Source organism: Stenotrophomonas sp. YJH_SMC_106-19, from assembly GCF_059368375.1.
The window spans coordinates 115343-170018 of sequence record NZ_JCAFRQ010000007.1 but is presented as its reverse complement, the minus strand read 5'-3'; the positions used below and the strand labels follow the sequence as shown (position 1 = coordinate 170018).

General features: G+C 67.9%; 58 protein-coding genes (2 of these 58 cut by a window edge). 32 read left to right on the top strand and 26 right to left on the bottom strand.

Translation table 11 applies throughout. From position 1 onward, the window contains the following. From AC5P5M_RS17440 to sufT, 3 genes are all read right to left on the bottom strand, one after another. On the bottom strand, nucleotides 1-1185 hold the 5' portion of the coding sequence (locus AC5P5M_RS17440; protein WP_053519150.1) for a S8 family peptidase. Its footprint begins 558 nt before the window's first position; only the first 1185 of its 1743 coding nucleotides appear in the window; its start codon is at nucleotides 1183-1185; its stop codon lies off the left edge, out of view. Nucleotides 1186-1595: 410 nt separating this feature from the next. After that, the gene (locus AC5P5M_RS17435; protein WP_053519148.1) at nucleotides 1596-2690 is read right to left on the bottom strand and encodes a branched-chain amino acid aminotransferase; all 1095 of its coding nucleotides are present in this window, start codon (nucleotides 2688-2690) and stop codon (nucleotides 1596-1598) included. Nucleotides 2691-2749: 59 nt separating this feature from the next. Next, nucleotides 2750-3301, bottom strand: a complete 552-nt coding sequence (gene sufT / locus AC5P5M_RS17430) for a putative Fe-S cluster assembly protein SufT (protein WP_004144911.1) — start codon at nucleotides 3299-3301, stop codon at nucleotides 2750-2752. A 122-nt stretch (nucleotides 3302-3423) separates the two neighbouring features. Here sufT and AC5P5M_RS17425 point away from each other — a divergent pair, with 122 nt between their 5' ends. Beyond that, nucleotides 3424-3843: a hypothetical protein gene (locus AC5P5M_RS17425; protein WP_053519146.1), complete on the top strand. Its 420-nt coding sequence runs from the start codon at nucleotides 3424-3426 to the stop codon at nucleotides 3841-3843. A gap of 51 nt (nucleotides 3844-3894) precedes the next feature. On the opposite strand, the gene AC5P5M_RS17420 is transcribed toward AC5P5M_RS17425, so the two are convergent. Next, the gene (locus AC5P5M_RS17420; protein ID WP_495206196.1) at nucleotides 3895-5355 is read right to left on the bottom strand and encodes an NAD(P)(+) transhydrogenase (Re/Si-specific) subunit beta; all 1461 of its coding nucleotides are present in this window, start codon (nucleotides 5353-5355) and stop codon (nucleotides 3895-3897) included. Then, on the bottom strand, nucleotides 5352-5672 hold the full coding sequence (locus tag AC5P5M_RS17415) for an NAD(P) transhydrogenase subunit alpha part 2 (RefSeq protein ID WP_053519142.1): 321 nt from the start codon (nucleotides 5670-5672) through the stop codon (nucleotides 5352-5354). The genes AC5P5M_RS17420 and AC5P5M_RS17415 overlap by 4 nt, the downstream gene beginning before the upstream one ends. 97 nt (nucleotides 5673-5769) lie before the next feature. Here AC5P5M_RS17415 and AC5P5M_RS17410 point away from each other — a divergent pair, with 97 nt between their 5' ends. The 3 genes from AC5P5M_RS17410 to AC5P5M_RS17400 are packed head-to-tail and all read left to right on the top strand — an operon-like array spanning nucleotide 5770 to nucleotide 7133. Continuing rightward, entirely contained in the window at nucleotides 5770-6354 is a 585-nt protein-coding gene (locus AC5P5M_RS17410) for an RNA polymerase sigma factor (RefSeq protein WP_081279792.1), read from the top strand. Next, nucleotides 6351-6677: a hypothetical protein gene (locus AC5P5M_RS17405; protein ID WP_053519138.1), complete on the top strand. Its 327-nt coding sequence runs from the start codon at nucleotides 6351-6353 to the stop codon at nucleotides 6675-6677. Before AC5P5M_RS17410 ends, AC5P5M_RS17405 begins: the two co-directional genes overlap by 4 nt. Before the next feature lie 3 nt (nucleotides 6678-6680). After that, the gene (locus tag AC5P5M_RS17400) at nucleotides 6681-7133 is read left to right on the top strand and encodes a DUF3106 domain-containing protein (protein WP_053519136.1); all 453 of its coding nucleotides are present in this window, start codon (nucleotides 6681-6683) and stop codon (nucleotides 7131-7133) included. 61 nt (nucleotides 7134-7194) lie between these two features. Here AC5P5M_RS17400 and AC5P5M_RS17395 read toward each other — a convergent pair whose 3' ends face one another. Both AC5P5M_RS17395 and pacR read right to left on the bottom strand, forming a co-directional pair. Next, nucleotides 7195-8274, bottom strand: a complete 1080-nt coding sequence (locus AC5P5M_RS17395; RefSeq protein ID WP_111186078.1) for an NAD(P) transhydrogenase subunit alpha — start codon at nucleotides 8272-8274, stop codon at nucleotides 7195-7197. A 52-nt stretch (nucleotides 8275-8326) separates the two neighbouring features. Further along, nucleotides 8327-10645 (bottom strand): PacR family protein, encoded by a 2319-nt coding sequence (pacR, locus tag AC5P5M_RS17390; RefSeq protein WP_053519132.1) that lies wholly within the window; start codon nucleotides 10643-10645, stop codon nucleotides 8327-8329. A 331-nt stretch (nucleotides 10646-10976) separates the two neighbouring features. Here pacR and AC5P5M_RS17385 point away from each other — a divergent pair, with 331 nt between their 5' ends. From AC5P5M_RS17385 to AC5P5M_RS17370, 4 genes are read left to right on the top strand one after another with little or no spacing between them, the layout of a single operon-like run. Further along, nucleotides 10977-11558 carry a nitroreductase family protein gene (locus tag AC5P5M_RS17385; protein ID WP_053519162.1) on the top strand — a complete coding sequence of 194 codons (582 nt, stop codon included), beginning with the start codon at nucleotides 10977-10979 and terminating at the stop codon, nucleotides 11556-11558. Then, nucleotides 11555-12505 carry a 5'-3' exonuclease gene (locus AC5P5M_RS17380; protein ID WP_065175990.1) on the top strand — a complete coding sequence of 317 codons (951 nt, stop codon included), beginning with the start codon at nucleotides 11555-11557 and terminating at the stop codon, nucleotides 12503-12505. The genes AC5P5M_RS17385 and AC5P5M_RS17380 overlap by 4 nt, the downstream gene beginning before the upstream one ends. Then, nucleotides 12502-13056 (top strand): NUDIX hydrolase, encoded by a 555-nt coding sequence (locus tag AC5P5M_RS17375; protein ID WP_053519128.1) that lies wholly within the window; start codon nucleotides 12502-12504, stop codon nucleotides 13054-13056. The genes AC5P5M_RS17380 and AC5P5M_RS17375 overlap by 4 nt, the downstream gene beginning before the upstream one ends. After that, nucleotides 13049-13846: an N-formylglutamate amidohydrolase gene (locus AC5P5M_RS17370; protein WP_346480692.1), complete on the top strand. Its 798-nt coding sequence runs from the start codon at nucleotides 13049-13051 to the stop codon at nucleotides 13844-13846. Before AC5P5M_RS17375 ends, AC5P5M_RS17370 begins: the two co-directional genes overlap by 8 nt. Nucleotides 13847-13958: 112 nt before the next feature. Here AC5P5M_RS17370 and AC5P5M_RS17365 read toward each other — a convergent pair whose 3' ends face one another. After that, nucleotides 13959-15371, bottom strand: a complete 1413-nt coding sequence (locus AC5P5M_RS17365; RefSeq protein WP_053519124.1) for an MFS transporter — start codon at nucleotides 15369-15371, stop codon at nucleotides 13959-13961. Between the two features lie 105 nt (nucleotides 15372-15476). On the opposite strand from AC5P5M_RS17365, the gene AC5P5M_RS17360 reads away from it, so the two are divergent. Further along, complete coding sequence (locus AC5P5M_RS17360; RefSeq protein WP_065182851.1) at nucleotides 15477-16361, top strand: LysR family transcriptional regulator; 885 nt, start codon at nucleotides 15477-15479, stop codon at nucleotides 16359-16361. 78 nt (nucleotides 16362-16439) lie between these two features. Here AC5P5M_RS17360 and pip read toward each other — a convergent pair whose 3' ends face one another. Together pip and prmC are read right to left on the bottom strand one after the other, a co-directional pair. Beyond that, nucleotides 16440-17381, bottom strand: a complete 942-nt coding sequence (pip, locus tag AC5P5M_RS17355) for a prolyl aminopeptidase (RefSeq protein WP_065175985.1) — start codon at nucleotides 17379-17381, stop codon at nucleotides 16440-16442. Between the two features lie 48 nt (nucleotides 17382-17429). Further along, a complete protein-coding gene (gene prmC, locus AC5P5M_RS17350) occupies nucleotides 17430-18287 on the bottom strand; it encodes a peptide chain release factor N(5)-glutamine methyltransferase (RefSeq protein WP_180875733.1) in 858 nt (285 codons plus the stop codon). Between the two features lie 386 nt (nucleotides 18288-18673). On the opposite strand from prmC, the gene ahpC reads away from it, so the two are divergent. The 5 genes from ahpC (at nucleotide 18674) to AC5P5M_RS17325 (ending at nucleotide 23635) form a co-directional block, all read left to right on the top strand. Continuing rightward, complete coding sequence (gene ahpC / locus AC5P5M_RS17345; RefSeq protein WP_005408159.1) at nucleotides 18674-19237, top strand: alkyl hydroperoxide reductase subunit C; 564 nt, start codon at nucleotides 18674-18676, stop codon at nucleotides 19235-19237. Between the two features lie 222 nt (nucleotides 19238-19459). Continuing rightward, nucleotides 19460-21052, top strand: coding sequence for an alkyl hydroperoxide reductase subunit F (gene ahpF, locus AC5P5M_RS17340; RefSeq protein WP_164153151.1), 1593 nt, complete (start codon nucleotides 19460-19462; stop codon nucleotides 21050-21052). A gap of 84 nt (nucleotides 21053-21136) precedes the next feature. Beyond that, on the top strand, nucleotides 21137-22102 hold the full coding sequence (locus AC5P5M_RS17335; protein ID WP_065175982.1) for a LysR substrate-binding domain-containing protein: 966 nt from the start codon (nucleotides 21137-21139) through the stop codon (nucleotides 22100-22102). Between the two features lie 122 nt (nucleotides 22103-22224). Then, entirely contained in the window at nucleotides 22225-22629 is a 405-nt protein-coding gene (gene rnk, locus AC5P5M_RS17330; RefSeq protein ID WP_053519113.1) for a nucleoside diphosphate kinase regulator, read from the top strand. Between the two features lie 49 nt (nucleotides 22630-22678). Then, entirely contained in the window at nucleotides 22679-23635 is a 957-nt protein-coding gene (locus tag AC5P5M_RS17325; protein ID WP_065182848.1) for a transaldolase, read from the top strand. A gap of 587 nt (nucleotides 23636-24222) precedes the next feature. Here AC5P5M_RS17325 and msrA read toward each other — a convergent pair. Both msrA and AC5P5M_RS17315 read right to left on the bottom strand, forming a co-directional pair. Next, nucleotides 24223-24888: a peptide-methionine (S)-S-oxide reductase MsrA gene (gene msrA / locus AC5P5M_RS17320; protein WP_053519160.1), complete on the bottom strand. Its 666-nt coding sequence runs from the start codon at nucleotides 24886-24888 to the stop codon at nucleotides 24223-24225. A 30-nt stretch (nucleotides 24889-24918) separates the two neighbouring features. After that, on the bottom strand, nucleotides 24919-25182 hold the full coding sequence (locus AC5P5M_RS17315; RefSeq protein WP_053519109.1) for a putative signal transducing protein: 264 nt from the start codon (nucleotides 25180-25182) through the stop codon (nucleotides 24919-24921). 185 nt (nucleotides 25183-25367) lie between these two features. On the opposite strand from AC5P5M_RS17315, the gene AC5P5M_RS17310 reads away from it, so the two are divergent. The 6 genes from AC5P5M_RS17310 to AC5P5M_RS17285 all read left to right on the top strand — a co-directional run bounded on the left by AC5P5M_RS17310 (nucleotide 25368) and on the right by AC5P5M_RS17285 (nucleotide 30768). Then, on the top strand, nucleotides 25368-27116 hold the full coding sequence (locus AC5P5M_RS17310; RefSeq protein ID WP_495206195.1) for a glutamine--tRNA ligase/YqeY domain fusion protein: 1749 nt from the start codon (nucleotides 25368-25370) through the stop codon (nucleotides 27114-27116). 51 nt (nucleotides 27117-27167) lie between these two features. Beyond that, a complete protein-coding gene (locus AC5P5M_RS17305) occupies nucleotides 27168-27821 on the top strand; it encodes a hypothetical protein (RefSeq protein ID WP_495206194.1) in 654 nt (217 codons plus the stop codon). 48 nt (nucleotides 27822-27869) lie between these two features. Next, nucleotides 27870-28592: a DUF6348 family protein gene (locus AC5P5M_RS17300; protein ID WP_495206193.1), complete on the top strand. Its 723-nt coding sequence runs from the start codon at nucleotides 27870-27872 to the stop codon at nucleotides 28590-28592. Between the two features lie 94 nt (nucleotides 28593-28686). Next, nucleotides 28687-29247, top strand: a complete 561-nt coding sequence (locus tag AC5P5M_RS17295) for a nucleoside deaminase (protein WP_495206192.1) — start codon at nucleotides 28687-28689, stop codon at nucleotides 29245-29247. After that, complete coding sequence (gene rlmM, locus AC5P5M_RS17290; protein ID WP_495206191.1) at nucleotides 29231-30298, top strand: 23S rRNA (cytidine(2498)-2'-O)-methyltransferase RlmM; 1068 nt, start codon at nucleotides 29231-29233, stop codon at nucleotides 30296-30298. Before AC5P5M_RS17295 ends, rlmM begins: the two co-directional genes overlap by 17 nt. A gap of 71 nt (nucleotides 30299-30369) precedes the next feature. Next, nucleotides 30370-30768 carry an EF-hand domain-containing protein gene (locus AC5P5M_RS17285; RefSeq protein WP_065182845.1) on the top strand — a complete coding sequence of 133 codons (399 nt, stop codon included), beginning with the start codon at nucleotides 30370-30372 and terminating at the stop codon, nucleotides 30766-30768. A gap of 66 nt (nucleotides 30769-30834) precedes the next feature. Here AC5P5M_RS17285 and AC5P5M_RS17280 read toward each other — a convergent pair whose 3' ends face one another. Together AC5P5M_RS17280 and ubiH are read right to left on the bottom strand one after the other, a co-directional pair. Further along, nucleotides 30835-32016, bottom strand: a complete 1182-nt coding sequence (locus AC5P5M_RS17280; RefSeq protein WP_065176233.1) for a UbiH/UbiF family hydroxylase — start codon at nucleotides 32014-32016, stop codon at nucleotides 30835-30837. Next, complete coding sequence (gene ubiH / locus AC5P5M_RS17275) at nucleotides 32013-33221, bottom strand: 2-octaprenyl-6-methoxyphenyl hydroxylase (RefSeq protein WP_197600878.1); 1209 nt, start codon at nucleotides 33219-33221, stop codon at nucleotides 32013-32015. Before ubiH ends, AC5P5M_RS17280 begins: the two co-directional genes overlap by 4 nt. A 109-nt stretch (nucleotides 33222-33330) precedes the next feature. Here ubiH and AC5P5M_RS17270 point away from each other — a divergent pair, with 109 nt between their 5' ends. The 9 genes from AC5P5M_RS17270 to AC5P5M_RS17230 all read left to right on the top strand — a co-directional run bounded on the left by AC5P5M_RS17270 (nucleotide 33331) and on the right by AC5P5M_RS17230 (nucleotide 42531). After that, nucleotides 33331-33915: a hypothetical protein gene (locus AC5P5M_RS17270; RefSeq protein WP_053519669.1), complete on the top strand. Its 585-nt coding sequence runs from the start codon at nucleotides 33331-33333 to the stop codon at nucleotides 33913-33915. An 8-nt stretch (nucleotides 33916-33923) separates the two neighbouring features. Next, nucleotides 33924-34478: a cob(I)yrinic acid a,c-diamide adenosyltransferase gene (locus AC5P5M_RS17265; protein ID WP_495206190.1), complete on the top strand. Its 555-nt coding sequence runs from the start codon at nucleotides 33924-33926 to the stop codon at nucleotides 34476-34478. Between the two features lie 9 nt (nucleotides 34479-34487). Further along, a complete protein-coding gene (locus tag AC5P5M_RS17260; RefSeq protein ID WP_495206189.1) occupies nucleotides 34488-35426 on the top strand; it encodes a histone deacetylase family protein in 939 nt (312 codons plus the stop codon). A gap of 89 nt (nucleotides 35427-35515) precedes the next feature. Continuing rightward, nucleotides 35516-37972, top strand: a complete 2457-nt coding sequence (gene lptD / locus AC5P5M_RS17255) for an LPS-assembly protein LptD (RefSeq protein WP_080375337.1) — start codon at nucleotides 35516-35518, stop codon at nucleotides 37970-37972. Next, entirely contained in the window at nucleotides 37969-39312 is a 1344-nt protein-coding gene (locus AC5P5M_RS17250; RefSeq protein ID WP_495206188.1) for a peptidylprolyl isomerase, read from the top strand. The genes lptD and AC5P5M_RS17250 overlap by 4 nt, the downstream gene beginning before the upstream one ends. A 3-nt stretch (nucleotides 39313-39315) precedes the next feature. Next, nucleotides 39316-40296, top strand: coding sequence for a 4-hydroxythreonine-4-phosphate dehydrogenase PdxA (gene pdxA / locus AC5P5M_RS17245; RefSeq protein ID WP_495206187.1), 981 nt, complete (start codon nucleotides 39316-39318; stop codon nucleotides 40294-40296). Then, the gene (gene rsmA, locus AC5P5M_RS17240; protein WP_495206186.1) at nucleotides 40293-41096 is read left to right on the top strand and encodes a 16S rRNA (adenine(1518)-N(6)/adenine(1519)-N(6))-dimethyltransferase RsmA; all 804 of its coding nucleotides are present in this window, start codon (nucleotides 40293-40295) and stop codon (nucleotides 41094-41096) included. The genes pdxA and rsmA overlap by 4 nt, the downstream gene beginning before the upstream one ends. A gap of 13 nt (nucleotides 41097-41109) precedes the next feature. Continuing rightward, nucleotides 41110-41493: a Co2+/Mg2+ efflux facilitator ApaG/CorD gene (gene apaG, locus AC5P5M_RS17235; RefSeq protein ID WP_053519676.1), complete on the top strand. Its 384-nt coding sequence runs from the start codon at nucleotides 41110-41112 to the stop codon at nucleotides 41491-41493. A gap of 15 nt (nucleotides 41494-41508) precedes the next feature. Continuing rightward, a complete protein-coding gene (locus AC5P5M_RS17230; RefSeq protein ID WP_053519677.1) occupies nucleotides 41509-42531 on the top strand; it encodes a symmetrical bis(5'-nucleosyl)-tetraphosphatase in 1023 nt (340 codons plus the stop codon). Between the two features lie 44 nt (nucleotides 42532-42575). Here the strand turns inward: AC5P5M_RS17230 and AC5P5M_RS17225 are convergent, their stop codons facing one another. The 9 genes from AC5P5M_RS17225 to AC5P5M_RS17185 all read right to left on the bottom strand — a co-directional run bounded on the left by AC5P5M_RS17225 (nucleotide 42576) and on the right by AC5P5M_RS17185 (nucleotide 49906). Beyond that, nucleotides 42576-43067 carry a dihydrofolate reductase gene (locus tag AC5P5M_RS17225; RefSeq protein ID WP_053519678.1) on the bottom strand — a complete coding sequence of 164 codons (492 nt, stop codon included), beginning with the start codon at nucleotides 43065-43067 and terminating at the stop codon, nucleotides 42576-42578. A 5-nt stretch (nucleotides 43068-43072) separates the two neighbouring features. Beyond that, nucleotides 43073-43867 carry a thymidylate synthase gene (locus AC5P5M_RS17220; protein WP_180875724.1) on the bottom strand — a complete coding sequence of 265 codons (795 nt, stop codon included), beginning with the start codon at nucleotides 43865-43867 and terminating at the stop codon, nucleotides 43073-43075. After that, entirely contained in the window at nucleotides 43864-44748 is an 885-nt protein-coding gene (gene lgt / locus AC5P5M_RS17215) for a prolipoprotein diacylglyceryl transferase (RefSeq protein WP_495206185.1), read from the bottom strand. The genes AC5P5M_RS17220 and lgt overlap by 4 nt, the downstream gene beginning before the upstream one ends. A 60-nt stretch (nucleotides 44749-44808) precedes the next feature. After that, a complete protein-coding gene (locus tag AC5P5M_RS17210; protein WP_495206184.1) occupies nucleotides 44809-45303 on the bottom strand; it encodes a TPM domain-containing protein in 495 nt (164 codons plus the stop codon). Next, nucleotides 45303-46190, bottom strand: a complete 888-nt coding sequence (locus AC5P5M_RS17205) for a TPM domain-containing protein (protein ID WP_495206183.1) — start codon at nucleotides 46188-46190, stop codon at nucleotides 45303-45305. Before AC5P5M_RS17205 ends, AC5P5M_RS17210 begins: the two co-directional genes overlap by 1 nt. A gap of 3 nt (nucleotides 46191-46193) precedes the next feature. Further along, the gene (locus tag AC5P5M_RS17200) at nucleotides 46194-46811 is read right to left on the bottom strand and encodes a LemA family protein (RefSeq protein ID WP_495206182.1); all 618 of its coding nucleotides are present in this window, start codon (nucleotides 46809-46811) and stop codon (nucleotides 46194-46196) included. A gap of 491 nt (nucleotides 46812-47302) precedes the next feature. Then, nucleotides 47303-48463 (bottom strand): MFS transporter, encoded by a 1161-nt coding sequence (locus tag AC5P5M_RS17195; RefSeq protein WP_495206181.1) that lies wholly within the window; start codon nucleotides 48461-48463, stop codon nucleotides 47303-47305. Between the two features lie 264 nt (nucleotides 48464-48727). Next, nucleotides 48728-49477: a TerC family protein gene (locus AC5P5M_RS17190; protein ID WP_495206180.1), complete on the bottom strand. Its 750-nt coding sequence runs from the start codon at nucleotides 49475-49477 to the stop codon at nucleotides 48728-48730. A gap of 33 nt (nucleotides 49478-49510) precedes the next feature. Then, entirely contained in the window at nucleotides 49511-49906 is a 396-nt protein-coding gene (locus AC5P5M_RS17185; RefSeq protein ID WP_053516413.1) for a diacylglycerol kinase, read from the bottom strand. A gap of 212 nt (nucleotides 49907-50118) precedes the next feature. Here AC5P5M_RS17185 and AC5P5M_RS17180 point away from each other — a divergent pair, with 212 nt between their 5' ends. Beyond that, the gene (locus tag AC5P5M_RS17180) at nucleotides 50119-50820 is read left to right on the top strand and encodes an SGNH/GDSL hydrolase family protein (RefSeq protein WP_283219241.1); all 702 of its coding nucleotides are present in this window, start codon (nucleotides 50119-50121) and stop codon (nucleotides 50818-50820) included. A gap of 80 nt (nucleotides 50821-50900) precedes the next feature. Here AC5P5M_RS17180 and AC5P5M_RS17175 read toward each other — a convergent pair whose 3' ends face one another. The 3 genes from AC5P5M_RS17175 to AC5P5M_RS17165 all read right to left on the bottom strand — a co-directional run bounded on the left by AC5P5M_RS17175 (nucleotide 50901) and on the right by AC5P5M_RS17165 (nucleotide 53775). Next, nucleotides 50901-52172: a sensor histidine kinase gene (locus AC5P5M_RS17175; protein ID WP_053516416.1), complete on the bottom strand. Its 1272-nt coding sequence runs from the start codon at nucleotides 52170-52172 to the stop codon at nucleotides 50901-50903. A gap of 156 nt (nucleotides 52173-52328) precedes the next feature. Next, a complete protein-coding gene (locus tag AC5P5M_RS17170; protein WP_002811889.1) occupies nucleotides 52329-53042 on the bottom strand; it encodes a response regulator transcription factor in 714 nt (237 codons plus the stop codon). A gap of 88 nt (nucleotides 53043-53130) precedes the next feature. Continuing rightward, a complete protein-coding gene (locus AC5P5M_RS17165) occupies nucleotides 53131-53775 on the bottom strand; it encodes an arylesterase (protein ID WP_053516417.1) in 645 nt (214 codons plus the stop codon). A 75-nt stretch (nucleotides 53776-53850) separates the two neighbouring features. Between AC5P5M_RS17165 and AC5P5M_RS17160 the strand changes: the two genes are divergently transcribed. Continuing rightward, nucleotides 53851-54498 carry an ABC transporter ATP-binding protein gene (locus AC5P5M_RS17160; RefSeq protein WP_080375229.1) on the top strand — a complete coding sequence of 216 codons (648 nt, stop codon included), beginning with the start codon at nucleotides 53851-53853 and terminating at the stop codon, nucleotides 54496-54498. Then, on the top strand, nucleotides 54495-54676 hold the start of the coding sequence (locus AC5P5M_RS17155) for an ABC transporter permease (protein WP_279942602.1). The gene runs 2326 nt beyond the window's last position; the window shows 182 of its 2508 coding nt (coding positions 1-182); the start codon lies at nucleotides 54495-54497; its stop codon lies beyond the right edge, outside the window. Before AC5P5M_RS17160 ends, AC5P5M_RS17155 begins: the two co-directional genes overlap by 4 nt.

The following is a 54676-nucleotide window of genomic DNA, read 5'->3' as shown; positions in this document are numbered from 1 at the left end:
GGTGGTGCCGGTGTTGAGAGTGGACAGGATGCCCTGGCCCGGCGCGGAGATGTCGATGCCCGTGCCGTAGTTGGAGAAGCTGGCACGTGCGCCCGCCGACGTGGTGGCCGCCACCGCGATCACGTTCGGGCAGTTGGCCGGTACCGATGAAGACACGTTGGTGTTGCTGTTGCCTGCGGCCACCACCACCGTGGTGCCACGGCCGACGGCGCCGTTGATCGCGTTCTGGTAGGTGGTCGAGCAGCTGCCGCCGCCGCCCAGCGAGAGGTTGATGACCTCGGCCGGATTGGCATTGGCCGGCACGCCGCTGACACTGCCGCCGGAGGCCCACACGATGGCGTCGGCGATGTCGGAGGTGTAGCCACCGCACTTGCCGAGCACGCGCACCGGCACGACCTTGGCATTGAAGGCAGTACCCGCCACGCCGGTGCTGTTGTTGGTCACCGCTGCCACGGTGCCGGCAACGTGGGTGCCGTGCCAGCTGGAGTTGGAGGCCGGGTAGCCTGCGCCACATTCGTTGGCGGCGTACCAGTCACCCTCGTCGTTGGGATTGCTGTCGCGGCCACCGCCGTCGCGTGCCATTGCCGCGTCGCTGATGAAGTCATAGCCGGGCAGGATGTTGGCGTTCAGATCGGGGTGGTTGGTGATGCCGGTGTCGATCACCGCGACGACCACGCCGGTGCCGGTGGCCTTGTCCCAGGCCGGGCGCACGTTGATCGAGGCGTTGGACGTACCGAACCCCCACTGTTCGCTGAAGCGGGTGTCGTTCGGCGTCAGCGTCGCGCGCATGATCTGGTCGACTTCCACGTATTCGACGTTGGGGTCGGCGGCGAGCTTGCGCATCAGCAGTTCGGATTCGGCCTGGTCCAGCGGACGATCGGTCCTGACCAGGGTCGGGCCGACGGCCAGCTTGCGGACCTGCTGCAGGCCCAGCGCGCGGCCCTGGCTGCTGGCAAGGCCCGCAGCCGCCGTCTTCAGCGACGATGCCAGGGCGGTGGTGTTGGCCACCGGCGCACTGCCGTCGCGATACTTGACGATGAAACGCTGGTGCGTCGGCGCGGACTGCAGCCCGCTGAGCTGGACATCACCGGCCAGCGCAGGCGTGGCCAGCAGCAGCGATGAAAGAACGGAAGCACCAAGGACCACCCACACTCGACGCACACGCGGTTGCGTTACCTGGGACATCGTATTTCCCCTTCTAGTGGTGTGAATGCCGGAATCGGCAGAAACACCGGCCCGAACCATGGGCTGGCTTGCGTTGGCGAGGTCCGGAGTCCGGCGAGCCAGCGGATCCCCCTTACGATCCGCCGTGCCGATGACGCTAATGGCCTAAACCGGACACCACAATATTTTCAGTGTCTTTTCAGGAACATGAAATGTTCGATCTGAGACTTTCCGGGTCGAGGGTTTGTGAAGATGAAGGAACTTTCGCGCCACGCGCACGAACCTGACTGGGCAGATGTCCTGTCCACCGATGACTTTGCCGACATCGGCGGCCGGCCTTCCCCGTAAACGACGAAGGCCCGTCGCGGGGACGGGCCTTCGGGGAACAGCGCAGCCGGGCATGGGCCCGGCGCTACAGCCTGGCGGGAGGATCAGCCCAGCCTGACCAGCCAGTTGTGACGGTCCGGCAGGCGGCCGTACTGGATGTCGGTCAGTTCCTTGCGCAGCGACATGGTCACTTCGCCGGCCGGCGCGTTGAGGTCGCCCACCGAGAAGCCTTCGCCCTTGAGCTGGCCGATCGGAGTCACCACCGCAGCGGTGCCGCAGGCGAACACCTCGCTGATCGCACCGGATGCAACGCCGTCCTTCCACTCGTCGATGCTGACCTTGCGCTCCTCGACCTTCATGCCGCGGTCGCGGGCCAGCTGCAGGATGCTCTCGCGGGTGATGCCTTCCAGGATGCTGCCCGACAGCTGCGGCGTGACCAGGGTGCCGTCCTTGTAGACCAGGAAGACGTTCATGCCGCCCAGTTCCTCCAGGTACTTGCCCTCGACCGGGTCGAGGAACAGCACCTGCGAGCAGCCCTGCGCCTGGGCCTTCTGCTGCGGCAGCAGCGAGGCGGCGTAATTGCCACCGCACTTGGCCGCGCCGGTGCCGCCCTTGGCCGCACGCGCATATTCGGTGGACAGCCAGATCGACACCGGTGCCACGCCCTTGGCGAAGTACGGACCGGCCGGGCTGGCGATGACGTAATAGCCGGCCTTGTGCGCGCCACGCACGCCGAGGAAGGCCTCGTCGCCAATCATGAACGGGCGGAAGTACAGGCTGGACTCATCCGCCGACGGCACCCAGGCGCTGTCCACGGCGATCAGCTGTTTCAGCGACTCGACGAAGATCTCCACCGGCAGTTCCGGCAGCGCCAGGCGCTGTGCAGAGCGCTGCAGGCGACGGCCGTTGGCGTCCGGACGGAAGGTCCAGATCGAGCCGTCGGCATGACGGTAGGCCTTGATGCCTTCGAAGATCTCCTGGCCGTAATGCAGCACGGCCGCTGCCGGGTCCAGCTGCAACGGGCCATAGGCACGCACGTTGGCGTTGTGCCAGCCGGTGTCCTTGTCCCACCGCACTTCCACCATGTGGTCGGTGAAGTGCAGGCCGAAACCCGGCTTCTCCAGGATCGTGGCGCGCTCTTCAGCGCTGCGCGGGTGGTCCGAACGGGTGACGGCGAAGCTGGGGATGGACTGGGACACCGGAGGATTCCTGTTCTGGTTGCGGGTAGTGCCGGGCCCGCGTCACTGCGGGCCCTGGGTCAAAGCATGCCGGTCTCGAGACGGGCCGCCTCGGACATCATGTGCTGGTTCCATGGCGGATCGAACACCAGCTCGACGTCGGCCTCGGCCACGGTCGGGATCATTTCCAGCTTGCTGCGCACGTCGTCGACCAGGATGTCACCCATCCCGCACGCGGGCGCGGTCAGGGTCATCTTCACGTCGATCTCGCGCTGGCCCTCGTCCAGATGCTTGATCTCGACCTCGTAGACGAGGCCCAGTTCGACGATGTTCACCGGAATTTCCGGATCGAAGCAGGTGCGAAGCTGCTGCCATACCAGTTGCTCCACCTGTTCGTCGGTGGCGTCGGCCGGCAGTTCCAGCGGAGCGGGTGCTTCCTTGCCGATGGCGTCGCCATCCTTGCCGGCGATGCGGAACAGGTTGCCTTCGACGAATACCGAATAGCTGCCGCCCAGCGCCTGGGTGATGTACCCATAGCTGCCGGCGGGCAGGGTCACGGTGTCGCCCTGCGGGACCATCACGGCCTCGCAATCGCGTTCGAAGTGGACAGGTTCGCTGCTACGGGAATACATGGGGACCGATATGGGGCCGTGGCCATGGCCACGCAAGACGGCATTCTAGCCCAGCCGTCCTGCGCCCGCCGGTGCACCGCGGCAAACCACAGTATCCTGTGGGTGACTTTCAGGAAGCTTCGATGTCCTCCAATGCCGCGCGTGCCAGGACCGTGACCTGGCTCTGGCCCTTCATGCTGCTGCTGGGCCTGGTTGTTGCTCCCCTCGCCTGGATGCTGCTGGCCCTGATGACCGGCCGCCAGGTCGGCTGGATGGCGGTGCTGACTGCTCTGGAACTGGTGTTCATGCTGCGTCTGGGCACACTCGGTCCCGGCCGTCTTCGCGTGGCCCTCGTGGTGGCCGGCACGCTGCTGGTGGCGGCGGTGGCGAACTGGGCCATCGCCAGCGCCTGGATGGGCGGCTCGATGGGGCTCAACCCCTGGGACGCCTCGCTGCGCATGGGCCCGCATCTGGCCTGGACGCTGATCAACCTGGCCAATGGCGCGATGGAATGGCTGTGGCTGGCGATCGGCGTGGCCGTCGGCGCCTGGCTGGCGCGCTGATCGCACCTGATTCGGGTAGCGCCGGGCCATGCCCGGCGCTGCCGCTACGGCTCAATGCCCGCCGTCGAGCGCCTTCAGCTCGCTGACCAGCGACGACGCTGCCTCAGCGCCGTCGCCGTACAGCATGCGCGTGTTGTCGGCGTAGAACAGCGCATTCTCGATCCCGGCAAAGCCGGTCCCGCGACCGCGCTTGATCACCACCACGTTGCGAGCGTTGATCACGTCCAGCACCGGCATGCCGTAGATCGGACTGGCCGGATCGGTACGTGCGACCGGATTGACCACGTCGTTGGCGCCGATCACCAGCACCACATCGGTGCTGGTGAACTCGGGATTGATGTCGTCCATGTCGGCGATCAGGTCGTACGGCACACCGGCCTCGGCCAGCAGCACGTTCATGTGCCCGGGCATGCGCCCGGCGACCGGATGGATGGCGAACTTCACCTTGACCCCGCGCTGCCCCAACCGCTGTGCCAGTTCCCAGATCTTGTGCTGGGCCTGGGCCACGGCCATGCCGTAACCGGGCACGATCACCACACGCTCGGCGAAGGCCATCATTGCCGCCACATCCGCCGCCTCGATCGGCTTCTGCGCGCCGGTGATCGCCTGTGCCTCTCCGCCTGCACCACCCCCGAAATTGGAGAACAGCACGTTGCGGATAGGCCGGTTCATCGCCTTGGCCATCAGGCGGGTCAGCAGGATGCCCGCCGCGCCGACCATCATGCCGGCGATGATCAAGGCCTCGTTGCCCAGCACGTAGCCCTCGAAGGACACCGCCAGGCCGGTGAATGCGTTGTACAGCGAGATCACCACCGGCATGTCGGCGCCACCGATCGGCAGCGTCATCAGCACGCCCAGCGCCAGTGCCAGCACGAAGAAGGCGATGATCGCCCAGGTGCTGAGCGTGCTGGCCGCGACGATGGCCAGCACCACCACCGCCAGCGCCACCCCCAGGTTCAACGCCTGCTGCCCTGGCCAGGTGACCCGCTTGTCGAGGCGGCCATCCAGTTTGGCCCAGGCGATCACGGAGCCGGACAGCGACACCGCGCCGATCGCGGCGCCGACCACCGCCAGCAGCAGCACGGTGGTGGAAGGCTGGCGTGCGGCAAGGTCGGCCAGCGCCTGTTCGCTCCAGTGCGTGGTATCGCGATGGGCCAGGAAGGCGTAGCGCAGCAGTTCGACCGCACCGATCGCCGCCGCCGAACCACCGCCCATGCCGTTGTACAGCGCCACCATCTGCGGCATGTCGGTGACCGCGACCTTGCCGGCCGACCACCAGGCCAGGCCGGCACCCAGCAGCAGCGCGACCAGGATAAGCGGCACGTTGTGCAGCTCGGGCAGGAAGAAGGTGGCCGCGGTGGCCAGCAGCATGCCCAGCCCGGCCCAGCGGATGCCGCTGCGCGCGGTCAGCGGCGAGGCCATCCGCTGCAGGCCGAGCAGGAACAGCGTGGCGGCCACCAGGTAGCTGGCCTTGACCAGCCAATCGAGCAGTTCGACGGTGCTGATGTTCAAGCCTGCGGCTCCTTCGGTTCGTCCTTGCCTGCCCGCGGCGCGCTCGGCCTGAACATCTCCAGCATGCGCGCGGTGACCACGTAGCCGCCGGCGGCGTTACCGGCACCGAGCACCACGGCGATGAAGCCCAAGGCCTTTTCCAGCGGCGTCTGTGCGTGGCCGAGCACCACCATCGCGCCGATCAGCACGATGCCGTGGATGAAATTGGAACCCGACATCAGCGGGGTGTGCAGGATCACCGGCACCCGCGAAATGATCACGTGGCCGGCGATGGCGGCCAGCATGAAGATGTACAGCGCCACGAACCCGTCACTCATCAGCAACGCTCCCGCTCTGTCTTCGTCGGCCCATCATAACCATGGGCTGAACCCGGCGCGCATCCTCGTCAACCGGGGCCGCGCTCACGCGTTGTCGATGGTGACCCCGAGCAAGGAACCGTACCCTGTGCTGGTGAGCAGCCCCGTCCCCCCGACCGCCGACACCGATGCCCTGCCGGCGTCGCTGGAAGCGTTCCTGGCGAGCATCGGCCCGCGCGCGTTCCGCTTCGCCGAGGCCGGCCTGCGCCAGCGCGAGGATGCCCTGGACGCCGTGCAGGATGCCCTGCTGCGCATGCTGGACTATGCCGACAAGCCCGCCAGCGAATGGGCGCCCCTGTTCTGGAGCATCCTGCGCCGGCGGGTGATCGACCTGCAGCGCCGACGCCGCTTCCGCCTGCCGTTCTGGCGCGACAACCAGGATGCCGACGGTGCCGACATCGACTGGGCCGACCCCGGCCCTACCCCGGCGCAGGCGCACGAGCAGCACCAGCAGTACCAGCAGCTGGTGCAGGCGCTGCGTACGCTGCCCGCCCGCCAGCGCGAAGCGTTCACCCTGCGCGTGCTGCAGGATCTGGACGGCGCCACCACCGCCCGCGCCATGGGCTGCAGCGAAGGCGCGGTAAAGACCCATCTCGCACGCGCCCGGCAGGCGCTGCAGGATTATCTGGAGAACCCCCCGTGAACCGCTCCCTGCCCTCCGATGACGCCTTGCGGCGCCTGCATGCGCATTCTCTGCAGGCGCTGTCGCCGGCAACGCTGTCGCGCCTGCGCCAGGCCCGCCAGGGCGCCCATGCAGCCCATCGTGGGCGCTGGCGTTGGTGGCTGGCCAGCGCCTGCTCGCTGGTGGTGGCGCTGGGCATCGGCGTGCAGTTCACCGGTCCGGACGTGCCGACGCGGCCAGCGCCGGTACCGACCGTTGCCGCAGTGGAAGACAACAGCGCGCTGTACGACGAGAATCCCGATCTGTACCTGTGGCTGGGCGACACCGACCTGGCGATGGAGTGAATCATGCTGCGACATCTCTCCCTGCCCCTGCTGATCGCCCTGGCGCTGCTGCCTGCAGCACCGGTGCTGGCGCAGACCCATGCGCCCGCGCCGCCCGCTCCCGGTGCTCCACTGCCTGCCTGGGATCAGCTCAGCCCCGCCCAGCGCGAGGCGGTGCTGGCCCCGCTGCGCGACCGCTGGAACGGCGCCGATGCCGGTCAGCGCCAGCGCATGCTGGCCCATGGCCAGCGCTGGCAGTCCATGAGCCCGGAAGAGCGCGACAAGGCCCGCCGTGGCCTGCGCCGGTTCGAGCACATGAGCCCGGAACAGCGTGAACAGGCACGCGCACTGTTCGGGCAGATGCGCCAGCTGCCCCCTGCCCAGCGCGACGCCCTGCGCGATCGCTGGTCCCGGATGACGCCGGAGGAGCGTCGCGACTGGGTGCGGGACAACCCGCCACCGGCAAAGCCGCGGTAGGCCTTCGGGATGCAGGGTCAGATCCCTTTGCCAGAGGCAAAGGGATCTGACCCCATGTCATTCACGCCTGCCAGCGCGTCTTTGCCAGCAGTTCGTCTTCCCAGTCGAAGCTCAACTGCCCTTCGCGTACGAACAGGGCAACGAAGTTGAGCAGGTTGCGCGCATACATCTCGCTGGCCTGGGTCGCACCCCGGCTGGCCAGGCCCAGTGGTCCATCGATGGTCACGCCCTGGTGTTCGATGCACTGCCCCGGCTGGGTCAGCGCGCAGTTGCCGCCGCTCTCGGCCGCCAGATCGACGATCACACTGCCCGCCGCCATGCCTTCCACCATCGCCGCAGTAACGATGGTCGGTGCCGGACGGCCCGGCACGGCTGCGGTACAGATCACTACATCGACGCTGCGCAGATGGTCGGCCAGCCGCCGCTGCTGCTCGGCCCGTTCTTCCTCGGTCAGCGCCCGCGCGTAGCCGCCCTCGCCGGCCGCGCTGACGCCCAGGTCGAGGAAGCGTGCGCCCAGCGACTGGATCTGCTCGCGCGTTTCCGGCCGCACATCGAATCCTTCCACCTGGGCGCCGAGGCGGCGCGCAGTAGCGATCGCCTGCAATCCTGCAACGCCGGCGCCGATCACCAGCACCTTGGCCGGACGCACGGTACCGGCCGCGGTGGTCAGCATCGGGAAGAAGCGCGGTGCACGCTCGGCTGCGATGAGCGCAGCCTTGTAGCCCGCCATGCCGGCCTGCGAACTGAGCACATCCATCGCCTGCGCACGGGTGGTGCGCGGCAACAGCTGCAGCGGGAACAGCAGCAGCCGGTCCTCGCTGGCCAGCGCCGCCAGTGTCGGATCGCTGGCCGGCGTCAGCAGGCCGACCACGGCTGCGCCCGGCTTGAGCCGGGCCAGCACCTGCGCCGGCGGCGCCTGCACGCACAGAAGGATGTCGATCTCGCCCCAGCGACCGTCATCGAATGCACGTGCGCCCGCGTCCTGATAGGCGGCATCGGGAAAACCGGCGGCCTCGCCCGCACCGGTTTCGTACCAGACGGTGACGCCCAGTGCGGCGAGCTTGCGCGCGGTCTCCGGCGTCAACGCTACGCGCCGTTCGCCCGGCGCGGTCTCCTTGATCCCCAGCAACGCCACGGCCATGCAGGTCCCCGCTGATCGGTGAGTTTTCCCGATCCTAGCAGGCGGCTCCCGCTCAGTGCAGGGTGGCGTTGCCCGGGTCGAGGCGGTCGATCACGCCCTGCATGGCGCTGTCAAAGGCGCCATCGTCGACATGCGCACGCAGGCGGCCCAGCCGCACCATCACCGCCAGTTCCTCCGGCGAAGCCACGCAGAAGCGCACGCCACGCCGGTTGACGAACAGCAGCCGGGAAGAAATCGGGCTCACCCAGGACAGCTTGCCGGCCTGCACCTTGCCGTCCTTGTCGACGAAGTCCAGCCAACTGCCGATCTCCATCCGGCGGAAGCGATCGGCATCGGCATTGTCGAAATCGTCGGTATCCACCTGGCTGCCCAGTTCGACCGTCGGCGAGTCCGCAACCGGCGGCATGGGCAGGACAACCTGCGGCAGCTCCGGCAGCGCACGTTCCAGCTCCGGCCGTGACTCGGCGATGCCCTGCAGGGTGTCATGCAGTGCATCGATGGCCGAGGTTGCCGCATCGCCGTGTACGCCGACACTGGCGAACACCTTGGCCAGCACCGGCTGCCAGGCTTGCAGCCAGGGCTTGCCGATGATCTGCCGGCGCGCTTCGGCCACTTCCTCCAGCAGGCCATCGCCCAGGGCCAGGGCTTCGGCGACCGATGCACCGTCTTCGCCCTCGCGCAGCAGCGCCAGGGTCAGGTGGTGCTGCCACGGCTGGCGCAGGAACTCGGCGATGGCCGGTGGCAGGGTGGCATCGCCTATGCGGCGATCCAGCTCGGTGGCCGCGCGCGTGCGGGCCATTTCCAGCTTTTCCTGGCCGCGCTGCGTTTCGGCTGCGCGCCGCTCGGCAATCTCGACGCGGCGACGGTGCTGCACCAGGAAGTCGCGGAACTCCTCTTCCAGGGTGAGGAAGATGGCCAGGTTCTCGTTGAACTCGGCGACCAGGCGCTCGATGATCTCCTCCACCTTGGCCATCAGCATGCGCTCGGCCTGGCTCTCGCCGGTGTTGCCTTCGCAGGCCTCGGCCAACGAATTGAGCAGCTTGCGCGCCGGATGGGTCTTCTGCACGAACATGCGGCGGTCGAGCATGGCGACCTTGACGAAGGGCACCACCAGGCGGCCGATCAGTTCGCGCGAGCGACCCTCCAGTTCGCGTTCATCCAGCATGACGTCGAACAGCATGCCGACCAGGTCGATCGCGTCCTCGTCCTGCGGATCCAGGCGGGTCTGGCCCGGGTCGACGCCCAGCCGGGTGGCGCTGGACAACACCTCGCTCTTCAGGCGCTGCGCGAGCGACTCACCATCCTCACCGATCGCCGCACGCAGCGTGGCGCTGGGGGTCGCCTGCAGCAGCGACAGCACCGACATCATCTCGCGCTGGCTCAACGGGCGCTGCTGGCCCACGGCCACCTGCGCGGCCGATGTTGCGTCCTCACGCACGTGGCGCGTCTGCTGCAGCAGTTCCTGCAGCGCTTCCAGCAACATCCCCTGCTGGCCATAGGCCTCGCTGCCGGCGGCGCCGGGACCGTCCCCACCGGCCTGCTGAAGGTGGCCTCGGCGCTCGGACCAGCGCGCGGCGAAGCGCTGCGCCCACGCCGGTGCGGCCTGCTCGTCATCGCTGAAATCGCTGTCGAACCCCGGCACCGGGCGCTGTTCGACCAGATCGTCCAGCCCCTGCGGTGAACGCGGGCCCGGGGCCGCCGGGGTGCGGCGCACCGCGCCCATCTGCGACATCACGCCGGCCGCCGCGAGCTGCTCGTCCAGCTTGTCGTAGATGCGGCCGACCGGCGCGCGCAGGTCGCGCTCGCACAGCTTGATCAGCACCAGGTGGACTTCCGGCGCCAGTTCGCAGCCGGCGAAGGCCTCGTGGATAGCCACGCCCAGATGTTCCGGGCTGATCGGGTTCAGGTCGGCATCCAGCGGCACATCGCCGGCCAGCCAGCCCAGGCGGCGGTCCAGCCGCGCCAGAACCGGCTTGAAATCACGCAGCAGCACCGTGGCGAAGTTGCGCACCGCCAGTCGCGATTCGAGCACGTGCTCGGCCAGCAGGCTCAGGCCATCCTCGGCCGGGCCGGACAGGGTCGCATCCGCCGACAGTGGCTCTCCGGCAACCAGAGCCGCCCAGGCGCGTTGCAGATGGCCGGCAAAGGCCGCCGCTATCTCCTCGCGCCGCCGGCGCAGCTCGCGCATCGCATCAAGGAACAGCAGCTGCGAGGCGCCGGCATTGCCGGCACGGTCGAACAGGGCGTCGTCGAAGCGCGCCAGTGCCGCCCCGAAGGCCTGGCACAGCGCGGGCAGGACGGCGTCACGGGCAAGCTGGAACTGGGCCGGGTCACGACCCGACGTTCCCAACGGTGTGGGCGCGCTCATCATTCGGGAAGGCTCCCCACCTTCTCTGGTGCGACAGACAACATGGACATCGCGACGACCGGCACACCCCATGTACCGATACGTCGATGGTAGGCCGGCCCGCCCCTCACGGACAGTGAAACAGTCCTCACTTCAAACCTCGTGACCCACGGCCCGGCAAGAGGGATATCGTAAGCCGTGCAAGGCCCGCGAGGCGAGAGGAAGCCGGCGTCCGATTGCCGCCAGTGGCATGATGTTCATCACAGTTTGATAGTGAGGGGAGAGACGCCGCAGCCACGGCGTCATCGACCACCGCGACTATAATCAAATGCCCGTGATGACCGGTTCAGACGCCATGCCCGACCCCGCCGCCCTGCTTGCCCTCGATGCCCGCCGCTCGGTGCCCTCGCGGCAGCTGGGCGAGCCCGGGCCGGACCCGCAGACCCTGCTGCGTATGCTCACCTCGGCGGTGCGGGTGCCCGACCACGGCAAGCGGGTGCCGTTCCGGTTCCTGAAGATTGCCGGCGATGCGCGTCACACTCTGGGCGCGTTCCTGGCCGAGCGCAGCCGCCAGCGCGATCCCACTGCCGGCGAGGCCGTGTTCGAGAAGGATCGCCAGCGTTTCAGCCATGCGCCGCTGGTGATCGTGGTGGTGGCCAGCCCCCGCCCCGACCCGAAGGTGCCCGAGCAGGAGCAGCTGATGACCGCTGGATGCGTCTGCTTTGCCCTGCTGCAGGCCGCACAGGCGCTGGGCTTCGGCGCCCAGTGGCTGACGGCGTGGATGGCGTTCGACCCGGCCGTACACGCCCATCTGGGGCTGGCCGACGGCGAACGCATCGCCGGTTTCATCCATATCGGCACCGCCCGCGCCGACGTGCCCGAGCGCGAGCGTCCGGATCCAGCCGCCCTGCTGCGCGACTGGACGCCACCGGCATGACCTTGCCGGCACCGGCGCCGGCGCTGTACCTGGTCGACGCCAGCATCTACGTGTTCCGTGCCTGGCACTCGCTGCCCGACCAGTTCCAGGATGCGCAGGGCTGGCCGACCAATGCCGTGCACGGCTTCGCGCGCTTCCTGCTGGACCTGCTCGAACGCGAGCGTCCGCAGCACATCGCCATCGCCTTTGACGAGGCGCTGGACAGCGGCTTCCGCCATCGCCTGTATCCGGCGTACAAAGCCAACCGCGATCCGGCTCCGGAGGCGCTGAAGCGCCAGTTCGTGCATTGCAAGGCACTGTGCGCGGCGCTCGGTCTGGCCGTGCTTGCCCATCACGACTACGAGGCCGACGACCTGATCGGCAGCGCCCTGCATGTGCACCGCGGCAGCCACCGCGGTGTCATCATTTCCGCCGACAAGGACCTGTCGCAGCTGCTGCTGGACCACGACGAGCAGTGGGACTATGCGCGCAACCAGCGCTGGAGCGTGGCCGGGGTGAAAGCGCGGCATGGCGTGCATGCGCACCAGATCGCCGACTACCTGGCACTGTGCGGCGATGCGGTGGACAACATCCCCGGCATCAGCGGCGTCGGCAGCAAGTCCGCGGCGGTCCTGCTGGCCCACTTCGGCAGCCTGGATGTGCTGTACGAGCGCCTGGACGAAGTGCCCTTCCTGCGCCTGCGCGGCGCAGCGCAGATGGCAGTGCGCCTGCGCGAGCAGCGCGAGCATGCCCTGCTCTGGCGACAGCTGACCACCATCGCGCTGGACGCGCCGCTGGAAGGCTGCCAGCCCGGCCTGCTGCGGCAGACGGCCGACCCGGAGCTGCTCGGCGGCCTGTGCCAGACCCTGCGCTTCGGCCCGATGACCCGCCGCCGGCTGTTCAACGCCGCCGGCATGGCCGACCCGCTTCCCACTCCCTCCTTTTCCAATTCCGGCGAGCCCGCATGAGCCAGCGCAATACCGAAGCCCCGCGTGTCGTCTATGAAGGCAAGTACCAGCGCATGCTGGTACGCGGCACCTGGGAATACAGCGAACGCACCCACGCCGGTGGCCTGGCGGCGATCATCATCGCCGTCACCCCCGAGGACAAGGTGCTGTTCGTCGAGCAGTTCCGCGTGCCCCTGCAGGCATCGACCATCGAGATGCCGGCCGGGCTGGTCGGTGACATCCATGCCGGCGAGTCGATCGAAGTCTCGGCGGTACGCGAACTGGAAGAAGAGACCGGCTGGACCGCCGAGCACGCCGAAGTGCTGATGATCGGCCCGACCTCCTCAGGCGCCAGCAGCGAGAAGATCGCCTTCGTGCGCGCCACCGGCCTGCGCCGGATCGGCGAAGGCGGCGGCGATGACAGCGAGGACATCACGGTGCACGAGGTCCCGCTCAAGCAGGCTGCCGCGTGGCTGGTGCAGAAGATGGGCGAAGGCTACGAGCTCGATGCCAAGCTCTGGGCCGGGCTGTGGATGATCGAACATCACCTGGACGGGCGTCCGCGTGGCTGACGCCGACCTGCACACCTTGCCGGCATTGCTGGGCGCTGACGACCCGGCGATCTACACCATCCACCGGCCGCAGGGCGCTTCGCCGTACCTGCTGCTGGCCGATCACGCCGGGCAGCAGGTACCGCGCGCACTGGCCGGCCTCGGCCTGCCGCAGCGCGAACTTGACCGCCATATCGGCTGGGACATCGGCATTGCCGGCACCACGCGTGCATTGGCCGAACGGCTGGATGCCTGGGCCATCGAGCAGACCTATTCGCGCCTGCTGATCGACTGCAACCGTCCGCTGGCATCGCCGACCCTGATTCCGGAAGCAAGCGATCACACCGTGGTACCGGGCAACGCCGGCCTGTCGGCCGCACAACGTCAGCAGCGCATCGACGCGATCCACGCGCCCTATCACGCCCGCATCGAAGCGGAACTGGATGCGCGCCGCGAAGCCGACCGCCCGACCCTGCTGGTGATGATGCACAGCTTCACTCCCTCCATGAACGGCACGCTGCGGCCATGGCATGCCGGCGTGCTCTACCACCAGGACACGCGCTTTGCCCACGCCCTGCTGCAGGCACTGCGCGACGAAGGCGATCTGGTGGTCGGTGACAACGAACCGTATTCGGTAAGCAGTACCAGCGACTACGCGGTACCGGTGCACGGCGAAGGGCGCGGCCTGGTGCACGTGGAACTGGAGATCCGTCAGGACCTGATCGCCGACGCGGCCGGGCAGCAGGCGTGGGCCGAGCGGCTGGCGCGGATCTTCAGCGCGTTGCAGCCACGGCTGCTGGCATCGGTGTAACGCCATCCGGGCCCGGTAGCGCCGGGCCATGCCCGGCGGCACTGGAGGATTCACCGTCGCGTTGCGCCTCGCCGGGGATGGCCCGGCGCTACCGGGTCATCCTGCAGGTCGATCATGCGTCGTTGGCCAGGCAGGCGGGGACCGCCGGGGCGACCGGCGCCGGGCGCAGGGCCAGCGCGATGACCACGCCGAGCAGTGCAAACACTGCGGCGCCGTACTCCGCACGCACCAGCCCGGCCAGCGCATCCGGAGAGCCGGCAGCTGCCACGTCGGCGTTGGCCACCATCACCAGTACCGCCAGGCCCAGCGCACCGCCGATCTGCTGTGCGGTGGCCGCCATGCCCGACGCCACGCCCTGCTGCGCCGCCGGCACGCCCTGACCCGCCACGATCCACATCGCGGTCCAGGTCATGCCCTGGCCGATGCTCAACACCACCACGCCCGGCAGCAATGGCCAGAAATTCGAGGCATGCGGCAGTGCCGCCGCCACCCAGGCGATGCCGACGGCACCGGCCAGGTTGCCGATCACAAGCACTCTGCGCGCGCTCCAGCGCTGCAGCGTCCACTCGGCAAGCTGGATGCCCACGGTGCACACCGCCGTGGCCGGCAGGAATGCCAGGCCGGCCTGCAGCGGACTCCAGCCGTAGCCGTCCTGGAAGTACAGCGCCATGAAGTAGTACTGCACACCGTAGCTGCTCATGAAAGCGAAGGTCAGGCCGAGGGCGGCACGAAGGCCCGGCAGGCGCAGCAGCGCGAACTGCATCAGTGGATCGCGGCTGCGCAGCTCGATCTGCACGAACGCGAACAGGATCAGTATCGACAGCACCAGGCAGCCCAGCGTGACGGGCGCCGCCCACCCCCATTCGGGGCCCTGTACCAGCGTGGTCACCAGCAGGCTGCCACCCAGGGTCACGGTGATGCAGCCGGCCAGATCGAACGAACGGCCCTGCGGGCGCGAAGCATCGGGCGGCAGCCACGCACCGGCGGCAAGCGCGCACGCGGTGGCCAGCGGCACGATCACCGCCAGCACCGCCGGCCAGCCGAAGGCCTGGGTGAGTACGCCACCGAGCAGCGTACCCAAGGCAAGACCCACTGCACTGGCCATGCTCCAGATCGCCAGCGCGCGGTTGCGGGCCGGGCCTTCTTCATACAGCGTGTTGATCAGGGCCAGCGTTGCCGGGAACAGCAGCGCGGCACCGATGCCCTGCGCTGCGCGCGCGATGATCAACAGGCCCGCATTCGGCGCCAGCGCGCCGAGCAGCGATGCCACCGCGAACAACAGCATGCCCAGGCGGTAGAAGCGGCGGCGGCCGATCAGGTCGGCGGCGCGCCCGCCCAGCAGCAGGCTGCCGCCGAAGGCCACGGTGTAGGCACTGACCACCCATTGCAGCTGCTGCGCGTTGATCTGCAGCGCGCGGCCCATGTCATGCAGCGCGACAAAGATGATGGTGGCATCCAGGGCGATGATCAGCTGGGCGGTGGCCAGCAGGGTCAGTGCCCAGCGCGGGTATTTGAGGGGAGGCATCGGTGGTCTGGACTGAAGGGGGAGCGCAGTCTCATTGATGCAGCGGAATCAATAAACCCCTCACCCGCCATATCTGTCATGATTTTCTGCATGAGTGGATCATCGATGGACCTCAACGCGGTGCGCATGCTGGTGCAGGTGGCCGAAGCACGCAGCTTCACCGTCGCTGCCGGCCAGCTCGGCCTGAGCCAGTCCGGGCTGTCGCGCGCGATCAGCCGGCTCGAGGTGGACCTGGGCGTGAAGCTGCTGCAGCGGAACACGCGCAACGTGGCATTGACCCCGGATGGGCGCCAGTTTGTAGAACAGGTCGCGCCACTGCTGTGCGGACTGGAGGACGCGGAACGGCAGCTTGCCGATCGCCCCTGCACGCCGTCGGGCACGCTGAAGATCAGTGCGCCGTCGATGTTCGGCCGCAAGGTGCTGGTGCCCCTGCTGGCGCCGCTGCTGGAGCGCCATTCACAACTGCAGGTCGAAGCCGTGCTCAGCGATCGCCTGGTCGACCTGGTCGAAGAGGGGTTCGACGCCGCGCTGCGTACCGGCACCATCGCCGACCAGCGCATCGTCGCCCGGCCCCTGCGACCGCTGCGCTGGGTGACCGTCGCCAGCCCGGACTACCTCGCCCGGCGCGGTGCACCGGGCGATGTGGCCGCACTGGCGGGGCATGCCTGCCTGGCCGTGCGCAACCTGCGCAGTGGCCGCCTGGTGGACTGGCAGTTCCTTCAGGACGGCCAGCTGCGCGAGTTCACGCCACCGACGCGGATGGTGTTCGACAGCGGCGACCCATTGGTGGAAGCCGCCATCGCCGGTATCGGCATCGTGCAGGTAATGGACTTCGCCGTGGCCGACGCCTTGGCCGACGGCCGTCTGTTGCGCGTGCTGCAACCGTATGAAGGCCGCAGCCGCGAACTCTCTTTGATCTACCCACCTTCGCGCCAGCACTCGCCGAAGCTGCAGGTGCTGGCCGACGCGCTGCTTGCAGGGGACTGGTAGCACCGGGCCATGCCCGGCGAGTCAAACCGCGGCAACAGATCGCGATGCCGCCGGGCGTGGCCCGGCGCCACCGGCGCGTTACGCGAAGCTGTCCGTGGCGCGCACCAGCGCGTCGACATTCTCCGCTTCGAACGCGGAGTGGCCCGATGCCGGGGTGATTTCCAGCTTCGCCTTCGGCCACACCTTGGTCAGGTCCCAGGCATTGGCGAGCGGGCACACCACGTCGTAGCGGCCATGCACGATCACGCCCGGGATGTCGGCGATGCGGTGCGCGTCGCGCAGCAGCTGGTCTTCCACCTCGAAGAAGCCACCATTGACGAAGTAGTGGTTCTCGATACGGGCAAAGGCCAGCGCGAAATGCGGGTCTTCGTGGCTGTTGATGAAGTCGTCATCCACATGCAGGAAGCTGGTCGCACCCTCCCACACGGCCCAGGCCTTGGCTGCTTCCAGGCGGGTCGCCTCGTCTTCACTGGTCAGGCGACGGTGGAACGCCGAGATCAGGTCATGGCGTTCAACCACCGGAATGGGCTTCAGATAGTGCTCCCATGCATCGGGGAACAGGCGGTTGGCGCCTTCCTGGTAGAACCACTCCAGCTCCCAGCGGCGGAGCATGAAGATGCCGCGCAGAACCAGTTCGGTGACGCGCTGCGGATGGGTTTCGGCGTAGGCCAGCGCCAGGGTTGACCCCCAGCTACCACCGAACACCTGCCAGCGGTCGACGTTCAGATGCTCGCGCAGCCGCTCGATATCGGCGACGAGGTCCCAGGTGGTGTTGTCCACCAGATCCGCATGCGGCGTGGAACGGCCGGCACCGCGCTGGTCGAACAGGATGATGCGGTACTTCGCCGGGTCATGGAACTGGCGCATCTTGTCGCTGCAACCGCCGCCCGGACCGCCGTGCAGCATCACCACCGGCTTGCCATCCGGATTGCCGCACTGCTCGAAGTACAGCGTGTGGCGGTCGTCGACCTTCAGGGTGCCGACGTCATAGGGGGTGATGGCGGGGTACAGCGTACGCATGCTTGCAGCTCCAGGGTGATGCCCTGCCGGGGCAGGAGAACCCACATTCTAGGCCGGTCGCCGGCCGAGGGTGACCCGATCACGCTGCTCAAGGTCCTGCTGGGTCTGCACGTCGGCGAAACCGGCCGCATCGAACAGCGTGCGGATCGCCGCGCCCTGGTCCCAGCCGTGCTCGATCAGCAGCCAGCCCGCCGGCTGCAGGTGTTCGGGCGCGCCTGCGACGATGCGGCGGATATCGTCCAGTCCGTCGATGCCGGACGCCAGCGCGCTGGCCGGCTCGAACCGCAGGTCGCCCTGCTGCAGATGCGGATCTTCGCTGGCGATGTAGGGCGGATTGCTGGCAATCAGTGCAAAGCGCGCGCCCTGCAGCGGTGCGTACCAGTCCTGTCCACCTTCAGCGAAACGCACGTTGCGCAGTTCATGGTGGGCGGCATTGCGCGCAGCCATGGCCAGTGCACCAGGGCTGGCATCGGTGGCCAGCACCTGTGCCAGCGGCCGCTCGCTGGCCAGGGCCAGGGCGATCGCACCACTGCCGGTCCCGAGGTCGGCCACGGACAGCGGGCGGTCCGGTGGCAGGCGTTCCAGCGCCAGCTCCACCAGCAGTTCGGTTTCCGGACGCGGGATGAGGGTCGCCGCATCGACCCGCAGATCAAGCGTCCAGAACCCGCGCCGGCCGGTCAGGTAGGCCACCGGTTCGCCGGCGGCGCGACGCGCCAGCAGCGCCTCGAAGGCAGCCTGCGCCGTTGCCGGCAGCGGATCGGTCGCATGGGCGAACAGCCAGCTGCGTGGACGCTCCAGCACATGCAGCAGCAGCAGCTCGGCTTCGTGGCGGGCGTCGATGCCGCCCAGGCGGGCGCTGGCGTCGGCCACCACCTGGCGCAGGGAGGGTTGGGTTGGGGAAGACATTCCGCAATTGTAGAGCCGAGCCCATGCTCGGCTGCTTCTGGAACAGCCGAGCATGGGCTCGGCTCTACAGATCCGCGGTCGAGCGTGGGCTCGGCTCCATAGATCCACAGCCGGGCGCGGGCTCGGCTCTACAAAAGCTGGAATCCGTTCAGGTTTCGCCCGAGGGCATAAGGAGGGGCTATCAGCCCTCTTCACGCGTCCCTGGCGATTTTCCTTGTCACACAGGCAGTTGCAGGATGAGGGACGCAAGGTTCAGTGCGGGCTCATGGCAATTTGATAGTCTCCATCTATCAAATAGATGCAATCAATGGATTGTTCTTATCGCAACTGAGCCGGTAACCTAGCTCCTGTCGATTCACCCACTCCCTTCACCCAGAGGAAAAATGATGTCCCTCATCAATACCCAGATCCAGCCGTTTGAAGCCAACGCCTACCACAACGGCGAGTTCATCAAGGTTTCCGATGCCAGCCTGAAGGGCCAGTGGTCCGTCCTGATCTTCATGCCGGCTGCATTCACCTTCAACTGCCCGACCGAGATCGAAGACGCCGCCGACCACTACGCCGAGTTCAAGAAGGCTGGCGCTGAGGTCTACATCGTCACCACCGACACGCACTTCTCGCACAAGGTGTGGCACGAAACCTCGCCGGCCGTCGGCAAGGCCCAGTTCCCGCTGGTCGGCGACCCGACCCACCAGCTGACCAACGCCTTCGGCGTGCACATTCCGGAAGAGGGCCTGGCCCTGCGCGGCACCTTCATCATCAATCCGGAAGGCGTGATCAAGACCCTGGAGATCCACTCCAACGAGATCGCCCGCGACGTCTCCGAGACCCTGCGCAAGCTGAAGGCCGCCCAGTTCACCGCCGCCAACCCGAACCAGGTGTGCCCCGCGAAGTGGAAGGAAGGCGAGAAGACCCTGACCCCGTCGCTGGACCTGGTCGGCAAGATCTAACGCAGCACCGGCACGCCGTGGCCCCACGCCACGGCAGGCCCATCTCCATGCCGGCGGCATCGCCGGCGTGGGGGTGAACCCAAGACAGCCATCGCCGGCCCGTCGCGGCCAGCCAGCCCCTTCCACGGTCACTGTCTTGGGTTCACCCCTACCCCCTGCTGGTCCGCTACCTTCTACAGCGGTGCCACGCCCCCTGTTTGCCTGAAGCCAGGAGAAGACCCGATGTTGGACGCCAACCTGCAGTCGCAGCTGAAGACCTATCTGGAGCGCGTGACCCGCCCCATCCAGATCACCGCGCATGCCGACGACGGCGACAAGTCGCGGGAAATGCTGGAACTGCTGCAGACCCTGGAAAGCCTGTCCGACAGCATCTCGCTGCAGGTGCTGCGTGATGGCCAGGGCCGCGTGCCTTCGTTCGACCTGGGCACGCCCGGCCAGGACATCCACCTGACCTTCGCCGGCCTGCCGATGGGTCATGAATTCACCTCGCTGGTGCTGGCGCTGCTGCAGGTGGGCGGTCATCCGTCCAAGGCCACCGCCGAACTGATCGAGCAGGTGCAGAGCCTGGAAGGCGAGTACCGGTTCGAGACCTATTTCTCCCTGTCCTGCCAGAACTGCCCGGACGTGGTGCAGGCGCTGAACCTGGCCGCGGTGCTCAACCCGCGCATCCAGCACGTGGCCATCGACGGCGCGCTGTTCCAGGAGGAAGTGGAGAAGCGCGAGATCATGTCGGTGCCGACCGTGTATCTCAACGGTGAAGTCTTCGACCAGGGCCGGATGACGCTCGAACAGATCGTGGCCAAGCTGGATACCAACGCCAGCAAGCGCGACGCAGAGAAGATCGCCGCCAAGCAGGCCTTCGACGTGCTGGTGGTGGGCGGCGGCCCGGCTGGCGCGGCCGCAGCGATCTACGCCGCGCGCAAGGGCATCCGCACCGGCATCGCCGCCGAGCGCTTCGGCGGCCAGGTACTGGACACCATGGCCATCGAGAACTTCATCTCGGTCAAGGAGACCGAAGGCCCGAAGCTCGCCACCGCGCTGGAGCAGCATGTGCGCGAGTACGACGTGGACATCATGGATCTGCAGCGCGCCACCGCGCTGGTGCCGGCCGGCGACGATGGGCTGGTACAGGTGCAGCTGGAAAACGGCGCGGTGCTGAAGTCGCGTGCGGTGATCCTGTCCACCGGTGCGCGCTGGCGGCAGATGAATGTGCCGGGCGAAGAGCAGTACCGCAACAAGGGTGTGGCCTACTGCCCGCACTGCGATGGCCCGCTGTTCAAGGGCAAGCGCGTGGCGGTGATCGGTGGTGGCAACTCCGGCGTTGAAGCTGCCATCGATCTGGCCGGCATCGTGTCGCATGTAACCCTGCTGGAATTCGATTCCAGCCTGCGCGCCGATGAGGTGCTGCAGAAGAAGCTTCGCAGCCTCGGCAATGTCACCGTGCTGACCAGCGCCCAGACCACCGAAGTGCTGGGCGATGGCAGCCGGGTCACCGGGCTGGTCTACAAGGACCGCATCGGTGGCGACGCCCACCGCGTAGAGCTGGAAGGCATCTTCGTGCAGATCGGCCTGCTGCCCAACACCGAGTGGCTGAAGGACACCGTGGCGCTGTCGCCGCGCGGCGAGATCGTCATCGACGACCGTGGCCAGACCAGTGTGCCCGGCGTGTTCGCCGCAGGTGATTGCACGACGGTACCCTACAAGCAGATCATCATCGCCATGGGCGCCGGCTCGACCGCCGCACTGAGCGCGTTCGATCACCTGATCCGCTCGTCGGTGAGCAAGAGCAGCGGGGCCGTTGCCGAAGCTGCCTGATCCACTGCTCCCGGGTTGCCGGGAGCATTGTCAGCTGCGGGGTGACCACGCCGCCAGCCGGTCCGTTATCCCTGGGATGTGAGGATGAATCTACGCGATCTGAAGTACCTGGTAGCCCTGGCCGACCACAAGCATTTCGGTCGGGCTGCCGCGTCGTGCTTCGTCAGCCAGCCCACGTTGTCCACCCAGATCCGCAAGCTGGAAGAAGAGCTGGGCCTGCCGCTGGTCGAGCGGGCCCCCCGCAAGGTGATGCTGACCCCGGCCGGCCAGGAAGCCGCTGCACGGGCGCGGGTGATCGTGTCCGAGGTGGAGCAGCTGAAGGAAGCGGCACGGCGCAGCCGCGATCCGGAAGCCGGCACGGTGCGCCTGGGAATCTTCCCGACCCTGGGCCCGTACCTGCTGCCGCATGTGATCCCGCGCATCCGCGAACGTTTCCCGGAACTGGAACTGCTGCTGGTCGAAGAGAAGAGCGATGTGCTGCTGGAGCGCCTGCGCGAAGGCAAGCTCGATGCCGCGCTGCTGGCACTGCCGGTGATCGACGATCAGCTGCACGCCGAGTTCCTGTTCGAGGAGCCGTTCCTGTTGGCCGTTTCCGGTCGCCATCCGCTCGCCCAGCGCGCTCATCTGGATGTGCAGGAACTGGCCACGCAGAAGCTGCTGCTGCTGGAAGACGGCCATTGCCTGCGCGACCAGGCGCTGGAAGTGTGCCGGCTGTTCGGCGCCAACGAGAAATCCGAGTTCCGCGCCACCAGCCTGGAAACATTGCGGCAGATGGTCGCCGCCGATGTCGGCATCACATTGCTGCCAAGCCTGTCGGTGCAGCCCCCCGTCCCGCGCTCGAACAACATCCGCCTGCTCGATTTCATCGGTGAGGGCCGGCCCAGCCGCCGTATTGCGATGGTCTGGCGCCGCAGCTCGGCGATGAACGACTTCCTGATGGAGCTGGCCAGCCAGTTCAAGCGCCTGCCGCATGCGCTGTTCACGCTGGAAGCCGCCAATGGCACGGCCGCCGATCCGGCCAGCCTTTCCGGCCCCGCGCTGAACGGCTGACGGCCCCGCGTCCCCGCCCCCGAGCGGCGGGAGTCGATTCCGGTCGCATTTGTCCCCACAATACAGACAGGCGGCGCCAGCAGGCGCCGCCTTTTGCATGGTTTTCAACCAAGGAGTTTTACATGAACACCGCCAGCGGCCTGCCGCCGTCGATCACTGTCTCAACCTTCGACATGGACCGCCTGGAGGCCATGCTCGAAGCCCCTGCGCTGAGCCAGACGCCTGCCGCGCTCGCGCTTGCCGAAGAACTCAACCGGGCCACCGTGCTGGCGCCGGACCAGATTCCCGAAGGCATCGTCATGATGCATTCCCGCGTGGAGTGCGAAGATGGGGTCTCAGGCGAGAAGCACGTCCTGACCCTGGTCTTCCCCCGCGAAGCCAACGTCGATGAAGGCAAGGTTTCCGTGCTGGCCCCGGTCGGCAGTGCCCTGCTCGGCCTGTCGGTCGGCCAGAGCATCGACTGGACTGCACCCGGTGGTCGCAAGCTGCGCCTGCGCGTGACCGCAGTGCACAACGACCGTCCCTGATCTCCGCTGCGCACTGCGCGCGATCCGATTCCCCGTACCAGGAGCCGTAATGAGTACCTCGTCCAAACTGTCCCAGCTGCGCGAACTGTCCGTGGTCGTTGCCGATACCGGTGACTACGAGGCGATCAAGCGCCTGCAGCCGGTGGACTGCACCACCAACCCGACCCTGGTGAAGAAGGCACTGGACCTGCCGGTCTATGCCGATCTGATCGAGCGCGAACTGGCCTGGGGCCGTCAGCAGAGCGGCGACCGCGAGGCCGTGGTGCATGCGGTGGCCGATCGGCTGACCATCGGCGTCGGCGCGCTGCTCAGCACGCTGGTGCCGGGCCGCGTGTCCACCGAGGTGGATGCTGACCAGGCGTACGACACCGCCGCCACCGTGGCCAAGGCCCGCCAGTTCATCCAGATGTACGCCGATGCCGGCGTACCGCGCGAGAAGATCCTGATCAAGATCGCCGCGACCTGGGAAGGCGTGGAAGCGGCGCGGATCCTGCAGGCCGAGGGCATCGACTGCAACCTGACGCTGATCTTCAACCCGACCCAGGCGCTGGCCTGCAGCGAAGCGGGCGCGTTCCTGATCTCGCCGTTCGTCGGCCGCATCCTTGACTGGTACGTGGCCAACGGCCAGACCCCGGCCAACATCGATGAGGACCCGGGCGTGAAGTTCGTGCGCAGCGTGTATGCGGAGTTCAAGCGCCGTGGTTCGCCGACCGTGGTGATGGGCGCCTCGTTCCGTTCCACCGCACAGATCGAGGCGCTGGCCGGCTGCGACCGCCTGACCATTTCGCCGGATCTGCTGGAGAAGCTCGACGCCGATCACGGCGAGCTGCCGCGCAAGCTGGTGCCCGGTGAGGGTAACGGCGTGGCGGTGACCCCGATCGATGCGGCGACGTTTGCGGCGGATCTGGCTGCCGATCCGATGGCGACCGAGAAGCTGGCGACCGGTATCGAGGCGTTCGCCAAGGATCTGGAAGCGCTGCGCGAGCGGATCCGCGCGGCGCTGTAAGGGTTCCAGCCAACGGCTGAGCCCCTCGTGGCGGGGGCTTGGTCGCGAAAGGCGGGTCATGCGTTTGGCAGGGTGGGTAGGCCGTGCAGGGGACGCTGCAAGTACGTCCCTGTAAGCTCGGTCGCCGCATCCATGCGGCTCACGCCCCTGCACAGCCTACCCACCCTGCCTTCGACAATTTCCTGCGGCCGCCCGCCACGGAAGAAAGAGAGAAGAGCAACAGCGGGTCGCGCGCTTCGCTTGCTCGGAGCGGAGCATGGCTCCGCTCTACAAAAGACACCGCAGGATCAAACAAAAAGGACGCGGCGAAGGCCGCGTCCTTTTTGTTTTCCTTCAGTTCGTCAGTAACCCACGCTCTTGCCCACCGTCACCGGGAAACTGTCGGAGGTGGGGTGGTGTGGGTTGGCAGGACCGTTGGCGCCATGAATGGCGCCATCGAGCCCCCATGGATGGGTTCACGGCGTGTCCTGCCGACCCACACCGCCCCGCCCTACTCACAGCAACCCAGAGCCGCTTTGGCTTTGGCTCTGGCTTTTGCTTCGGCAGTTGCTTTCCGCTTCTGCCCGCCGCAGGCGGACCACCGCGCGTCAGCGCGGCGCCTCCACATCCAGCCCGATCGGGCAGCTCACCCCGGTGCCGCCGATGCCGCAGTAACCGTTCGGGTTCTTCGCCAGGTACTGCTGGTGATAGTCCTCGGCGTAGTAGTACTCCGGCGCCGGGAACACGATCTCGGTGGTGATCGGGCCGTAGCCGGCCGCGTCCAGCTGCGCCTGGTAGGCCTCGCGGCTGGCCAGCGCAGCGGCGTACTGCGTTTCGTCGGTGGCATGGATCGCCGAACGGTACTGGGTGCCGGTGTCGTTGCCCTGGCGCATGCCCTGGGTCGGGTCGTGGCTTTCCCAGAACAGCTGCAGCAGCCGTTCCAGGCTCACCACCTTCGGATCGAACACCACCTGCACCACTTCGGTGTGGCCGGTCAGGCCGGAGCAGACTTCTTCATAGGTGGGATTCGGCGTGACGCCGCCGGCATAGCCGACCGACGTGCTGTACACGCCCGGCTCCGACCAGAATTTGCGCTCGGCTCCCCAGAAGCAGCCAAGCGCGAAACGGATCTGCTGCAGGCCGGCAAAGCGGTCCTTCAGCGGGTGACTGTTCACGAAGTGCTGGTTGCTGTGCAGCGGCAGTGGCTGATCACGCCCTGGCAGCGCCTCTTCCGGGCGCGGCAGGCGCTGCTTGAAGGCGCCGATGCCCAGGATGCCCTGTCCGATTCCCAACATGATGCGCTCCTACGCCGGAAGGCCGGCAATGTCGTCTGCATCGGAAATGGGGGCGTCGGCGGCGTGGCCCAAGTCCAGGCCGGCGACGATGCCTTCAGCCTCGGCCCGCGCGGCGTCGGGGATGCCGACCCTCAATACACCGAACAGCGGCAGCTCGCCCATGCCCCCCAACAGCTGCTCGCCGAACACGAAGGCAGGAATGCCGGCGTCTTCCAGCGCGTGCTTCACCAGGTGGGCGTCGAACAGATTGTCGGCCTTGTACACGATGTGCATGGGGCGGCTCCACGGGAGAGGCCTCCAGCATACGCCCGGGCGCTGAATGCCGCCGCTGCGCTCGCCGGGCATGGCCCGGCGCTACCCCTGCCCCCCCCTGCGCCCGGTAGCGCGGGCGCAACCCCGGCAGCCCTTCCCCTTACGCGCTAGACTGTTGGTCTTTCTGCCCTTTTTCGCCCAGCCTCATGTCCGAGCACACCCCCGCCAGCCCCGAGACCCCCGCCGACAGCCACGAAAAGCGCGATTTCATCCGCCAGATCGTGCGCGAGGACCTGGCCAGCGGAAAGCACCAGGCGATCAAGACCCGGTTTCCGCCGGAGCCGAACGGCTACCTGCACATCGGCCATGCCAAGTCGATCTGCCTGAACTTCGGCATTGCCGGCGAGTTCAGCGGCGTATGCAACTTGCGCTTCGACGACACCAATCCGGCCAAGGAAGACCCGGAGTACGTGGCCGCCATCCAGGATGATGTCCGTTGGCTGGGGTTCGAGTGGAACGAACTGCGCCACGCCTCCGATTACTTCCAGGCCTACTATCTCGCCGCCGAGAAGCTGATCGAGCAGGGCAAGGCCTATGTGTGTGACCTGTCGGCCGAGGAAGTGCGTGCCTACCGTGGCACCCTGACCGAGCCGGGCCGTCCCTCGCCGTGGCGCGAGCGCAGTGTCGAGGAGAACCTCGACCTGTTCCGCCGCATGCGTGCCGGTGAATTCCCGGACGGTGCGCGCACCCTGCGCGCGAAGATCGACATGGCCAGCGGCAACATCAACCTGCGCGATCCGGCGCTGTACCGCATCAAGCATGTCGAGCACCAGAACACCGGCAATGCGTGGCCGATCTACCCGATGTACGACTTCGCGCATGCGCTGGGCGATTCGATCGAGGGCATCACCCACTCGCTGTGCACCCTGGAATTCGAGGACCATCGCCCGCTCTACGACTGGTGCGTGGACAACGTCGATTTCGCCCATGACGACGCACTGACCCAGCCGCTGGTCGATGCCGGCCTGCCGCGCGAAGCTGCCAAGCCGCGCCAGATCGAATTCTCGCGCCTGAACATCAACTACACGGTGATGAGCAAGCGCAAGCTGATGGCGCTGGTCACCGAGCAGCTGGTGGACGGCTGGGAGGACCCGCGCATGCCGACCCTGCAGGGACTGCGTCGCCGCGGCTACACCCCGGCGGCAATGCGCCTGTTCGCCGAACGCGTGGGCATCAGCAAGCAGAACTCGCTGATCGACTTCAGCGTGCTGGAAGGCGCGCTGCGCGAAGACCTCGATGGCGCCGCACCGCGCCGCATGGCCGTGGTCGACCCGCTCAAGCTGGTACTGACCAACCTGCCCGAAGGCCATGAAGAACAGCTCACCTTCAGCAACCATCCGAAGGACGAGAGCTTCGGCAGCCGTCAGGTGCCGTTCGCGCGCGAGGTCTGGATCGACCGCGAGGACTTCGCCGAAGTACCGCCGAAGGGCTGGAAGCGCCTGGTGCCGGGCGCCGAAGTGCGCCTGCGTGGTGCCGGCATCATCCGCTGCGATGAGGTGATCAAGGATGCCGACGGCACCATCACCGAGCTGCGCGGCTGGCTGGATCCGGAGTCGCGCCCCGGCATGGAAGGGGCCAACCGCAAGGTCAAGGGCACCATTCACTGGGTCAGCGCCGTGCACGGCGTTCCGGCCGAGATTCGCCTGTACGACCGGCTGTTCTCGGTGCCGAACCCGGACGACGAGTCGGAAGGCAGGACCTACCGCGACTACCTCAATCCGGAATCGCGCCGCACCGTCACCGGCTATGTCGAGCCGGCCGCGGCCAGCGCCGCGCCGGAGCAGTCGTTCCAGTTCGAGCGCACCGGCTACTTCGTTGCCGACCGCCGCGACCACACCGAAGCCAAGCCGGTGTTCAACCGCAGCGTGACGCTGCGCGATACCTGGTCGGCCTGAAGACCTGCGCGGGCGCCGACACGGCGCCCGCACGCCCGCACGCCCGCGACGATGATCACCGCCCTGTCCGCCCTGCTCTGGTTTCTGACGCAGCATCCGCTGCTGACCTTCTTTGCAGCAATGGGGCTGGCCGCGCTGGTCTCGTGGTGGCGGCGTTCACCGGTCTACGCCATCGTGGTGTTTCCGCTGGCGATGCTCAACATCTTCCTCGGCAGCTTCCTCAACGCCACTTTCCTCAATGCGGTGGGCGAGCGCGGTGAAGCGGTGATCGTGAAGGCCGAGGAAACCAATTCCACGCTCAACGAACAGTACATCTGGCGCTACGAAGCGGTGCTGCGCACCGCCGAGGGTCGCGACGTGGAGGTGGTGTTCCACACCAACACCGCCTCGCTGTGGCCGCTGGAGAACGCGATCCGCATCCCGGCTCAGGACCAGCCGTTCGTGGTGAAGTACACGCCGGGCTTTCCGCGCAACTTCGTCATCCTCACCACCGAATCACCGCACGGCATCGCCCAGGCCCGTGCCAGCGCGCGCGAGCGGGTGGAGGTCGCCGCACGCAAGCTGCACTTCAGCCCGGGCAACGCCGATTTCCGCGCGGACTATCGCCGCGAACTGGATACCTGGCTGCGTGACCATGGCAACGATCCGCAGCAGCAGTCCGACGCACGGCGATATCGCGCAGAACGCGAAGCACTCGATCACTAGCACCCGGCCCGGCCTGGATGCTCCACCCGATCCATCCACAGGCCTGACATGACCACGACGTCCACCGCCCTCCTCCCGCTGCTGCAGCAGGTCCTGCAGGACGCTGGCATCGCCAGCCGCGTCGACGGCGGCGCGCTGCTGCTGGACAGCGGCCTGCGCCTGACCCCGCATGCGATGGCGGCACACGCGCGCGACAACGGTGGCTGGCAGACCTCCACGGTCATCGAGGCGCAGCACCCCACCCTGTTCGCCGATGGCCTGTTCGAGTACCAGCACGCCAACGGCGCCGATGAGCAGGCCTCGCTGCTGTCCGGCTTCCAGGCCTGGGTGCGGGTGGACCTGGCCACCCTGCAGACCGCAGTGGGCGCCGACGATGCGCAGGGCCTGCCGATGATGGGCCTGACCTATCCAGCAGGTGATGACGGCAAGGAACACGGGCGCACCGTGGTGCTGGGGCCGCTGGCCCACTACCGCGCGCAGGAGGTGGAGGTCGCCACATGCAGTGAGGACGACCACGGTTCCTGCCCCTGCTGCCTGTTCACCAGGAGCATGGACGCCTTCGACGAGCTGCTGAAAGCGCGCCAGTTCCTTGCCATCTGCCTGTTCGCCTCGCGCGATGCCGATGGCCTGTGCGAGGCCGATTGCCGGGTCAATGGCCACGACTTCGCCCCTGCCCTGCCATTGCTGCGCGCGTATGCCGCCAGTTGGCCGCAGGCCGGGCTGGAGTTCCGCAAGCAGTACGTGGTGATCCGCACCGGCTCACCCGGCTGACGCGCCCACACCCGGTACAGGCCGGTGCGGCTACACTGCGCGCCGGTTTCCCAAGCAACCGCACTTTTCCCATCCCACACGAGGCACCCCCGCGATGCTGTATGCGCAAGTCCACCTGACCCTTCCCGCCTGGATCCACGACGAGATCGACCTGGATCGTCGATATCCGGGCGATGAGGCCAAGGTCGCGCTGGCCATCGAGCTGTCGCGCCAGAACGTCGAGCACGCCAGCGGCGGCCCGTTCGGCGCCGTGGTGTTCGGTCCGGACGACAAGGTGATCGCCGCCGGCGTGAACCGGGTGATGCCGCATGCCACCTCGTTGGCACATGCCGAGAACATGGCCTACATGCTGGCCCAGCAGCGCCTGCAGACGCCGCGCCTGAATGCCGTGCTGTCGCCGGTCACCCTGGCCACCAGCTCGCAGCCGTGCTGCCAGTGTTACGGCGCTACGGTGTGGGCCGGCATCGACCGCCTGCTGATCGGCGCCAGTGCCGCCGATGTAGAGGAACTGACCCCGTTCGACGAAGGCCCGCTGCCGGCCGACTGGGTGGGCGAGCTCAACAAGCGTGGCATCGAGGTGGTGCAGGGCCTGAACCGCGACGCCGCACGCAGCGTGCTGCGCGCCTATGGGGAAAGCGATGGCGCCCGTTACTGAAACCGGCATCGGCCTGCTGTGCCTGTGCCGGCAGGGCTTCGAGCCGGAGCTGGCCGGCGAACTGCAGTTCCGCGCCGGTGAGGCAGGGTTCGCCGGCTACGCACGTACCCAGCGCAATGACGGCTATGTGTTGTTCATGTGCGACGAAGCGGCCGCGTTGGCACCGCGGTTGCCGTGGCGCGGCCTGATCTTCGCGCGGCAGAAGCTGGTGGTGCTGGCTGAACTGCCGCAGCTGGATCCGGCCGATCGCATCACGCCGATGCTGGAGGTGCTGGCCGATGCGCCACGCTTTGGTGATCTGTGGGTCGAACATCCGGATTCGGATGCCGGCAAGCCACTGTCCGGGCTCGCCCGTGCGTTCGGCAACGCGTTGCGCCCGGCGCTGCGCAAGGCCGGCAAGCTCAGCGACAAGCCCAATGCACGGCTGCCACGCCTGCACGTGGTGTTCGTGGACGGCACCCACGCCTTCATCTGCGTGGCCGACCCCGCCGACAGCGCACCGTGGGCACTGGGCATTCCGCGCCTGAAACTGCTGCCGGAGGCACCTTCGCGTTCGGCGCTGAAGCTGGACGAAGCCCTGCTGACCCTGCTGACGCCGGAAGAACGCGAGGCACTGGTGAAACCCGGCATGCGCGCGGCCGACCTGGGCGCGGCACCGGGCGGCTGGACCTGGGTGTTGACCCGCCAGCACATGCAGGTGCTGAGCATCGACAACGGCCCCCTGCGCCAGCACGTACTGGATACCGGCCTGGTCGAGCACCTGCGCGCGGATGGCTTCCATTGGCACCCGGAGCAGCCGCTGGACTGGATGGTGTGCGACATGGTCGAGCAACCGCGTCGCGTTGCCGAACGCATGGCCACCTGGTTCCGCGAAGGCTGGTGCAGGCATGCCATCTTCAATCTGAAACTGCCGATGAAGAAGCGCTGGGACGAGACCCGGCTGTGCCTGGACCTGTTCCAGGAGCAGGCTGGCACGTCGCTGGAAGTGCGTGCCAAGCAGCTCTATCACGACCGCGAAGAGATCACCGTGCTGGCGTCGCCGATGCGGTGATGCGCGGCAGGGTCATCGCCCGCACAGGATGCCGCGGGTACGCTTCCGTCAACGCCTGCCAGGAGTCCGTCATGTACCGTCCGCGTTTGCCCGTGCTGCTGGCTGCCCTGCTGGCCACGTCCCCCGTGCTGGCGCAGCAGCTGCCGCCCACACCCGCGCAGAGCCAACCGCTGGGTCCGACCGGCGGAGCCATCCGCCAGCAGCCCTTGAATGCCGGACGGGTCACCGGCAGCGTCGATATCCCGATGCCCGCAGGGGAGGCCCAGGTCACGGTGCGCTCGGTTGAACCCAGCAGCGTGACCGGCCAGTACCGCATCCACTTTGCCGCGCTGGATACCGACGGTGATGGCTTCATCAGCCGTGCGGAGGCCCAGGCCAATCCTGCACTGGCCGATGAGTTCACCGCGCTGGACAGCAAGCGCCGCGGCAAGCTGGATCGTGCCGACCTGGCCGGCTGGCTGATTGATTGATCCGGTTCACGGATCCCGCCGGGCATGGCCCGGCGCTACCGGCGGATCAACCGCCAAACGGGGTCGTCACACGCCGGCGGCGCGCTTCCAGAACGCCTGAACCAGCGGCGGCCACTTGCCGACGCAGCCCAGCGCGCGGCCACGGGCGAGGGTCAGGTGCATCTCGTCGTTGGAGAACAGGCGGTTGATCGCATCGAAACTGTAGGCGGCCACCTGGTTGTCGCTGCGCCGCTCGCGGGCCCAGCGCTGCAGGCGCTGCGGCGACAGACGCGGCTGGCCACGGCGCTCGGCTGACGGCGCCAGCCATTGCCGCAGGGCAGCGACATCCCGCAGCCCCAGGTTCACGCCCTGCCCGGCCAGGGGATGCACCACATGCGCGGCGTCGCCGAGTGCGAGCACGCGGCCGGCCACATAGTGGCGGGCCAGCTGGCGGCGCAGCGGGAACGCGGCGCGCGGCGACACCAGGCGCAGTTCGCCCAGCCGTGCGGCGAAGGCGCGGGTCAGTTCGCGATTGAATGCCTCCTCCTCCAGCGCCAGCACGCGCACCGCCTCTTCGTCAGGCAAGGTCCACACGATCGAGCTGCGGCGCTCGGCCACCGGCAGCAGCGCCAGCGGACCGGTCGGCAGGAAACGCTGCCAGGCCGTAGCCTGGTTGGGCAGCTCGCTGTCGACGTAGGCCACCACGCCACGTTGGTGATAGTCGTGGCGCACCACGTCGATGCCCGCCAGCTCGCGCAGCGTCGACTCGGCACCATCGGCGGCCACGGCGAGGGCCGCTTCCAGCCTGCGTCCGTCATCCAGGCGCAGTCGCACCCCTTCCTCGTCCTGCTCCAGCGCCTCCACCCGTGCCGGGCAATGCAGCTGCACCCCGGCCGCCGGCAGTGCCGCCCACAGGCGATCCTGCAACAGCCCGTTCTCGACGATGAAGCCCAGCTCGCGACGCCCCAGGCGGTCGGCATCGAACAGCAGGTCCTCGCCTCCCGCGGCATCCCATACCTGCATGCGGCGATACGGCCAGGCCCGCGCCTGTACGATCGCAGGCCACACGCCGAGACGGTCCAGCAGCTGCACGTTGTCAGCCGCGAAGGCGAACACGCGCAGGTCCGGCTGCGATGCCTGCCAGGGCGCGGGCTCACGGCCCTCCACCAGGGCGACGGCCAGCCCCGCATCGGCCAGCGCCAGTGCACACGCGGCACCGACCACGCCGCCTCCCACGATGACCACGTCCAGGCGCGCGCGGCGGTTCATGCGGCTTCTCCGCGGCACAGTCGCGGCACGACGCCACGGAAACCCATCGCCCCGCCGACCAGCATCGACTGCACCGAACCGCGCTGCGCGGCCACCAGGCCGAGACTGCGCAACGGGCGCATCAACGGCGCAGGATTGCTGGTCAGGCGCGCCAGTCCTCCGGAGAACGCCACCGTCTGCTGGCGATCCTCTTCCCGACGGGCCACATACGCACGCAGCAGCGCATCACTGCCGGCATCGCCTGCATCGTCTTCCAGCAGTTCGGCCAGGGTCAGCGCATCGCGCAGGCCCAGGTTGAAGCCTTGCGCGCCCAACGGATGGATGGTCTGTGCGGCATTGCCGAGCAGCACCGCGCGCTCGCCTGCCAGGGCGCGCGCCAGCACCTGGATCAGCGGGTAGGCACTGCGCGGACCCGACTCCAGCAGACGCCCGGCACGCCAGCCGATGGCATGCTGCAGGCGCTGCAGCCACGCTGCGTCGTCCAGCGCCATCACCGCGTCGGCGTCTTCGCGCGCCACCCCATGCACCGTGCCGAAATGGCGGTCGCCACGCGGCAGCAGGGCCGTCGGACCGGTATCGGTGAAGCGCTCCCAGGCCGTGCCGTCGGGCGCGCGCTGGCTGCGCACGCGGGCTACGAACAGGGTCTGCTGGAAATCGTGGCGGTCGACCTCGATGGCCAGCGCCTCCCGCACCGCACTGGCCGTGCCATCGGCACCGACCACCAGCCGTGCCAGCAGCGTGCGCTCGCCGGCGTCGTCGGCCACATGCACCTGGCGACAGCCCTCCACCACCCCGCCCAGGCCGAGGAAACGCATCGGCCGGTAACGCCGCAGCCGCGGCAGTTCCTGCAGGCGTGCCTCAAGCGCATGACCGAAGTCACGTGCGACCACCACCTGGCCGAACCACGGCCGGTTGTAATCGGCCGCATCGAGCTGCACCCGGCCAAAGTCGCCGGCGCGGCTGACATGGATGCGACGGATCGGTCCCGGCGCCATCGCCAGCTTCTGCATCACCCCCAGCGCGGTCAGCGCGTTGACGGTGGCGGCGGCGAAACTGAGGTTGCGCTGGTCGAACACCGCCGGCAGTCCACCGGCAGGGCTGGCCTCGATCAGGCCCACGTCGCGGCCCAGGCGGTCCAGGGCGATGGCGAGGCTGGCACCCACCAGTCCGCCGCCGACGATCAGCACGTCATGTCGTTCACTCATGGCGTTCATGATACGCGCTCGCCCCGGCTGTACACCGAACGCGACGCTGCCTGCGCCAACCCGCGCGGCGGGCTAGAATGAAAGCTGAATCCGCTCCGGGCCCGCCGCCATGTCCGACACCGCCAATCGTGCCTTCGTCCTGTCCGTGCTCGTGCTGTTGCTGGCGGCGACCCGGGTCAACCACTTCGCGGCGATCCCCGATGCCTCCTGGGCGGTGTTCTTCATCGGCGGTTTCTACCTGGCGCGCTGGACGCGCTGGGCCTTTCCGCTGCTGATGCTGTTCGCGGTGCTGGTCGACTGGATCGTGATCCGCAGCGCGGGGCTGGATTTCTGGCAGCACTACTGCGTGTCGCCCGGCTACTGGCTGCTGCTGCCGGCGTACTTCTCGCTGTGGGCCGGCGGCATGCTGCTGGGCCACAACTACCGCGGCGCGCGCTGGCCGGTGCTGGCCAAGGGTGCGCTCCTGCTGGTGGCCTCGGTGGCGCTGTGCCACCTGCTTGCGCAGGGGGGCTTCTACTGGACCACCCGCAACGTTGCCGAGCCGACGCTGGCGGGCTGGGCGCAGAACTACGCACAGTGGTTCGGCCCCTACCTGCGGACCACGGCGATCTACGTGGCGCTGGCCGCCGCCCTGCAACTGGCCGTGGAGCAGGTGCTCAAGCTCCAGCAGGCCCGTCGCGACATCCGGCACTGAGCTGCGCCATGGGCCATCGCCTCTCGCGCATCTACACCCGCACCGGTGACGACGGCAGCACCGGACTGGGCGATGGCCAGCGCGTAGCCAAGGACGATGCCCGCGTCGCCTCCTACGGCACCGTCGACGAAGCCAACGCGGCGCTGGGCCTGCTGCTGGCCGCACCGCTTCCGGACCACGTGCGCGCGCTGGTGGTCCATCTGCAGCACCAGCTGTTCGACCTGGGCGCCGAGCTGTGCATCCCCGGCCATGCCGCGATCCATGCCGCCGATGTCTCGGCACTGGAACAGCAGCTGGACTACTACAACGCCACGCTGCCGATGCTGAAGGAGTTCATCCTGCCCGCCGGTGGCGAAGCCGCCGCACGCTGCCACCTGGCACGAACGATTGTCCGCCGCGCCGAGCGCGAGACGGTGACGCTGTCCCGCCATGAGAACGTGCGCAGCGAAGCGCTGCAGTATCTCAACCGGCTGTCGGACCTGCTGTTCGTGCTGGCCCGGGTGCTGGCCCGCGCCGATGGGCAGGGCGAGGCGCTCTGGCAGCCCCAGCACCGGCAGGGCTGAGTCCGTACGATGCTGGTCTTCACCCATCCGTCCTGCCTGCTGCACGATCCCGGTCCGGGCCATCCCGAATGCCCGCAACGGCTGCAGGGCGTGCTCGACGCCCTGCGCGGCGCATTCCCCGGCCAGCTGGACTGGCGCGAGGCCCCACCCGCCAAGTTCGGCGAGTTGAGCCGGGTCCACGACAGCGCCCTGCTCGACTTCGTGCTGCAACCGCAGACCGTGCCCCTGCGCCAGCTGGACATGGACACCTGGACCTCGCCCGGCTCGGCCAGCGCGGCGGTGCATGCTGCCGGTGCCGGTGTGGCCGCGGTGGATGCGGTGATGCTGGGCGCGGACCCGCTGGCGTTCTGCGCGGTGCGCCCGCCGGGTCACCATGCCACCAGCAGCACGGCCATGGGCTTCTGCCTGCTCAACAACATCGCCATCGCCGCAGCCTACGCGCGCGACCGCCACGGGCTGGAGCGGATCGCGGTGGTCGACTTCGACGTCCACCATGGCAACGGCACCCAGGACATCTTCCAGCACGACGCACGGGTGTCGTATTACAGCACCCACCAGGCCGGCCTGTTCCCCAACTCTGGGCTGCGCCGTGACCGTGGCGCGGGCAATCTGATGAACATCCTGCTGCAGCCGGGCAGTGGCGGATTCCGCTTCCGCAATGTCTGGGCCGACGAGATGCTGCCGGCCATCGACGACTTCCGCCCGCAGCTGATGCTGATCTCGGCAGGCTTCGACGCCCATCTGCGCGACCCGCAGGCGGATCTGATGCTGGAGACCGAGGATTTCGCCTGGATCACCCGCGAACTGCATGCGCTGGCGCGTCGCCATGCGGCCGGCCGGGTGGTGTCGATGCTGGAGGGCGGCTACGACCTGCAGGCCCTGGCCGAATGCAGCGTGGCCCACGTGCAGGCCCTGATGTCGCCAGCGGCGTCCCCCCCGGCTGGATGAACCCGAACCGGTGCGACCGGGCCGCCTTCATTGCCCCTATGCAAGGGATGGGGCAAGCTACCGTCCGTTTTCGCCCGAATCCGAACCGCGTGCGCCGAGCCCTCCGCCTGCTTCCCCTGCCTCTGAGCATCGCCGTCTGCCTGCCGGCGATGGCCGATGATAAGCCGCTCAACTGGGGCCTGTGCCCGGCAACCGACGTCATTCCCGCGTTCACCGACGCCCCGACCCCGGTTCCGGGCCAGGACAAGGCCGCCGCCAGCGCCGCGCGCGAGCAGCAGCCGACCGATATCGAGGGCGATCAGCTGCTGGGTACCACCACGGTGCCGCAGTACGAGGGCAACGTCGCCCTGCGTCGCGGCGACCAGTTCGTCGGCACCGACAAGCTCAGCTTCGACACCGAGTCCGGCAACTACATCGCCGATGGCAATGTCCGCTACCAGGACGCGTCGATCCGGATGGTCGCCAAGCGCGCCGAGGGCAACCAGGAAAGCGACACCCACAAGATCACCGACATCCAGTACCAGCTGGTGTCCCGCCGTGGCAACGGCGACGCCGAATCGGTCGACCTGCAGGGCGCGGTCGGGCAGATGCACCGCTCCACCTACACCACCTGCGACCCGTCGCAGCCGGTGTGGAAGCTGTCGGCGCCGCAGATCGAAGTGGACAACGACGAGGGCTTCGGCACGGCACGCAATGCCGTGCTGCGCATCGGCAAGGTGCCGGTGCTGTGGGCGCCGTACTTCAAATTCCCGATCGACGACCGGCGCAAGACCGGCCTGCTGTTCCCGCAGCTGGGCATGTCCGGGCGCAACGGGTTCGACTACACCCAGCCGATCTACCTGAACCTGGCACCGAACTACGACGACACGCTGATGCCGCGCTACATGAGCCGGCGCGGCCTGATGCTCGACAACGAGTTCCGCTACCTCTACAACGGCGGCCGCGGCGAACTGCTGACCGCCTACATCCCCAACGACAAGCTGCGCGACCGCGATCGCGGCCGTGTCATGTTCAGCGGCTACCACAACGTGGACAGCCACTGGCAGGCACGTGCCAACCTGGCCTGGGTCAGCGACGAGCGCTACGTCGAGGACTTCGCCAACCGCCTGGTGGGCGTGACCGCCTCGAACCTGCAGAGCACCGTTGGCCTGTACGGCACCGGCCAGAACTGGACGGCCGGAATCATGGCCGACCGCTGGCAGCTGACCGACTACACGCTCAACGAGAGCGCGCTGGCCTACAACCGCCAGCCGCGCCTGTACTTCAACTGGGACAAGCCGGTCCTGTCGTGGCTGGAAACCGGCGTGTACGCCGAAGCCGTGCGCTTCACCCATGAAGACATCAACTTCAAGTACGGCCCCGAGGCCGGACCGGACCTTGAGTACACCCGTACCGGCCAGACCCAGCGGATGTACGGCGGCGCACGCCTGGACCTGAAACCCTATGTGTCGCTGCCGTTCAGCGGTGCGGCCTGGTACGTGACCCCGACCCTGGCCTACCGCTACACCGCCTACGACCTGGACCGGCAGCTGGCCGACAGCATCCGCCGCAACGTGCTGGTTTCGCAGGGCGTTGATCCGGCCACCGCTACCCCCGAGCAGCTGCGCGGCAACACCTCGCCCAGCCGCAGCCTGCCGATCGGCAGCATCGATGCCGGCCTGTTCTTCGACCGCGAGACCACCATCGGCGGCCGCTCGTTCCTGCACACCCTGGAACCGCGCCTGTTCTACCTGCGCACGCCCTACCGCAACCAGGACGAGCTGCCGATCTTCGATACCCGCGACTTCACCTTCAGCTGGGGCCAGCTGTTCCGCGACTCGCGCTATACCGGCGCCGACCGCCAGAACGACGCCAACCAGCTGACCATGGCGCTGGGCACCCGCTTCATCGACCAGACCACCGGCCGCGAGCGGTTCTCGGCGGCCATCGGCCAGATCCAGTACTTCGACGAATCGCGGGTGACCGCCGTGCCGGGTGGCCCGCCGGTGGAAAAGGGCAAGTCGGCCTGGATCGCCGATGCCAACTACATGGTCAACGACCGCTGGACCCTCAGCGCGACCTACCAGTGGGACCCCAAATACAAGCGTGAGGACCTGGCCAGCTTCCGCGCCCGTTACCTGATGCCCAACGATGGCGTGGTCAACCTGACCTACCGCCACCGCATCAACCCGGACGGCACCGACCTGCTGAAGCAGGCCGACCTGTCGTTCCTGTACCCGCTGAACCCCCGCTGGAGCCTGGTCGGCCGCTACTACTACTCGCTGGAAGACAAGAAGCCGCTGGAAATCATCGGTGGCGTCCAGTGGGACAGCTGCTGCCTGGCCGTGCGCGCGGTGGCCCGCCGCTACGTGCGCAACCGCGAGGGCGAGCTGAATAATTCCATCCAGCTGGAGTTCGTGCTGAAGGGCCTCAGCTCCCTGGGCCAGGACACGGACCGCACCCTGCGCCGTGCTATCCTCGGCTACAACCGCGACGACCTCTATCTCGTGCCCCCCAGCAATACCGGGACGACCCGGGACGACTACGATCCGAATCTGATCCCATGACCAAGCGCTTCCCCGTTCTTCTCGCCTCGCTGCTGGCGGTGTCCAGCGTGTCCGCCCCCCTGCAGGTACTTGCCCAGGAGGCGCAGCCGCTGGACCGCATCGCCGCTGTCGTCGATGAGGACGTGATCCTGCAGAGCGAACTCCAGCGCGCCATCGCCAACATCAAGGCGCAGTACGCCGGCCGCGAGGCCCAGCTGCCGCCGGATGACGTACTCAGCCGGCAGGTGCTCGAGCGCCTGGTGCTGGTCAAGCTGCAGGTGGCCCGTGCGCAGGGCAGCGGCATCCGCGTCAGCGACCAGGAGCTGAACCAGGCGATGAATGCCATCGCCCAGCAGAATGGTTCCAATCTGGACGCGCTGCGCCAGCGCCTGGCAAGTGACGGCATCGATTTCAACGACTTCCGCGCCTCGGTGCGTGACGAGATCACCGTGCAGCGCCTGCGCCAGAGCTTCGCGCAGAGCCGCATCAGCGTCAGCGAGGGCGAAGTCGATGCCGCGTTGAAGCAGCAGGCCACCGCCGGCAACCAGTACCACCTGGCGCACATCCTGATCGCCCTGCCCGACGGCGCCAATGCCGAGCAGATCGCCACCGGCCAGAAGAAGGCCGACGGCGTGAAGGCCCTGCTGGACGAGGGTGAGCTGGACTTCAATGCCGCCGCCGTACGTTACTCGGACAGCCCCAATGCACTGGAAGGCGGCGACCTGGGCTGGCGCAGCATGGACGAGATCCCGGCCGCGTTCGCGCAGCTGATGGAAAAGATGAATGCCGGTGACGTGGTTGGCCCGATCCGTGGTCCGAGCGGCTTCCAGCTGCTGAAGCTGGTGGAAGTGCGCGATTCCAGCGCCGCCGCCGGCACCCATACCGTCACCGAGTTCCACGGCCGCCACATCCTGGTGCGCGTGGACGACAACCAGACCGATGCGGCCGCCAAGGCCAAGATCGACACCCTGCGTGCCCGCATTGCCGGCGGCGCCGACTTCCAGACGGTGGCCAGGGAGTCGTCCGAGGACAACAACAGCAAGGGCCAGGGCGGCGATCTGGGCTGGTTCCCGGCAGATGCGTTCGGTCCGGCCTTCGGCCAGCAGGTCCAGAGCGTGCAGGACGGCGGTGTCAGCCAGCCGTTCCGCACCGACGCCGGTTGGCACATCGTGCAGCGCGTGGCGACCCGCCAGACCGACGTGACCAACGACAACCAGCGTGCGCAGGTCCGCGAAACCATCGGCCGCCGCAAGCTGGAAGACGAATACAACCGTTTCCTGCAGGAGCTGCGTGGCGAAGCCTACGTCAGCTTCCGCAGCGGTGACCGCGCGGAAAACACCGCGACGCCGCCGCAGTCCTGACCGATGCGCCCCGAGCTCGCTCTGGTACCGGGCGAGCCCGCCGGGATCGGCCCGGAGCTGTGCATCCGCCTGATCCAGCAGCCGCGCGATGATTGCCGGCTGCTGGCTTTCGCCGACCCGGATACCCTGCGCGCAGCCGCCGCCGCGCTGGACCTGCCCCTGCAACTGCTGCCCGAGAAGGCGGAAGCCCGCTTCCCGGGCGACCTGCGTCTGCGCGTCGTGGCCAATGCCGTCCCGAGCCGCTTCGGCCACGCCGATCCGGCCAATGCCGGCGCGGTCATCGGCGCCCTGCTCGGCGCCGGCCAGGCCTGCCTGTCGGGCGAGCTGCACGGCGTGGTCACCGGCCCGGTGCACAAGGCGGTCATCAATGAGGGCGGCATCGCCTACAGCGGCACCACCGAACTGCTGGCCGACCAGGCCGGGGTGAAGGTGGTGATGATGCTGGCCAATCACATCGTGCGCGTGGCCCTGGCCACCACCCACCTGCCGCTGCGTGAGGTCGCCTATGCGATCACCGCGCCCGGCCTGGAGCACACCCTGCGCACCGTGCACGCCGCGCTGCGCCGCGAGTTCGGGCTGGCATCGCCGCGCATCGCCGTGCTCGGCCTGAACCCGCACGCCGGTGAAGACGGTCACCTCGGCCGCGAGGAACTGGATCTGGTCATCCCGCTGCTGCAGCGCCTGCGCGCTGAAGGCATGGATCTGGTCGGGCCGCTGCCGGCCGACACCGCGTTCCTGCCAGGCAAGCTGGCAGGTTTCGATACGGTCCTGGCCATGTACCACGACCAGGGCCTGCCGGTGCTGAAGTACTCCGGCTTCGAGCAGGCCGTGAACCTGACCCTGGGCCTGCCCTACCCGCGCGTCGCTGTCGATCACGGTACCGCGCTGGACCTGGCCGGCCGCGGCATTGCCGATCCATCCAGCCTGCAGGCGGCAACGACGCTGTGTGCGCAGCTTGCGCGGCAACGTACACTGAGCGCATGAATTCCCCGCATTCCCCCTCCGGCCCGGTGTTCACCGCCCCGGCCAAGAAGCAGCTTGGCCAGCATTTCCTGGCCGATCGCCACTACATCGACAAGATCGTGATGGCGGTCAATCCCAAGGACGGTGACCGCCTGGTCGAGATCGGCCCCGGCCAGGGAGCGATCACGCTGCCGCTGCTGCGCGTGCATCCGTCACTGACGGTGATCGAGTTCGACCGCGACCTGATCGCGCCGCTGACCGCTGCCGCCGAGCCGCTGGGCGAGCTGGCCATCGTCCACCGCGACGTGCTGCGCGTGGACTTCACCGAACTGGCGGCCGGACAGCCGATCCGTCTGGTCGGCAACCTGCCGTACAACATCTCCTCGCCTATCCTGTTCCATGCGCTCGAGCATGCCGCCGTGGTCCGCGACATGCACTTCATGCTGCAGAAGGAAGTGGTCGACCGCATGGCAGCCGGCCCCGGCAGCAAGGTCTACGGCCGCCTCAGCGTGATGCTGCAGGCCTACTGCACCGTCACCTCGCTGTTCGTGGTGCCGCCGGGTGCGTTCCGGCCACCGCCGAAGGTCGATTCGGCCGTGGTGCGGCTGGTGCCGCATGATCCGGCCACGGTCGGCATCCGTGACCATGCCCGCTTCGCCGAAGTGGTCAAGGCCGCCTTCGGCCAGCGCCGCAAGACCCTGCGCAACGCACTGAACAACGTGGTGTCGGCCGACCAGTTCGCCGCTGCCGGCGTGCGCCCCGATGCCCGTGCCGAACAGCTGGACGTGGCCGAATTCATCGCCTTGGCCAATGCCTCCTGATTACACTGCCGGTATGGAAGACGCTGACGTTTACGCCATTTCCGTCGAGGTCGCACCGCGATTCCTCGATGACCAGTCCGTGCCGGAAGACGGCCGCTATGCGTTCGCCTATACGATCCGCATCCACAACCAGGGCCGGGTGGCCGCGCGGCTGGTCGCGCGCCACTGGCGCATCACCGATGCCAACGGCCGCGTCGAGCACGTCGATGGCGAAGGTGTGATCGGTGAGCAGCCGCGGCTGCGTCCCGGTGAAGACTTCCACTACACGTCCGGTGTCATGCTGGCGACCGATCACGGGACCATGCAGGGCCACTACGACATGGTCGCCGATGACGGCACCGAATTCGCCGCGCCGGTCGCACCGTTCGTGCTGGCCATCCCACGTACCCTGCACTGACACGGAGGCCGGACGATGAGTGTGTGGGCGATCGGCGACCTGCAGGGCTGCTATGACGTGACCCAGCGACTGCTGGAGAAACTCCGCTTCGACCCCGCGCAGGACACCCTGTGGTTCTGCGGCGATCTGGTCAACCGCGGTGGTCAATCCCTGGAAACGCTGCGGCTGGTGCATTCGCTGCGCGAGCACAGCGTGGTCGTGCTGGGCAATCACGATCTTTCGCTGCTGGCGGTCGGTGCACGCACCGAGGAAGAGCAGCGCAAGGTCAATCCGGACCTGCTGCGCATCGTGCAGGCCGAGGACCGCGACGAACTGCTGGACTGGCTGCGCCTGCAGAAGCTGGTGCATGTGGACCGCGAGATGGGCTGGATGATGGTGCACGCCGGCCTTGCGCCGAAATGGACCACGCAGATGGCCGAAAAGCATGCGGCCGAAGTCGAAGTGCAACTGCACGGCGCGAGCTACCGCAAGCTGTTCCGCAACATGTATGGCGACAAGCCAAGCTGGGCACCGAACCTGTCCGGCTACGACCGTTCGCGGGCGATCATCAACGTGCTCACCCGCATGCGCTACTGCACTCCGCGCGGACGCATCGGCATCGAGGACAAGGGCACGCCGGGCACGCAGGAACAGGGACTGTATCCGTGGTTTGAAGTGCCCGGCCGGGTCGAGCGCGACCTGAAGGTCGTATGCGGCCATTGGTCGGCGCTGGGCCTGACCATCACCCAGGGCGTGCACGCGATCGATACCGGCGCGGTATGGGGCGGCAAGCTGACCGCGATCCAGCTCGATACCGATGAGCTGCGCGTGGTGCAGGTGCCCGGCCGCGATGTACCTGCTCCGGTTCCGAATGCCCGGCCGCCGGCGCGACCGGCCCACGAGCGGTCTACCGCTGCGGCACAGGGCAAGGAACAGGGCGGCGGAAACACCGCTGCCAACCCGGGCAACCGCGGCCCACGTCGCCGCCGTCGGCGCGGTGGTGGTGGTGGTGGCGGTACGGGTGGCGGCAACAGCACCGGCACACCGCCGCAGGGCTGAGCCCTCAGGGAGCCGAGCATGGCTCGGCTCTACAGGTGCGGGGATCAGCGGCGCACGTAATGCACGAAGCGGAACGCATAGACGTGGCGTTCGTCGGCCGGATGCGGCTCACTGCTTGTTTCCCGCCACAGCTGCGGGTCCACCTGCGGGAAATGGGTGTCGGCCGGCACTTCGGCATCGACCCAGGTCAGGTACAGGTCACTGGCCTGGTCCAGCAGCTGGCGGAAGATCTCGCCGCCTCCGATGACACACAGCTCACTGGCCCCCTCGCCTTCGGCGATCGCCTTCGCTTCGTCCAGCGAGGCCACCGCGCGCATGCCCTCGAACGGCACCTGACCGCTGCGGGTCAGCACCAGGTTGGTCCGCCCCGGCAGCACGCGGCCGATCGACTCGGCCGTCCTGCGCCCCATCAGGATCGGCTTGCCCAGGGTGAGCGCCTTGAAGTGCTTGAAGTCATCCGGCAGGTGCCAGGGCATGGCATTGCCCTGGCCAATGCCACGGTTGCGATCCAGCGCCACGACCATCGAAAGCTTCATCGCGCTCACACCGCCACCGGCGCCTTGATCGCCGGATGTGGATCGTATCCGTCGATGCGGATGTCGTCGAACTGGAAGCCGAACAGATCGGTCACCTCCGGGTTCAACCACAGCTTCGGCAGCGCTCGCGGCGAGCGCGAGAGCTGCTCGCGGGCCTGCTCGAAATGGTTGGAGTACAGGTGCGCATCGCCCAGCGTATGCACGAAGTCGCCCACGCCCAGGCCGGTGGCCTGCGCAACCATATGGGTCAGCAGCGCATAGCTGGCGATGTTGAACGGCACGCCGAGGAAGATGTCGCCGCTGCGCTGGTACAACTGGCAACTGAGCCTGCCATCGGCCACGTAGAACTGGAACAGGTTGTGGCAGGGCATCAGCGCCATCTGCGAGAGCTCGCCCACGTTCCAGGCGCTGACCACCAGCCGCCGCGAATCGGGATTGCGCTTGATCTCGTCCACCAGCCACTGCATCTGGTCGATCTCGCGACCATCAGCGGTGGCCCAGCTGCGCCACTGCTTGCCGTACACCGGGCCAAGATCACCGTTGCCGTCGGCCCATTCGTCCCAGATCCGTACCTGGTTGTCCTTCAGGTAGCCGATGTTGGTATCGCCTTTCAGGAACCACAGCAGCTCGTGGATGATCGAGCGCAGGTGCAGTTTCTTGGTGGTGACCAGCGGGAAACCTTCGTTGAGGTCGAAGCGCATCTGCCAGCCGAACACGCTGCGGGTGCCGGTACCGGTGCGGTCGCTCTTCTCCGTCCCGTGCTCCAGCACGTGCGAGAGCAGGTCCAGGTAGGCCTTCATGCCTTGCCCTCCACCGCCAGCGGCTGCGGCTGCAGTACCGGTGCGCGGCGCGACATCGCCAGCAGCACCAGGCCCAGCGCGATCAGCGGCAGGCTGAGGATCTGGCCGCGGGTGAGCCAGTCGAACGCTACGTAGATGCCGTTGTCGGGCATGCGCACGAATTCCACCGTGAAGCGGAAGACACCGTACATCAGCGCGAACAGCCCCCCCACCAGATAGCGATGGCGTGGCTTGGCCGACACCGCCCACAGCACCACGAACATCACCAGCCCCTCGAGGAAGGCTTCATACAGCTGCGAGGGGTGGCGTGCGTACTGGTTCAGCGCGCCGGTCGCGAACTGCGCCTGCAGGGTCGCGTGGTCCAGCTGGTTCAGCGGCGCCGGCAGGCCGGACGGGAACACCACGCCCCAGGTGCCGTCGGTGTACTTGCCCCACAGCTCGGCGCCGATGAAGTTGCCGATGCGGCCGAAGCCCAGGCCCAGCGGCACCAGCGGCGCCATGAAATCCATGGTGTCGAAGAAGTGCAGCGCGTGCTTGCGCGACCACCACCAGCAGGCGCCCAGCACGCCGAGCAGGCCGCCGTGGAAGCTCATGCCGCCGTCCCATACCTTGAACAGCAGCAGCGGGTTGTGCAGGAAATCGCCCAGCGCGTAGAACAGCATGTAACCGATGCGCCCGCCGAGCACGACGCCCAGCATGGCGTAGAACAACAGGTCGGAGAATCCGTTGGCATCGACGCCGGGCAGGCGCCCGGCGGCGATCCGGCGACGACCGAGCAGCCAGGCGGCGGTGAAACCCAGCAGGTACATGATGCCGTACCAATGCACCTTGATCGGCCCCAGCGAGAGGGCGATGGGGTCGATGTCGTGGAAATAGATCATGGAAGACGCCTGGCAGGAGTACGGGTATTTTAGCGCCCCGACCCGGCCCGGGACCGGGGCTCAGCCCAGGATCTGCGGCGCATTCGGGAGCGCGTCATCCTCCGACCGCGTCGAGGCCGGAAAGTGCCCTTCCACCAGGCTGGAGACTTCGTCGATCGCATCGCGCAGCGCATCCACCGGACTGGCGCCGCGCAGGCCTTCGCGCAGGTGGGTGCACACCCGCTGCCACTGCGCCGCGCTGACCCGGTCGCTCAGGCCCCGGTCGGCGACGATCTCGATGGCGTGGTCGGCCAGCAGCAGGTAGATCAGTACCCCGTTGTTGTCGGCCGTGTCCCAGGTGCGCAGGCGCGCGAAGGCGTGTTCGGCCGCCTGGCGCGGGGTGACCTTGTGCCACAGCGCGGCCAGTGGCAGGTCCGCTTCCACCGCGAACATCACCTGCCCGCCATGGCGCTGCTCACCGGTCGCGATGGCCTCGGTGATCGCCTGCAGCGTGGCCGGCGGGAACGCGCGCCGTACCGATGGGGAAAACACGTGGCGACACAGTCGTTGGATCATCACCAGCCCCCCGAAGCACCGCCACCGCCGGAGCGGCCACCACCGCCGCCCCAACCGCCGCCACCGCCGAATCCACCACCGCCACCGAAGCCGCCTCCGCCGCCCCAGCTGCCACCACCCCAGCCGCCGCCACCGTCAAAGCGGCCGGGATGGCCGGACAGCATCGCCACCACCAGCCCGACAACGCCCGCCAGGCCACTGGCCAGCAGCGTGGAGGTGAACAGGAAGGCAGCAACCGCCGCACCCGCACCTCCGAGCAGCCCGCGCACCGGCCGCGGCACCCGCGAGAACACGCCCCGCAGCACCGTGCCTGCGAACACGCCGATGAACAGCGCCAGGATCCAGGTATCGCCACCGCCGTCGGCCTCGCGCCCGCGCTGACCACTGACCGGCGCCGGCAGCGACTCGCCGTCGATCAGCTTGACCAGCACCGCCGTGGCATCGGTGATGCCGCCGGCGTAGTCGCCACTGCGGAAACGCGGCACCAGGTATTCCTGGATGACGCGGTTGGCGATCGCATCGGGAATCGCACCCTCCAGGCCGTAGCCCGGCTCGATGCGCACGCGCCGGTCATCCTTGGCCACCACCAGCAGCACACCGTCATCCACACCCTTGCGGCCAATCTGCCACTGGTCGAAGACCCGCGTCGTGTACTGCGCGATGTCCTCCGGCTGCGTCGTGGGCACCACCAGCACCTGCAGCTGGCTGCCCTTGCGCTGTTGCAGGTCCAGCGCCTGCTGCACCAGCGCCTGCTTCTGCGTGGCATCCAGCGTGCCGGTGGTATCGACCATCGGCGAATCCAGCGCCGGAATCGGCGCCAGCTGCTGCGCCAGCGACGCCAGCGGCAGCCACAGCAGCAGGGCCAGCAGCGCAGTGGCCAGGCGCATCGGTCAGTGGCCCGGCTGCGGCGCCGGCTGCTGCGGCGCGTTGCCGAAATCCACCGCCGGTGCGTTGGAGATCTGCGCTTCGTTGTCTACGGTGAAGTTCGGCTTGGTCTTGTAGCCGAACAGCTTGGCGGTGATCACCTGCGGGAACGAGCGGATGTAGGTGTTGTAGTCCTGCACCTGCTGGATGTAGCGGCCACGGGCGACGGTGATGCGGTTCTCGGTGCCTTCCAGCTGGGCCTGCAGGTCACGGAAGTTCTGGTCGGACTTGAGCACCGGGTAGTTCTCGGTGACGACCAGCAGGCGCGACAGCGCGCTACCCAGTTCGCCCTGGGCCTGCTGGAACTGCCTGAGCGAGGCTTCGTCATCGGCGTTGACGTTGATCTGGCCGACACGCGAGCGGGCGTTGGTGACTTCGGTCAGCACGCGCTCTTCCTGGCTGGCGAAGCCCTTCACGGTCTGCACCAGGTTGGGCACCAGGTCGGCGCGGCGCTTGTACTGGTTGAGCACTTCGGCCCAGCTGGCCTTGACCGCTTCATCCTTCTGCTGGATCGCGTTGTAGCCGCAGCCGGACAGCAGGGAGGCCAGCAGCATCAGGGGCAGGACACGGGTGAACAGGCGCATGGCGGAGGTTCCGGGTGGGCTTGGCGCCGAGCATGCCATGGTTCGGGTGAAAGACCGGCCATCGGGCGCCGCCCCCTCCGCGGTGGCCATGCTCAGGGATCGCCTGAGTAGTCCGGGCGGGTGGGCATGGCGGGGGACGCCGTGAATCCGTCCCGGGAGGCTTATCCGCGCCATCCATGGCGCGGATACCCCCGCCACGCCCACCCGCCCGGCCTCATACGGTTTCCTGCGCACCGCGGGAAGATCAAAAGAAAAAAATCAAAAGCAGAAGCCGGTTCTTCAGGCATTCGTGTCGACCAAGGTCGACACCTACCAGAGAGGAACGCCGTTGCGACAGATCGCGGGAATGGGCCGGGCCCCGCAGGGGTACTTACAGCGTCCCCCTCAACCGGACCCACCCCACCAACCCACGGAATGCAGGCTTTTGCCGTTGACGTTGACGTTGATCCGGCGGGTGCAGGGCTGCAAGCCCTGCCGGAATCCAACACCCCTCAGCAGGCTTCGGCCACCGCAGTGCGGGGACGCCCCAGCCACGCCAGCAGCAGGCCCGATGCCGCCAGCAGGCCACCGGCCACCGGAATCGCGGCGTAGCCCAGGCCCGAGCTGATCACCGCACCGCCGAGCGCCGCACCCACGGCATTGCCGAGGTTGAACGCGCCCACGTTGATCGACGACGCCAGGCCCGGCGCCTCGGTGGCCGCTTCCATCACCCGGATCTGCAGCGGCGGTACGATGGCGAAGGTCGCCGCGCCGAACAGCAGCACACCCAACGCCGCGGTCACGGGATTCATGAAGGCCAGCGGCAGCACGAACATCAACACGGCCAGCGCCGCCAGCAGGATCCGCGTGGCGCCATCCAGCGACCAGTCGGCCATGCGCCCGCCGATGCCATTGCCGACGGTGAAACCAATACCGATCAGCGCCAGTGACATCGCGATGAAGGCATTGGAGGCGCCGGTCAGTTCGGTCAGCACCGGTGCCACATAGGTGTACAGGGTGAACATGGCACCGGCACCCAGCACGGTGGTGGCCATCGCCAGCAGTACCTGCGGCTGCAGGATCGCCTTCAGTTCGCGGCGCACGTCCGGGCGCGGACCCGGCGCGGAAGCCGGCAGCGCCAGGCCCAGCGCGGTGATCGCCACCACGCCCAGCACTGCGGTGCCGGCGAAGGACAGGCGCCAGCCCAGCTGCTGGCCGGCCCAGGTTGCCAGCGGCACGCCACCGATGTTGGCGATGGTCAGGCCCATGAACATGGTGGCCACGGCGGCGGCCTGCTTTTCCTTCGGCACCAGGCTGGCGGCGACCACGGCGCCGATGCCGAAGAAGGCACCGTGGTTGAGGCTGGTGACCAGGCGCGACAGCAGCAGCAGGCCATAGTTCGGCGCCAGTGCCGACAGCAGGTTGCCGACCACGAAGATCGACATCAGCAGCATCAGCGCGGTGCGCTTGCCGAACCGCCCCATCAGCAGCGTCATCACCGGCGCGCCCAGCATCACGCCCATGGCGTAGGCCGTGATCAGCATGCCAGCGGTGGGAATGCCAACCCCTACGCCGTCGGCGATGACCGGCAGCAGGCCCATCGGGGCGAACTCGGTGGTGCCGATGGCGAAGGCGCCGACGGCAAGCGCCAGCAATGCGGCTCTGGACTTCATGGGGGACTTCCTGGGGGCGGGAATCGGGAGCGCGTAGCCTGCGCGCTTTGCCGCACCGGATTAAGCCTCGCCCGGGGAAAACACTGTTGATGCGGGTTCACAAGTGAAGGCGTACGCCGGCATTGCAGGCAAAAGCCCCCGCCGGGCATGGCCCGGCGTTGCCCGAGGCGTGGCGTACCCCGGTAGCGCCGGGCCATGCCCGGCGGACGCGGTAGCCCGCAAAGCAGAACCCCCGGCCGGGCCGGGGGTTCGAGGTCATACGCTTTACCAGTCGCCGGCGCCCGGCACGTGGTGGTCGCGCGCGCGACGGCGCATCAGCAGGTTCAACCATTCCACCAGCACCGAGAAGCCCATCGCGGCGTAGATATACGGCTTGGGCACATGCACGTCGAGGCCGTCCAGGATCAGCACCGCGCCGATCAGCAGGATGAAGGCCAGCGCCAGCATCTTCACCGTCGGGTTGGCGTCGATGAAGCACCCCAGCGGATTGGCCGCCAGCAGCATGACCAGCACAGACAGCAGGATGGCAGCGACCATCACCGGGATGTGGTCGGCGATGCCGACGGCCGTGATCACCGAGTCCAGCGAGAACACGATATCGATGATGGCGATCTGCAGGATGACCATGCCGAACACGCCCGACGCCTTGCTGGTCGCCGGATTCTCGTCTTCGCCACCGGTGATCAGTTCCTTGATCTCCATGTAACCCTTGATGATCAGGAACAGGCCACCCACGATCAGCACCAGGTCGCGGATGGAGATGCCCATGCCGGCCACGGTGAACAGGTTGGCGGACATGTGGGCCAGGTAGGCCAGCGACACCAGCAGTGCGATACGGGTGATGCAGGCCACGGCGATGCCGAGCTTGCGCGCAAAGGGACGGCGCTCTTCCGGCAGCTTGCTGACCGCGATGGAGATGAACACCAGATTGTCGATGCCGAGCACGATTTCCAGCGCGCTCAGGGTGAACAGGGTCACCCAGGCGTTGGGGTCGGCGAGGAACTCAAAGGACATGGAAACTCTTCAAGGCAGTGGGGGAATGGGGGTTCAGCCGTAGCGGCCGGCCAGTGCATGCGGGACCACGACCAGGGCCCAGCACAGCAGTACGTTCATCATCAGCACGAACACGGCGGCCGAACCCATGTCCTTGGCGCGCCCGGCCAGCTCGTGGATCTCGCTGCCGTAGCGCTCGATCACGGCCTCGATGGCGGAGTTGGCCAGTTCCATCGCCAGCACCAGCAGCATCGAGCCGATCAGCAGCGCGCGCTCCACCGGGGTCTGGCCGAGCCAGATCGCCACCGGGGTCAGCAGGACCAGCAGGTAGACCTCCAGCCGGAACGAGGACTCATGCAGCCAGGCAGCCCGCAGGCCCTGCCAGGACCAGCGCGCGGCCTGGAAGATGCGGCGCGGGCCGCGCGGCATGTGGCCGAACTGGTCAGCCACGGGTGGAGCATCCAGCAACGGGGGCGCGGCGCAGCGACCGCTCAGACGCACGGCAGGGAGTCATGGGTGCACAGGGATGGGCAGACAGTCGCCATTTTGCCACAAGGCCGCCGGCCATACTCCGCGCGGCCGGGCCGAATGGCCTGCCGGGGACAAGCGCGGGCCGCGCCCGCCTCCTATGATGTCTCCCTCCTTCCTGCCTGGAGTGCACGATGTCCCACCGCCGTCCCGCTCTGCTGATGCTGGGCCTGCTGACCCTTGCGCCGCTGGCGCTGGCACGCGTTCCCTCGCCGTCGCCCCGCGTTCCCGAGCAGGTCTCCAACGTGGCCTGGGCCGCCGACATGGCCGCCTTCGCCGCCGCCGACAAGGTCGCCCCGCCGCCTCGTGGTGGCATCGAGTTCATCGGCAGTTCGTCGTTCCGGATGTGGGACAGCCTGGCGGCCGATTTCGCCGGCCAGCCGGTGTTCAACCGGGGCTTCGGCGGCTCGGAAGTCCGGGACAGCACCTGGTATGCCGGGCAGATCGTGATCCCGTACGCGCCGTGCAAGGTGTTCCTGTACGCCGGCGACAACGACCTCAACAGCGGCCGCAGCGCCGTGCAGGTGCGCGACGATGTGGTCGCCTTCGTGCAGCGCGTGCATCGCGACCTGCCCAAGACCCGGGTGGAATACGTGTCGATCAAGCCCAGCCCGTCACGGGCGCACCTGATGCCGGCGATCAACGAGGCCAACACGCTGGTCAAGGCGGCGCTGGCCAGGCTGCCCAACACCGGCTTCACCGACATCTACACGCCGATGCTGGGCGCCGACGGCCAGCCTGATCGCGCGCTGTTCCGTGAGGACATGCTGCACATGACGCCCGCCGGATATGCCATCTGGACCCGCGCGCTGGCACCGAAGGTGACCTGCGACTGAGACACTGCGCACGCCGGGCATGGCCCGGCGCTACCCCCGCCATTCCGCGGAATGCCCGCTTCTGATCCGGCAAGAGCCCTCTAGCGGAAGATCACGGTGGCTTCGGTTCCCTGCCCGGGTTCACTGGAGAGGCTGACCTTCCAGCCGAAGCGATCGCACAGCCGGCGCACGATCGACAGGCCCAGTCCGGTGCCCTGCGGGCGACTGGGTTCGGCGCGGTAGAACGGCTCGAACGCGCGCGACAGGGCTTCGGCAGACATGCCGATGCCGGTGTCGCGCACCACCACCCGGTCGTCGCGCACATGCACGTCGATGCGGCCTTCGTCGGTATAGCTGCAGGCGTTGCGCACCAGGTTGCTGACCACCACCTGCAGCACCCGCGGCGGCGCATGCAGATTCACCGGTCCGTCGCTGTGCAGGTGCACCACGACCGGGCGCGTACCCAGCAGTTCGTTGGCGTTGTCCACCTCGTGACGGACGATGTCGTTGACATCGAACAGCTCGACCTGCGGCTCGACATCCGCCTCGCGGGCAAGGATCAGGAAGGCGTCGATCACCGCTTCCATGTCACGCCCGGCACGCTGGATGCGCTGCAGGCTGCGGCGCAGGCGCGGCTGCAGGGAATCATCCCCCAGCGCCATGTCGCTGGCCACGCGGATCACCGTCAACGGCGTGCGCAGTTCATGGCTGGCATCGCGGGTGAAGTTGCGTTCGCGGGCGACATGCGCGCTGACCCGGTTGGCCAGCGAATGCAGGGCCGCGGCGAGCTGCCGGGTCTCGCCCTGCATGTCCGCCGGCAGTTTGTTCGGTTCCAGATCGGCTGCCTCGGGGTGGCCGGGGTCCCAGCGCGACACGCGCCGCGCCAGCCAGTTCACCGGCGATACCAGACGCTTGGAGGCGCGATAGGTGATCCAGCTGGCGCCATACACCGCCAGCAGGGTCAGCAGCACCGGCACGATGCCGAACCAGAACGCCAGCATTTCCGCGCGTGAGCGCAGGAATACCAGATACAGGCGGCCGGCCGGCCGCACATCGACCAGGACCAGCTGGTCATCCGCCGGCAGTTCGTGGAAACCGGGCTCCAGGTCGCGCAGGTTGGCCGGCAGCGACAACGCGGACTGGCCGCTTTCCAGCAGGTAGCCGCGGATGTTCTGCGTATTGGGGGGGGGCTGTGCCGGGGATGCGTCGTGCAGCGTCCAGTAATACGCCGCTTCCTCGCGCAGCGCTGCACCGACCAGGCTGTGCTTGATGACCAGCGACACCAGCCATGCGCCCAGCAGGATGCCCAGGCTGGCCAGCACTGCCTGCAGGATGAAGGCGATACGGATCTTGCGCGGCAGGCCGTGCGGCATTGCGGGGTCCCGGTCAGAGCGCTGCGATTATAGGCAGCGCACCGCGCCGTGGTCGTGCAGGGATGATGACCGCCGACACTGCCGGTCGGTCATCCCCTGCCCTGTTGCCCGTCCGCTACCGCACCGGGCCTGCAGCTGCACCGGCACGGTCCCTGCTCAGGCCATCGGCTGGGCGATGTCGGCAATGCGATAGCCGGCGCTCTGCACGGTATGCAGCAGCGGGCGATCGAACGGCTTGTCGATGATCTTGCGCAGGTTGTACAGATGGCTGCGCAGGGTGTCCGAATCCGGCAACCCGTTGCCCCAGATCTCGCGCTCGATTTCCTGGCGGGTGACAACCCGCGGCGATTCGCGCATCAGAATCGTCAACAGGCGCAGGCCGATCGGCGACAGCTGCAGTTCGGTGCCGGCGCGGGTGGCGCGCATGCTGACCGGATCGAGCACCAGGTCTGCGACCTTGAGCACTTCCGAACCCACCTGGCGGCGTTCGCGGCGGATCAGCGCGCGCAGGCGTGCTTCCAGTTCCTGGATCGCGAACGGCTTGGTCAGGTAGTCATCGGCACCGAAACCCAGGCCGGTGAGCTTGTCGTCCAGCGTATCGCGCGCGGTCAGCATCAGCACCGGCGTCGATTTGCGCGCATCGTTGCGCAGCCGCCGGCAGACTTCGATGCCATCCAGCCGCGGCAGCATCAGGTCCAGCACCACCACGTCATAGCTGTTCTCCGCCGCAAGCCGGTAGCCGTCCAGGCCATCCTGTGCATAGTCGACTTCGAAGCCACGACCTTCCAGGTATTCGCCGATCATCTCGGAGATGTTGCGGTTGTCTTCGACCACCAGCACCAAGCCGGAAGTCTCCTTCGTCTGACGCATGTGATTCCCTCTAACTTCAGCTTTGTGAAACATGCCGGATCGACGGTGGAGGCAATGTGAAGTTCCGTCAAGAGGTCCGATCCGCTGCTCAGAGCAGCGGCTTGAGCAGGGGCCAGACGTTGTCGAGCACCTTCGGCTGGGCCTGGGCGGTGGGGTGCAGGCCGTCGGCCTGCATCATCCCCGGCTGCAGGGCCACCCCCTCCAGCAGGAACGGCAGCAGCGGCACAGCGTAGCGGTCGGCCAGCGCGCGGTAGGCGGCCGCCAGCCGCTGGCGGTACGCCGGGCCGTAATTCGGTGGCACATCGATGCCCAGCAGCAGCACCTTGGCGCCCGCCTTCTGGCTGGCCTGCACCATCTTTTCCAGATTGCCCTGCACCTGCGCCGGGGTCAGCCCGCGCAGGGCGTCGTTGCCCCCCAGAGCGATCACCACCACGTCCGGCTTCTCCTTCGCCAGCAGGCCCGGCAGCCGGGTCAGGGCGCCGGCGGTGGTCTCGCCGCTCATGCTGGCGTTGACGATCCGCGCCGGCGTTTTCGACTGCTGCCTGACCCGCTGCTGCAGCAGGCTGACCCAGCCGGCATCGGCAGGGATATTGTGGGCAGCACTGAGGCTGTCGCCGAGCACCAGGACGGTACCGGCCGGACCTTTGGCACAGGCCAGCCCGGGCAACAGCAGGAACCCTAGCAACAGCACCATCATCATGCCGGCTCGCCGGCTCCATCCCGTCTTGCGCATTGGAGTCTCCTCATCGACAGCCTGTCCCCCCGCAGCGCGCCCGTCGCCATCGCCGTCGACCAGGTCGGCAAATCCGTGCATGGCCCGGAGGGTGAAGTCCACATACTGGACAACATCACTTTGACGGTCCATGAAGGCACCAGCGTGGCCATCGTCGGCGCCTCCGGCTCCGGCAAGACCACCCTGCTCGGCCTGCTCGCCGGGCTGGACCTGCCCAGCCGCGGTCGCATCGCTCTGGCCGGGCACGAACTGTCCAGCCTGGATGAGGAAGCCCGCGCGCAGCTGCGTGCTCGCGAGGTCGGCTTCGTCTTCCAGAGCTTCCACCTGCTGCCGGCGCTGACCGCCGCCGAGAACGTCGCCCTGCCACTGGAGCTGGGCGGGCGCGAGGATCGCGCGCGGGTGGACGCCGTGCTGGACCAGGTCGGGCTGGCCCATCGCGCGCGCCATTACCCACGCCAGCTGTCCGGCGGCGAACAGCAGCGCGTGGCATTGGCGCGTGCCTTCGTCACCCGGCCACGCATCCTGTTCGCCGACGAGCCGACCGGCTCGCTGGACCAGAGCACCGGCCAGCACATCAGCGACCTGCTGTTCGAGCTCAACGCCGGCAGCGGCACCACGCTGGTGCTGGTCACCCACGATCTGCGCCTGGCCCAGCGCTGCCAGCACATCCACCGCATCGACAACGGCCGCCTGCAGGCGGTCGCGCACGAGGCCCGCGCATGAACCTGCTGCGGCATGCGTGGCGCGCGCTGCGCCGCGAAGCCCTGGCCGGCGACCTGCTGACCGTGTTCGCCGCGCTGGTGCTGGGCGTGGCGGTGATGACCGCGGTCGGCACGCTGGTGAACCGGGTCAACCTGGCACTGACCAGCAGCGCTGCGGAGATGCTCGGCGGCGACCTCGG

Coding starts and splice junctions, on each gene's coding strand:
- AC5P5M_RS17250 (WP_495206188.1), top strand. CDS start 37,969: ATGACCAAGCGCTTCCCCGTTCTTCTCGCCTCGCTGCTGGCGGTGTCC.
- AC5P5M_RS17195 (WP_495206181.1), bottom strand. CDS start 48,463: ATGAAGTCCAGAGCCGCATTGCTGGCGCTTGCCGTCGGCGCCTTCGCC.
- AC5P5M_RS17270 (WP_053519669.1), top strand. CDS start 33,331: ATGTCCGACACCGCCAATCGTGCCTTCGTCCTGTCCGTGCTCGTGCTG.
- AC5P5M_RS17295 (WP_495206192.1), top strand. CDS start 28,687: ATGCTGTATGCGCAAGTCCACCTGACCCTTCCCGCCTGGATCCACGAC.
- AC5P5M_RS17210 (WP_495206184.1), bottom strand. CDS start 45,303: ATGATCCAACGACTGTGTCGCCACGTGTTTTCCCCATCGGTACGGCGC.
- rnk (WP_053519113.1), top strand. CDS start 22,225: ATGAACACCGCCAGCGGCCTGCCGCCGTCGATCACTGTCTCAACCTTC.
- pacR (WP_053519132.1), bottom strand. CDS start 10,645: ATGATGAGCGCGCCCACACCGTTGGGAACGTCGGGTCGTGACCCGGCC.
- AC5P5M_RS17335 (WP_065175982.1), top strand. CDS start 21,137: ATGAATCTACGCGATCTGAAGTACCTGGTAGCCCTGGCCGACCACAAG.
- AC5P5M_RS17205 (WP_495206183.1), bottom strand. CDS start 46,190: ATGCGCCTGGCCACTGCGCTGCTGGCCCTGCTGCTGTGGCTGCCGCTG.
- AC5P5M_RS17375 (WP_053519128.1), top strand. CDS start 12,502: ATGAGCCAGCGCAATACCGAAGCCCCGCGTGTCGTCTATGAAGGCAAG.
- AC5P5M_RS17415 (WP_053519142.1), bottom strand. CDS start 5,672: ATGAGTGACGGGTTCGTGGCGCTGTACATCTTCATGCTGGCCGCCATC.
- lgt (WP_495206185.1), bottom strand. CDS start 44,748: ATGATCTATTTCCACGACATCGACCCCATCGCCCTCTCGCTGGGGCCG.
- AC5P5M_RS17425 (WP_053519146.1), top strand. CDS start 3,424: ATGTCCTCCAATGCCGCGCGTGCCAGGACCGTGACCTGGCTCTGGCCC.
- pdxA (WP_495206187.1), top strand. CDS start 39,316: ATGCGCCCCGAGCTCGCTCTGGTACCGGGCGAGCCCGCCGGGATCGGC.
- apaG (WP_053519676.1), top strand. CDS start 41,110: ATGGAAGACGCTGACGTTTACGCCATTTCCGTCGAGGTCGCACCGCGA.
- AC5P5M_RS17300 (WP_495206193.1), top strand. CDS start 27,870: ATGACCACGACGTCCACCGCCCTCCTCCCGCTGCTGCAGCAGGTCCTG.
- ahpF (WP_164153151.1), top strand. CDS start 19,460: ATGTTGGACGCCAACCTGCAGTCGCAGCTGAAGACCTATCTGGAGCGC.
- AC5P5M_RS17400 (WP_053519136.1), top strand. CDS start 6,681: ATGCTGCGACATCTCTCCCTGCCCCTGCTGATCGCCCTGGCGCTGCTG.
- AC5P5M_RS17360 (WP_065182851.1), top strand. CDS start 15,477: ATGGACCTCAACGCGGTGCGCATGCTGGTGCAGGTGGCCGAAGCACGC.
- AC5P5M_RS17190 (WP_495206180.1), bottom strand. CDS start 49,477: ATGTCCTTTGAGTTCCTCGCCGACCCCAACGCCTGGGTGACCCTGTTC.
- AC5P5M_RS17385 (WP_053519162.1), top strand. CDS start 10,977: ATGCCCGACCCCGCCGCCCTGCTTGCCCTCGATGCCCGCCGCTCGGTG.
- rsmA (WP_495206186.1), top strand. CDS start 40,293: ATGAATTCCCCGCATTCCCCCTCCGGCCCGGTGTTCACCGCCCCGGCC.
- prmC (WP_180875733.1), bottom strand. CDS start 18,287: ATGTCTTCCCCAACCCAACCCTCCCTGCGCCAGGTGGTGGCCGACGCC.
- AC5P5M_RS17165 (WP_053516417.1), bottom strand. CDS start 53,775: ATGCGCAAGACGGGATGGAGCCGGCGAGCCGGCATGATGATGGTGCTG.
- AC5P5M_RS17230 (WP_053519677.1), top strand. CDS start 41,509: ATGAGTGTGTGGGCGATCGGCGACCTGCAGGGCTGCTATGACGTGACC.
- AC5P5M_RS17200 (WP_495206182.1), bottom strand. CDS start 46,811: ATGCGCCTGTTCACCCGTGTCCTGCCCCTGATGCTGCTGGCCTCCCTG.
- AC5P5M_RS17395 (WP_111186078.1), bottom strand. CDS start 8,274: ATGGCCGTGGCGTTGCTGGGGATCAAGGAGACCGCGCCGGGCGAACGG.
- AC5P5M_RS17305 (WP_495206194.1), top strand. CDS start 27,168: ATGATCACCGCCCTGTCCGCCCTGCTCTGGTTTCTGACGCAGCATCCG.
- AC5P5M_RS17180 (WP_283219241.1), top strand. CDS start 50,119: ATGTCCCACCGCCGTCCCGCTCTGCTGATGCTGGGCCTGCTGACCCTT.
- AC5P5M_RS17225 (WP_053519678.1), bottom strand. CDS start 43,067: ATGAAGCTTTCGATGGTCGTGGCGCTGGATCGCAACCGTGGCATTGGC.
- AC5P5M_RS17285 (WP_065182845.1), top strand. CDS start 30,370: ATGTACCGTCCGCGTTTGCCCGTGCTGCTGGCTGCCCTGCTGGCCACG.
- AC5P5M_RS17170 (WP_002811889.1), bottom strand. CDS start 53,042: ATGCGTCAGACGAAGGAGACTTCCGGCTTGGTGCTGGTGGTCGAAGAC.
- AC5P5M_RS17410 (WP_081279792.1), top strand. CDS start 5,770: ATGGTGACCCCGAGCAAGGAACCGTACCCTGTGCTGGTGAGCAGCCCC.
- AC5P5M_RS17260 (WP_495206189.1), top strand. CDS start 34,488: ATGCTGGTCTTCACCCATCCGTCCTGCCTGCTGCACGATCCCGGTCCG.
- ahpC (WP_005408159.1), top strand. CDS start 18,674: ATGTCCCTCATCAATACCCAGATCCAGCCGTTTGAAGCCAACGCCTAC.
- AC5P5M_RS17365 (WP_053519124.1), bottom strand. CDS start 15,371: ATGCCTCCCCTCAAATACCCGCGCTGGGCACTGACCCTGCTGGCCACC.
- ubiH (WP_197600878.1), bottom strand. CDS start 33,221: ATGAGTGAACGACATGACGTGCTGATCGTCGGCGGCGGACTGGTGGGT.
- AC5P5M_RS17325 (WP_065182848.1), top strand. CDS start 22,679: ATGAGTACCTCGTCCAAACTGTCCCAGCTGCGCGAACTGTCCGTGGTC.
- sufT (WP_004144911.1), bottom strand. CDS start 3,301: ATGTATTCCCGTAGCAGCGAACCTGTCCACTTCGAACGCGATTGCGAG.
- AC5P5M_RS17280 (WP_065176233.1), bottom strand. CDS start 32,016: ATGAACCGCCGCGCGCGCCTGGACGTGGTCATCGTGGGAGGCGGCGTG.
- AC5P5M_RS17310 (WP_495206195.1), top strand. CDS start 25,368: ATGTCCGAGCACACCCCCGCCAGCCCCGAGACCCCCGCCGACAGCCAC.
- AC5P5M_RS17220 (WP_180875724.1), bottom strand. CDS start 43,867: ATGAAGGCCTACCTGGACCTGCTCTCGCACGTGCTGGAGCACGGGACG.
- AC5P5M_RS17175 (WP_053516416.1), bottom strand. CDS start 52,172: ATGCCGCACGGCCTGCCGCGCAAGATCCGTATCGCCTTCATCCTGCAG.
- AC5P5M_RS17315 (WP_053519109.1), bottom strand. CDS start 25,182: ATGCACATCGTGTACAAGGCCGACAATCTGTTCGACGCCCACCTGGTG.
- AC5P5M_RS17380 (WP_065175990.1), top strand. CDS start 11,555: ATGACCTTGCCGGCACCGGCGCCGGCGCTGTACCTGGTCGACGCCAGC.
- rlmM (WP_495206191.1), top strand. CDS start 29,231: ATGGCGCCCGTTACTGAAACCGGCATCGGCCTGCTGTGCCTGTGCCGG.
- pip (WP_065175985.1), bottom strand. CDS start 17,381: ATGCGTACGCTGTACCCCGCCATCACCCCCTATGACGTCGGCACCCTG.
- AC5P5M_RS17265 (WP_495206190.1), top strand. CDS start 33,924: ATGGGCCATCGCCTCTCGCGCATCTACACCCGCACCGGTGACGACGGC.